Genomic DNA, 54,937 nt, shown 5'->3' with positions numbered 1-54,937 from the left:
GATTTTTAAACATCTTTGTCTCGATACTATTTTCAGCAATGGCCGTCGCTTGATAAACACCTAAATCTTTCCAATTTTTATTAGCTGTATCCCACATATAAGAATGCGCACCGTTGGTTGTTGCACTGTCAAAAACTAAGTATGCTCCATCTGCTCCGCTAGGATACTTAGTTTTCAAAGCCGCAAGTGAATAAAATAATTCCCTTGGTCCGCCTTGAGCGATTGATGATAACATACTGTCAACATAGGTCTTATCGCTCTTTTTTATATCTAATTCGCTATAGTTAGCTGCTATACCGTTTTCTATTTCATTCAATTTTTCGGTAGTCACAACTGCCCCAGCTTCTATATTTTGCGTTTCTGTTTTTGTTTCATCATAGTCTTTCCAGTAATGTCTTTGATAAACCACTTATTCTTCACCTATCCCTTCTAATAATTCAATTCTACTTTCTAAATTTTTTATAGCTGAAAAAAGTAAGTAAATTAGTTTTGACTGTGATACATTCCCCTTTATATCTAAAATCGAACTATCTGCCATGAATCCCTCAGAGAGTAATATCCCCAATCCATTCTTTCCGTTTGCCAAATACTCAAACGAAACTATATCCGTATTTTTTATAGCCAGTATTGCTAAATTGCTTTCAAATATAACTGGATTACTTATTTGATCAGAAGATAAATTCGAGATAATTTCACCAGCGTTATGTAGAGAAACCATCCCATTCGAAAATTCAACTTTGTTTTCATCGTCTATTTTTGATTCAATGTATTGCTCATCAAAATTGATAGTTATTTGATCTCTGCTGAATTCTCCTTCAATCTTTTCTGCATTAACGCCAATTATTTTTTCTCCCGAAATAGAGTTGTCATCGATTTCAGTGTTTGCATTGATTCTTACTTTGCTAGGATTTATTCGTAAAGGACTGTTGTTGGGTTCTTTTTCTTCAGATAAATTAATCTGCTCAATGATTTTTTCTTTGTCGATCATTTCATTTTTAACACTTGCTACTTGTGCGGCTACAGCTTTGACTCCAGAATCAGCTTTACTCTTATACGCTGTTGTTGCGTTAGAAACTGCTTCTGCTTCTGCTGAACTAGTCGCACGTAACCCTCCGCTATAGGAAAGACTGTATTTCAAATTAGGTATCTTGTATTGATTGCCTTCGACGTCTTCGACAATCATCCAGTCTCCTGCTTCTATCGAAGGGATACCACGCCATTCAATATTGAACGGATAGTACTCGATCGATCTAAGCAGCGAAAATATGTCTTGCAAATCAGCTTTACTAACAAATGGATTATCGATTTCTAATTGATTACCTGTGGTAGATCCAACTGTTATACTAGCCGAATCGCCCGCTGGAGAATTTGTCAATCCACTGATTTTATATTTCAAATCATTTTTGCTTAGGCCTTTCGAATAGTACAAATCTGTATTGATAATCTTCACAGTATCGCTACCACTCTTTAGTTGAAGTACATCATATTTAGAAAACTTGAAGTATCCTGCTACGTACTGGGAAATATAACCCAACATTTGCCTAATGGTTAAGTCTGTTGGCTTAGTTGTGATTTTTTTTTCTGGCAGTTGTAAGAACGTTTCAACATCCATAGCAACACCTGCTTGATAACACGCATCCGCGGCTACATCAAATAGCTTGGCTGGGAAATTTACCGTTGGTTTGTATGTGCCTTCCAGAAACAAAACTGAGTCCATACAATTTATAGTTGTTGTTTTTTCGTTCTCGTCAACATCTACATGCTCACTAACAAAAAAAGTGCCTAACCGAACGTACTCGATTGGGTTCTCATAAAAAATCTTGTTCAGATAGCCGCCTATTCTCATTTTGTTAGTCTTATTCACATATTTTCTTGCTTCAGAACCTGATTTTTGTTCCCGTTCAATACCCAACTCTACGATCACTTGATCCAACTCGTTGATTCCACGGATAACCTTATCTAAAGTTATCGAGACATAATCAGAAAAAACAGACCCGATTTGATAACCAGGTCCGTTTATACTTCCAGATTCAAATTTTATATTGAAAATATCAGCTTCAGTAAATGACTGATCATTAATAGTGACCCGTGCATAAATTTTACGTTCGTTTTTCTCGAAAGCTTCATTGAATTTAATACTTGATTTCAACATATAATCACTCCTCAATAAAACTTAGGGTTAGACCTTCCCACTTCATAGCTTGAAACTTATCATTCCAAGAATATGAAGCGGCAGTCCTGTCCCCTACGTAAAATCTTTTAGTTGTATTTCCGCCAACTTGCGGATCAGGATATGAAACCGAAAAAAAAGCAGCAGATACTTTTGATAGTATTTGTGATATTTCACTGTCAGATAACGGCCCCCAAGCAATATCAAGTTTTACTTTCTCTGCGATTATATCTCTGATCATTTTCCCACTGGCGTTTCTTCCAGTAGAATCAGCATCAATTGTTTGGATACTTGCTGAAAAAGTCTTGGGTGGCTTGACCACGCTCCCATTGATACTTAAGTTTGCCATCTTACCACCCTCCTATTTTCCAATTACTGGATTAACGCCAGTTTGTTTCTCAATTTTTTTTATTTCTTCTAGTACAACTGTGGCTAAGGTAGCACGATCAACTTTAAGGTTAACCTCAGTCCTTGTAGGAGTTGGATTGTCGCCGCCTCCATTACCCGGACGATTCAACAACATCAATAGAATGCGATAAAGCTCATCTGTTCCCATCGATTGAGAAGGTGCGCTTTGGTTGTTGAAACTTGAAGACATGCTAGATACACTTGCCGGTTCTGTGAACATTTCTGGCAAAACAAGGCTTGAGTTGAACATATCAAGTCCAAGATACTCAACAGCTTGTTGGATTAATTCAGCAGCACGTTGCGGTTTCTCAAGCGGAATGACCATCTCTTTCTTATTACCTTCACCCATACGATATAGCCCATCTTGAGAAACTAAGCCGCCATTCTCATATCCAACACCTCGATAAGCTGCTGCCAGTGATCCGTACCGACTTAATGCATATCTCATAGAAGCCAAAATATTCGACATAGGATCCCAAATATTCTTGTTGTACGGGCTTCTTGCGTAGGCTCTAAATGTTGGATCAATTACCTGCATTAATCCTTTAGAAGGCGTGCCATTTTTGGCATTGATATCCCAATTGTTGATAGCGTTAGGGTTACCGTTTGATTCAGTCTTCATTTGGTAAAGCGTGCGATTTGCATTGGCTAGTGAGTAAATGCCTAGTTTGTTCAATGCGCTATTGACAGTCGATCGCCATTTTTCTACTGATGAACCATATTGACCAGCAACTACTGCACCTCCAGATGCACCAAACGAAGCATTCTTGTCTATATCGCTTGCTCCGAGTGAGCCGTTGATATGCAAATGATCGTAATGGTCATTCTGCGGCCATCTTACCCAACTTCCGCTCGATCCAGTACCGGACATTCCTTTTCGGTCTCGAACTTTACCTTGAGTGATTACATAAGCTACTTTTGAAGCAAAGTTATCAAACACCCAATTCGCTGGAGCAAAGTATTTCGAAGATCCGTTCATACTTGCTGGATACGCAACGTCAATTGCTTGATGCTTTCCGTGCGAATGTGGGTCACCTGGTCTAAACCCAGAAGTGATTCTCATGCCAGGATATCGATCAACGGTTTTTCTAGCGATATCATATAGGTATTTGTATACACCCCAATTTCCCATTGATCCATCAAACGAACTATTTTGTGCTTCATATCCTGCGTCGAACTTCGATTTAAACCATTCATAGGAGCCTTCTGCAATCGTACCAACGGAACCTTTCGCCATTGATAGAGCTGGTTCAACAGCACCTTTCAAGTTAACGAATTTGGAAATTGCTGCATTCAAAAGCTTCTTAGGATTTGATGCATAAGACCAAATATCCGATGCAATTTCTTTTGCGCCGTCCCATTTCTCTTTTAACCATTCACCTACGCCATTTGCATAGGCTGGTACACCATACATTGCGGCAGTCTTCGGACCACTCAAGACCGATGTTCCTTTTGGAAGGTTAACCATCAGATTTCTTTGCGCTGGAAAGATACCAGTACGTCCATCAGGTGTCCGATAAGCTTCTTGATAATTAGATCCTAATCCATCATTTACTAAAGCAGGTCCGCCCGGATGATAGCCGGTACCTTTAGCATAAGTAGGAATGGTCCATTTCTTCAGAGCACTATCTCCTGCCCCGACTTTGCTTAATACCCAGTTGATACCGCTGATAACACCATTGACACCTTTTCCGATAACGCCGACCATGCCATTGAAAATTTTTCCTGCGCCTTCTTTAACTTTCTTAGCACCATCTCCAAGACCTTTACCGATTTTTTCACCTAATCCCGTAGCCCAACCAGTTATTTTTTCAAAAGCTTCTGAGGCATTCGTTTTCATAGTATCAAATGATCCGCCCATGCTTGTTTTCAAGTTAGAGATTGCAGTGCTAGCTTTTTCTCTGGCAGATTCAGCCGATGTCGAAACTTTGTCTCGGATTTCATTCCATCTCTCTACAGTATTACTTTTAACATTATTCCATCGATCAGAAACATTATTCCTAAGTTCTTGCAGACGATTTGATGCATTATCCTTAGCAGTTCTTGCTTTGTTTGATACATCTGTAGTAAAAGTGTCCCAAGTTTCTTTGGTATTTTTTTTGATGTCACTCCATCTACTACTCACACTGTTCCAGATATCAGAAGCTTTTTCAGTAACAGTTTTCTTAGCATTGTTCCAAGTATCGCTTGTCCACTTTTGAACATTCCCCCATGTATCAGAAACGAAAGTCATAATACTACCGAACTTTTCATCTATGACATCTTTCAATTCACCAATTGCTTTTTTAGGATTCTTAACTGCATTTGCAACTTTTTCCAACACGCCGGCAAGGAATTCAAGTCCTTTAGTCAATGCATCTAATTGTGTAAGGATCAAAAATTTAGCTACCTGAGATAAGGGAACAATAACCACATCCCAGAACCATTTAAAAATTGGTTTAAACATCTCAATCACTTGATTTAAAACTTCCAATGCTGCTGAGAACATATCAAAGTATTTAGGCACATAATCTTCAATGAAAAAGCTTGCCAATGGTAACAAAACATTCTTGTATAACCACTCAAGCCCATCACCAACATTTTTCAAGATAGGACGAATTGATTTGAATAACCCATCTATAGCTTTGAGTAAAGGTGTAAAATCAAGATTCTTCGCCCATTCTTCAGTCGCTTTGGTCATGCCGTTGATATTACCTAACAAATCATCTACTGCATCGAGTATCGTTCCGAAGATTGATTCTCCAACTCTTCCTTCTTTCCACGCCTTTTTAAGCTGCTCAGCAATATTGCCGATTGTGTTGAAGATATTCGTATAGATTTCAAGAATATTGGCAGCTATACTTTCTCCACGACCATCGTTCCATGCATTACGAAAAGCAACAGCAACTTCATGAAGCAACTCAAGGATTCGGTTCCACATATCAAAAATGGATTGAATCAAGCGTGTTCCTCGTCCGTTGTCTTCCCAAGCTCGTCTGAAAGCACCAGCGATATCACCAATTATTCCGAGTACATCTGCAAGCAAGATCAATATATTTTCTATGAAAAGCTGTCCGGTACCATTGGTCCAAACTTCCATAAACGACTTGCCGATAGCAGAAGCCAAACCTATTACTTCACCTAATGCATACTTCCAAGCATCGATCACTCTTTGCCCTTGGTTTTTCCACGCATCCTGAAATGGTTTGAAGAAATCCTTCAACAAGTTTTGGATGTCTTTCATCCATTTAGGTGTTGAATAAGTGCCTGTCGCTGAACCAAAATCAGTGCCAGGAGTTTCGGAATCTTCTTTCTTTTCCTCATCTGTATCCATCGTTAGCTTGTTGATTTGGTCAAATCCCATGAGAGATTTTTGTAGTTTTTTCACTTTCTCATTGGCTTTATTTGCAGAAGACCCAGTATCGTTTAGCGCTTGGATATTGTCATACAATCCACTAGCGCCTTGTTTTGCCGCATCATATGTTGTCCCGAATAACATCGCAATAAATGAAGCAAGCTGCCCCGTGAGTTGGGCTACTGTGCTCATTAACGCATTCAACGCTGGTAAGATTGCCGTGTATATTGGATAGAATGCCGTCATAAGATTGACTTTAATCTGATTCAACGAGGCGCTGAATTGATCGTTCGTTTTCAACGCTGACATCATACCGCTAGCTAGTTTGGTAATTGCGCCACCTAACAGCTGATAAACGACTAATGAAGGTAACAGATATTTCATCGACTGGCCAAAAGCATTCGTGCTTCCTGTCATTCGATTTGTTCCAGCTGTAACTTTGTTGGAATTACTAGAAAATAGACTTCCGAACTTTCCAATAAATCCAATAGAGTTCCTTAAGCCATTTCCGACACTCCCAAACCCGTGTGAAACTGCATTGGACATACGGTTGAATACACCGCCATATTTAGAAACAGCCCGCTCAGATTGCTTCAGTCCTGTGCCTGTCATACTAGCGCCGCTAGAAGCGTTGCCCGTTTGAATGGATGATTGTCCCAAAGCAGAGTTAACTCGTTGCAGAGCCTTTCTCAACGCATCTGCTCTGTCTTCTGTTTGTGCGTATTCCTTTTGCAAACGATCATTATCACTTATAAGTTTATTCATCTTGATAGATTGTTTTTGAATCTCACCAGACGTTTTCAGTGATTGAGGAGTATCTTCATAATTCTTGAATCCAGATGTAAAGCTGCCAGTTGGCACACGTTGGTCGTTGTACTCCGCCTTCAACGTCCGAATTCGTTTTCGCATCGCTTCAATTTGGGCTTCGTTTTGGCTCATGCCTTTTGTTATAGTTTCCAAGGAAGAAGGCACAGCGTCTAATTCACGCTTAATTGTATTGCCCATTCCTTTTGCCTGATCTTGGAATTTTGTCATCTGAGCTTGCGCTCGAGCGATTTGTTCATCGTATTTAACGACTTTCCCTGTATCCCCTTGGCTAGATGCCGTTTGTCTTTGCGATTTTAGATAAGCAACCTTTTCTTGCGCTGCTTTCGCTTGGCCCATTTTAGCGTTGATCTCATTGACCATCGCATCAATTTCTTTTGTTACTTTCGGACGAGCTTTGCGAATACCAGAAGAAAAATTGTCACCAGCAGCTTCAGATGATTGCTTTGTTGATCGTTCAAAGTTTGATAACGTCTTTTCGAGTGCTTGATTCATTTTTTCTAGTTGTTTTGTGAAATTGCTAGCACCTTTTTCAATGGCCATATTTTTCTCAGTACGATCCATAGAGTTACCGGACATTTGTTGGATTCGACTCATAGCACTTTCGATTTGTGGCAGTACTCGTTCCAAAGACTGCTCAACTCTGGCGGTATTAATATCGAGGAGTACCTCAAGCGTTTCTAATTCCATGCTTTTTCACCTACCTTTCTTCTATAAGTTTTCTTCTCTCTCGTGTTGCATTAATTGCTTGTGCTTGGGCTAGGAAAATTTCTTGATCCCGCTTCATCGCGTCTTGCTTTGATTCCTCTTCTGTTTTGGCTTCCTCAACTGCTTGCTCAATCTGTTTAAGAAATGGATATGCGTCTTCAAATTTTGGAAACTTCTTCGGATCATTAAAAGCAAAAACAGCTAATCGTTGCTGAGAATAGTCGAACATTGCTTTTTCTTTCAACTCATTCTCTTTAACTTTCTTATTTGCTTGCACTTGTATCATAATTTCTTCAAGTGTCATTCCCCAGTACTCAGTAGCAGGGATTCCTGCTTCAACCGCTTGAGGATACATGTGCTCAAGCATTTCAGATAAATTAGAGAAGTTTTTTACAGAAGACTGTCTTCGCTGTTCGTCTGATCCAAAGATTCCCCATCTGTCGCTTCGTTCTCCGTTTCTTTCTTTCCGAAAAAACCAGCTTCATCCAAAAATTCATTCACTTCACCGAATAGATCCATAGTCGTTTTCCCAGAATCTAAGTATTGTTCGAATGCTTCAGTGATAACTTTATCCGTTACACCGCTTGTTTTGTTTGCTCCTTGCAACAAGATCAGCAAACTATTTGATGGAGGCAATTTGATCTCTCCTTGTTTCTTAACGAATAAACCCATGATGCCCTCATCTAATCGTTTTTCAATTGCCAAAACGGCTTTCCCATCCAATCGGAGTTGTAAAGTTAGATCACCTAATTCAAATGGTGTTGTGTGTGGAAATTGTGCGATATTGTTTTTTGTCATAATTGTTTTCCTCCTAAGATAAAAAGGCTAGTCTTTCGACTAACCTTCTTCTGGTTCTGTTAATGTTAAAACGTGTGTGTCTGTTTTATTTCCGGTATTTGTTGTAACTGTTGTTGTATAGGTCCCTGGTGGCACATCTGCAGTCCAAGTAATATTCCCGGTGTTCGATACTGCCAAACCTGCAGTAGTTGGTGCAATTGTATACTTAACAGTTTTATCAGTAGCATCACTAGGTGAAACAGTTGCTGTCAATTGACGATTTGATGCAGTCCCCGCAACTGCGGTAGATGTCTTCGGTGACAAAGTAACCGACTCGGGGTTGATTACTTTGCCGGCGCAGGTGTCATAGTCGGCCCTTCACTAACAACCACACCTAAGTTAAATCCAATGGCTTGATTGACTTCTGCACCATCAAATTTATAATATGGTTCACCAGTAAACTCTGATTTTAAGCCATCTGGATATGTGATTGTCCAATCGACCGATTTATTTGCTTCAACCAAGGCGTGAATATCACGGAAGTTATCTCCTTGATATACGATCGCAAATTCTAAGTTGTCAGTATCTTCGATACCTTTGATATAAGCTTTCTTTTCTGATCCCAAGTGTGTAACGTCCACTTTTTCTGGGTCACTGCCCAATGCTGGGATAGATTTAACTGCTGCTACAGTTTTAGTTGTTGCACCATCTTTGTAAGTTAAGACAGTACCCTTTGATAATAGTCCTGCAAAATCCATGTGTAATTCCTCCTATTTTTTGTAAACATATTTCGTAACATTATCAACAACAGCTGTTACTTCGACGATGATTCGCTTAATATCAGCCGTGTTAGCATCTTTAGCGGTACCAGAAAAACCAATACTGCCGAATGTGCTTAAAACACTTTCAGCAATACTGGTCTGGCTTTTGTCTCCGTATAATTCAACTGTGATTGTCCAATCTGTTTGTAACTCATTACCCAACGAATCAATCTGATGTGGTTTATTGGCTGTCCTATAAATAGCCAATGGGAATGTATTCCAAGTTGAAGGATAGTCCGTGGCAATCTTTTTGATGCCAGTGACGGCTTGTAATACTTCAACAGTGACTGTCTTCATATTCACTCGTTCCATCACTTCAACTCCCTTAACTTGCGTTGTACATGCTCTTTGTAGATTTCTGGTGCTTCACCGATCAAATCTACTAAAGAAGGATACAAGAATGGTCGTGCTGGCTGTCCTTTGGTAATGTAGAAGTCTGTACCTTGAACAGTCACACGAGGAATACCGTATATAGCTTCCAAATCCGCAGCAACATCTTTTGCTGGGATAAACCATGCTGTTGGCGAGTAAACTGGTGTAAATCCTTCTGGTAAGTATTTTTGACTAGCTTCACCGACAGGACCAGTACCAACTTCACGGAATAGCGCTTCTTGCTTGTCGGACCAGACACGTCCAACAATTTGGTTTTGCGCATTGATCACAACTTCATTCTTCAAACTACCCAATAATTCACCACTAGAATATTTCATGCTAGACGACAATCGCAATTCGGCAGCTTGTTTGATCAACTCAGTGATTTCAAAAGTCGCATCCCACATCGCATCATCTAAGATTTGCGGTATTGCTTTGACTTTTCGCCGTAAACTTTCAAGGCCTTTGATTTCAACTCCCACGATTATCATTCCTTTCCAGCATAATATTCTTATGTGCAGAAAATGTCTGGATAGATTTGATCGTGAAGTCTGGTTCCTCATCTTTGCCGACATATACGCAAATACCATCTAACTCGTTTTGTCCTTCGTTGATCTTGTCGCCTTGGTATTTACATGCTTTCATTGTTTCAAGCTTGCTACCGTAGATTTGTGCGTTTACTGTGCCGCTTGCTGCTTGCACGTTCATTCGTATTTCAATTGGATCAAACGGGTATGTGACTATTTCTTCTGCTTCTTCGTCATGAGTGACTTTTCGCTTTTTTAGGTAGACTGTTTGCAAGTCTCGTTCTCTAAGTCTCATCTGAACGACCTCACTTTAGCCACTCTGTAGCGATTGAGTTTTGATTGGATCTTTGCAGGCACACCAATTTCAAATGATTGAGATACGCCGCCCTCAGTACGAGCTGTTTCTCCTTCGTTTCCTTCAGTATTTCTGCGAAAGATATACAAATCTTTAACAGAAGACGACATATTGCCCACAAGTACATCTCGATTGCAATAATCCAATGCATCATACATTGCATCTTTGATATCATCTTTCAAAACTTCTACGGCCGTTGGATCCGTGATAGAAAACTTACGCCCTAGTTCGACAGCAAGCTTATCTAGGACGATTTGATTTTGTTCGTTCATAAGCTATCACTCCTTTGAGTTAGCTTTTTTCTTCTGTTGTACTTCTTCAAAGAGAGTTGAGTTAAAATACTTCTTGTCGATTTGAAGTGTTTCTCCTGATTTATACCGGTGTCCATCATAGAACACCGGGGTATCTTTAACTTTTACCTTCATAAGCTAGACCTAAATCGGTTGTGCTTGGAACACTTCATCAGCAGCTGCAAATGAAGGTAATGCAGTTGCAACAGCTTTTGTCCAAGTTCCAACTGGATCACGAGTTTCGTCATATACAGAAGCTAAGACGTTTCCGACTAAGCTGGTATCGACAGCTGGATCACGAGTCAACCGAGTTTCTTCTGCGGTTGGCCCATATAATGTTTCACCCAGCAAGTCGTCATTGAACATTGCAAATTTGTTTTCTGGGAAGTATTTCTTAGTAGTGTATGTTCCATTAGCTTCCTGTACTTTGTATTTTTCATCGTAAGTACGGATCACTGGATAACCATGAGTTTCCATAAATGCATCCAGATCAGCTTGAGAAACTACACGACCAGAATCTTTGCCGAAGATTGCTGCAATGATTTTAGGATGGGTAGCAAGTGCACGATAGATTTTGCGAGAAGTCAATGCACGAGTTGGCTTAGTATCCAATGCATCAATCCAACGTTCAATATCAGCTAATGGATCAGAATTTTCATTCGTCCATACATTTGTACCAGTCAAAGCTTCTTTATGTTCAGCAGGCACATGGTAATCAAGCGTGAAGTTCAATCCGTTTTCTTTAACCGTTACTTGACCAGCAGCTAATACTTCCATCCGCATAGCTTCCACACGAGCACGGACACCAGCTACTAATGAATCGATATCATTGTAGACTTGACCTACTAGATATGCTTGTTCTGCAGGCGTGCGTGGATTTTCCAATGCAATGATGTCTGTTTCTTTTAATTGCATTTTGCGTTTGATCAAGCTCAATTCCAACTCTTGCTTGTTAGCAATACGGCTTCCGATTTCCGCCTCAGTATCGAAGTCGTGGATAGATGCTGCGATAGGGATACGACTACCACCGCTTAATTGATCCAATTTCAAAGAAGGTTGTTTGCGTTCAGGGAAAAGAGATTCACCTAGCAAAGGTTTATATTCGCGATCACGAACATAGTTTAAAACTTCATTTTGTGTAAATAATTCCATAATTGTTGGCATGTTTGTTTCCTCCTAATTTCTTTTATTCTCCGCCGCCAGTGGCTACTTTTGGTTTTTTGTTAGCATCTAAGAAAGTGATATTCTTTAATGCAGTGATTGCAGCATCCGTTGGGGCTTCTGGCAAACGGTCAGCTAGCACATAGCCGCCTACAAGAATCGCTACTGGTTGCGAGCCTGTATCATCATCCACAGTTACTGAATTAAATACAATACCTAAAGCTGTACTATCGTTAGCTGGATAGATTTCACCAGCTTCGAAAGATTTATCAGCTTGATAGGTAAAGTTTTGGAACGTTGCGCTAGCTAAGAAGTTTAACTGCTCAGCTGTTTTGATTGGTTTTACATACATTTGTATTTCCTCCTATTTTTTTATTTCCAAAAGTTGTCATTGTCTGCTTTTGTACGACTGTTTGCATTTTTGGCATATTGACTACCGATTGATTCTGCATCTGAACCGCCACCGTTACCTGCTGGGTTATCAGCTGATCCAGCAAGACGAATGTTCACAGCTTGTTCAACTGCTTCACGAAATGCTTTAGATACATTGCCATAAGCTTCATCCAAATTCTTTTCATCACCACCGAACAGAGGTGCCAAAACAGTTGAGAGCGAATCAGGCAGTTTATCAGTAGCAAGGCGTTTGATTGTACCCGCTTCGTCTTTATCTCGCTTCAGAGCCACACGATCGGCTTCTAACTGTTCACGTTCTTGTTGCAACTCGTATTGCGCTTTTTCTTCGGCAGACATTTGACCTTTTTTCTCAGCATCTTTGATCTTTTTATCTGCTTCTTCTTTCCATTTAGCCTGCGCAGTTTCAATGGCTTTAGAAATACGTTTGTCCACTACAGAATCGAATTCAGATTGACTGGTAAAGGAAATTGGTTTGCTTTCTCCATCGCCTTCACCGCTACCTTGACCACCGTCTGCACCATCACCATCGCCACCATCAGCAAAGAATTGCAGTTGCATCTTCATCAACCGATTGCTACATGACTGTCCTACAAATTGGTTCATTAACAATTTATTTTCTTTCATAGCTTTCTCCTTTACCCATGCACACTCAAAACAGGCATAACAAAAAGCACCCCATCCACGCTTTCGCCCAGACACAGTGCTTTACCTTTGGTATTCTATTTTGAATCCACACACGTTAATAGATTAATGCTCACTTAATTTATAAAGCCCCAAGTAGCTAATGGGCTATTTTTGTTGTTGACTGATTAAAGCTTCTTAATTTATACATATCGTATACCGCTTCAACAACATCCTCAATTGTTGAAGAACTCGGTAAATATATATACCAACTTTTTGAACAATTGAAGTAAAGTTTCCCGGAACCCCCACAAACACAAGGTGTCGAAAATCCATTTGCCATTAAAAATTTTTCCGCTGTCATTTTAAATCACTCCTGTATATTTGATTACGCATTATTCATCCGTCAACTATAATATAGCAGACGATAAGCGAAATTTAACAATATACAAAAGAAATTTACAACTACCTTTTTTAGGAACAAAAACTAGTTATTTTACTCGCTGATAAGCTTTTTTAAGCTTGGTGAAGCCTTTTTTATTACCATATTTAATATCTTGGTAGTCATTCAGATTTATCGGTGAATCTTTCTTACCCAAAACATCTTTCAACGACCTGTATTCAGCGTTGTCACGTTTGGCATTGACTACTTTTCTCTTTTGGATAGCAATTTCTTCATCCGAATACTTTTCTTTCAGCTTATCCATCCATTCGTTATAGGTAGTGTCACCTCTAATTGGAATGACTTTACCACTGATAGGATCCAAAGCATTCCTGGGCAGCTTCAGTGTTCGTTTACTGTACATAATAGCTATTGTCCTGCACCAAGGATGGAAAGGCGGATACGTACCACTAGCACCATTTACTTTAGCTTCAGAAACTCGATATATTTTATGATCTTTTCCCTTACAGATATCAGATGTTCGCAAGTCCAACACTGCAACCAGCATGTATTCTTTTACACCGTTATCTTGCCACGCTTTAAGTTTCGCTTGATTAGCCATATAATTAGCTTCCGTCCGAATCAAGCGCCTAGCAACACCAATAGAGCGGTCAAACTCATTAGCTATTGCCTTAGCCATTTCAAACTCCGACATGCCAGACATGGACTCAACAGTGAACAGTTCTTCTAACCTTGCTGCTAAAGCTTCAGTATCGCCCCATATCCGTTTAGAATAATTCGATCCATGCCAGTGGCTATCAAGGATGTTCCTTATATACCTGGTCGATAGTTCCTTAAACTGATAATCCTTCTTGTTCCATACCTCAATGACTACGCCATTCTTGGCATTCTCTTGTGCTTTTCGGATGACTGATTCAGCCGTTGCCTCACGATACGATTCGTGAATAGCATCTACATAGAACTCTGTCTGTTTTTCTAACTGAACATCTGCAACTTGCTTAGAAACTAAAAAAGACTTGGCTTTCAAGTCCTCTGCACGAGTGATACGCTCTTTATATGCTAATGCTTGCAATCTGTTTTTTGCTGCAGCTTGTAATTCAGGATCTCTAATCTGTTTGGATAGCTTTCTTAATTCTGCTAACTCTTCAACTGAAGTTGTTTGATTTAGTATCCTTTTAGCTTCATCCTCAGATAGTCCAGACCGTTGTTGAGAGCGTGCAAATAACTTCCTAATCTTTTGCGTTAAGTATGTTTGTGCTTGCCTGTAAGCCTTCGCTACAGCTTCCTCAACTTTGATTGCTCCATCGTTTATCTTTTGCTCTGCGTCGATGTTACGTCGTTCCCAGTAGGATAGCTTGCGTTTCTTTTGAGCCATTTAATCAGCTCCTTATTTCACCCCACCAGTTAAAATGCTGATAGAAAATTTTAAAGCTTGCTCTTCGTTAAATCCCTCTTCTAAACATTTATCGAACAAATATTTCCCTTGCTTGGCAATATAATCAAAACTTTTTTGCATCTCAAAGAAAGTAGCTTCAAGTGTTTGATTGTTCTCGTTCATCTTCATTAGCTCTTTTAATTGTTGTTCATTCATCTTTTATCATCCTCCCCTAAGATTTCATACGTTTCTTCAAAGATATCCGGCTTGCATGGATAGAGCTCACCATGAACGCCTTTGATGATGTAATCACCGTCAGAAATTTTCATAGTTCCTTCTAAAGTCTTGATAGCAGGATAATAACTGGGCATATCATCTCGGTTAACACAAGAACCATCAACAAAATAATCAATCCAAGCGTCGCCCACGAACTCTTTACATTTTCTGTAAGACCGAGCAGAACACATTTTTAGCCGCATCACATCAACTACTACTGATTTCTTCCTAGCTTTCATCCTCTTCGTCCTCCTCCGGTTGATCATCCAAATCCGAATGACTATCTTCTGCTTGCACACCTAATGCTTTAGCTTGCAATTTCATGTTCTCCTCTTTTTGCTGATTCAACATTTCAACAACTTCTTGAGGATTATCGATATCATCCAACCATCCCAAGCTAATCAACAATGGAATAAACTCTTGCGATTCCTTGATCTGGTTAATGATATCTGATCGGTTAATTGGCAAGTTAGGTTTGAACTTGATCGTTGTTCCTTCGACATCGACGTTATGGCCTTTTACATTTAAAATGTTTTGCAACAATTCCAAACGCTGCATGATACCGTCTTCCAAGTATCCAATCTTAATCGACAACACAAGTAACAATCCAAATAGTTTATATTTCATTGCTTCACCAGATTGAGTGCCAGCAAAGTTTTCATCATTCAGATTAGGCACATAAGTAGTCTTATGAAAATCGTCTAGCAATGAATCTGCTAGTGTTTGTACTTGAGTTTCATCAAACGTGTTAGTAGCATACTGGAAATCTCCGCCATCTGATTTGGCTGGCGCTTCGATAGCCATAGTACCGTTTATCTCGTCTGGTTTCTCATCAGGAAGACCAAATCCAAACATGATCATAATCGCTTTGACAAAGTTCTTCTTGTCTTTGATACGATCAGTTTGTAAGACGTTGTATCCATCAATCTGCGACAGTTGCTGTTCGTAGTCGCCTTGCTTTTCTTCATTGTTTCTAAACTCAACTACAGGTACGTCCTTGTAGTAATGAGGTTTAACTTTAGGATTCGGTGATTTATTAATTAAGCTTGTAGGATCTAATCGCTTCGTTTTAGATAGATAAGTGATCACCCACTTTTGAGTGTAAACTGTTATCTCCCAGAATGTTCTTCTTTTCAAGTCACGCTTCTTGACCATACGAACAGCAAATAATTTTGTTCGATCAATAGTATCATCAACAACTAGAAACATCCCTCTAGGGTCAATCCATGCAATCTTAGGTATAGTTTCAGGAACATCATTTCCTTCGGTACCGGGCTTAATAGCAAGGTAATGTAACTCAAGCCCCATGCCCATTGTTGATAAACCTTTTTCTAATTCCTTATCGTGCTTCTTAATTTTCATCTTTTCTAATGCATCGGTTACAGGTGTAATATCTTTATCTTTTGCTGGTGCATAAGATACAGGAGCACCGACAGTGAATCCTACCATCATATCCGTTACATATTTTGCGTTATTGACAAAGATTTCGTCCATATCGTGTGGCGTTCGAATCTTTGTTTGTCCGATTTTGTGCGGTTTACCTTCATAGTAATCAAACAACATATCCAGCCGTGGTATTTCTTTCTTATGCTCATCCATGCAAAAATTAATTACTTCCATACTAGGGTTATTAATATCACCAACTAATTCACGATCAATAGCAATTGCCATTCTTTCACCTTCTTTATTCCATCCATGTAGGACGATTAGTAATTTTAACTTTGTTGCTCTTGAAGATAATCGTGTAAACGAAATATCTTACAGCATCCATTGCGTGGTCATTTTGCTTTATTGGCTTATCCTCCCCACGATCCATTGCTTTAGAATCCCATATATAGGAACTAAATTCCTTAAGGGTATTCACACAAGAGGAATTAAACGCTATTTTTTCTTCGTTAAGGAGAGTACCAACAAAACGAATGCCATCTAGCACATCATTTTTTGCTTTTCTGATTTTGAAGTTTCGCTTCTTTAATTCGGCAATAAAAGAAGCAGCAGACGGATCTACAATCACTTCTTTGATTCGTATACCTTCTGTAAACTTCTGTAGTTCATCAGCAAATTCACGGTCTGTTTTTTGTTTCTTGCTATCACGTCCAGAATAATAGAACTCCTTCACGCAATACCAAATGCCATCTTTACCTTTTTGCCACAATAAAAATACGGTAGCGTTCTGCGTACCGTAGTCAATGCTTATATAATTATCGCCAAAAATAAAATCAATTAGTTTATTGTAGACATGCTTTGACTGATCAAACATATCGTAAATAACGCCTTCAGCAACTGTCCACAAACCAAGAATATATCGTTTGTAGAAGACTCCTGAATACATGCTGCGATATCTCTTCTTGATTGATTCATCTAAACTAAGGTTGTCATCCATCGTAAAGTGAAGATACACCAGATTTTTTTCTTTAATCTTGTCAATCCAATTCAGTTTGAACCAATGATACGGGCCATCTGGGTTGCAGTTAAACCAAAACTTGGAACCTTTCTCGGAACAACGCCCAGTCGCTTGGTTTACAAATGATTCTGGCATAAGTGCTACCTCATCAAAGAACATGCCAGCTAATGTAATACCTTGAATCAAGTCTTGAGATCGTTCATCTTTACCACCAAAAACATAAAAGTAATTTGTCTTGCCTTTTTTAGTGACTTCCAACATATTGTCAGCACGATGATCTTTGTATCGATATCCTCTTGATAGAAGCATGAGTTTTAACCAAAAAAGAACATTCCGCCGAAACGAGCCGATTGTCTTACCTGCCATACCAAGGTTCTTACTGTCAAATGTTGACATAGCCCACATGACATATGATAAACACATTGAAATAGTTTTGCCTGAACGAATAGCGCCATCGGCTATTATTCCATCTTTGTCTTTGACAGCAGACTTCTTGGTCCACCATGTAAGAATCATCTTCTGCTTTTTGCTGAAAGGTTTGAACTTAAAGACCGCCTGTTTTACTCTTCTGGCCATAGTTCTTCACCTTCAGCTTCCAATGCTGCCAAGAAACCATCGTCTTCCATATCAAACTCTTCGCTGCCATCCTTATTCTTAGCAATAGCTGCAGCAATCTGCACTTCTCGCAACCGATCACCACCAAGATATTTCATGAGTTCGGACATCGCTTTTTGCTTATCGTAAAGCTTGACTGATACACCATCTTTGCCGACTTTCACTTCTTTGATCAACTTGCCTTCAACTTCGGCACTTTCTTTAAAATCGACATAATTGATTTCCTTCATCAACTCTCTGCCGTCCTCATCCTTCACTGGTCCAAACATGCCCATAACAGGCACTTCTCGCTTGCCGAATTCAGTGAAATCGGTAATATCAGCAAAGGCTTGTTTTATATACTCTTGTATCAAATCCTTCACATCAAGAAATACATCTTGCTGCAACTCTGCTTTCAGACGCTTCAACTCATCTTTTATACCATGATTTACCATAAGCAAATATGCATTCGCATTGGCTGTTTTATAATCACATCCATAAGCTTTCTTATAAGCCTTAGTAGCGTTGAAACACTCTAGATAATAAAGGCAAAACAGTTTTTGTTGCTCTGTTAGATCATCATTATCTATTACTGGTTGCACCTCTTTTTTGTGTGCAACCTTTTCTCTCTTGGTTGCACCCTTTTTTTCAGGAGGTACATTCCACTTTCTGGACTTCCAAGATTTAACTGTATTGATAGATACATCATGTTTAACGGCTATGTCTTTGTACTTCATGCCGTTTTGATAATCTATGTATGCTAACTCCCATTTCTGCACATCAACGCCACCGCCTCCGTAATGTTTTAACCACAAAAAAACGGCCCATAAAAGGACCGCTTTCTTTTCATCTATACTTTAGTAGGAAGTATCAAAGATCGTGTGAGTAATCTAATTGACAACTCCCAAAGTCACCGGTAAGGATTTGCACCTTACATAGTACCTAAGTCCCTAACATCGGAATACCTTTCTGAAGCGTCTACCTATTCCGCCACAGCGACAATTAAGCATTGTAAAATTAATAATATACCTTATAATTAAATTTATCAGCGAACAGCCGCTGAAATAATCAAGGAGGAAAAAGTATATGTCCTATAGAATTACTCACGTAAAGTTGTCTGATAATTATGCAACATCTACAGACAAAATTACACATGTGAAACTAGAAGGCGGAACAGTAGAGACTGTTGAACAAGTAGTAAGATATTTAGATAGAAACATGGAATATTATTATACTACTTCTGGTTACTCTAGAGCTCTAGTAGAAGCAGTTCATCCAACACATGGCATGCCTTATATCAGAACTAAAGCTAATCGTACAACAAGTGACAATCTACTGAGTTTGCCAAAATTCTAGTGTCATTTAACCCCTGTTAATTTTTGACAGGGGTTTTTGTTTTGTACTTAAAAGTAACTTCAACTTCAGTTTGTTCTTCATCCAATTCCCGATTAGATTGACACCATTCGATATTTTCTAGTGTTCGATCTTCTAATAATTCATGTAGTTTTTCTTCATATGTGTTCATAGTGATACCTCCTATAAGATGATAATCTGCGTTACGAATACCTATCGTGCAACAATCAACAAAAAAAGACGGCTAGCGAATGAAGATAAGGAGTGTGTTCAACTCCATTCATTTTAAATTTTTGGATGCCGTCTTAATTAAATACAGGGCGCTGAAAGGGAATCACGAAAGTAGGTCTGCCAACGAATCATAAGGAGTGCGCCCTGATATTTACAATTTTTTGATATTACTATTGTATTACGCCAAATGTCAAAAATGTCCTATTTTATCCCTAATTTTTCCCTATTTTATCCCTAATTTTTTAGAGTGATCAATTCTCCCATCTTATATGCTTCAGCAAATGCGATCAAAGCCTGCGCTTTTAAGCGTTCAATATTCTTAATGCTGTAGTGAAATTCTTCCTTCTGGCCATAAGTGGTGATCCTGTATCCAGTTATGCTCGCTGCCAACTCGTTGATCGTACATGGGTTCTTTACACAGTATGATTTTTTCAGTATCTTCTGATAAATATCAGGCAATTGCTTAATAGCATGATCGATTTCAGCAATTTTCCTATTATAGTTTTGATGTTGTTTGGTTATCCCTCGAAACATCATAGCAGTTTTATGCTCTTGCCCATTACGGCTGCTTGGGCTTTTGGGCATGTCACTGTATTGTATGGCTTGAGTCAGATCATAGACACTGTCGTCAAAACTCACATGCCTCTTCATTGACATATAGTCTCCGAGAAGATCACGTGCTCGTTCACGAGTTTTATTCTCATCAATTTCTGGAAATAAGCTCATAGCCTCGACCCCTCCGATATGTTAGAATTTATTTGTGGTTTATAACTTAGTCGGAGAAATCCGGCTTTTTTATTTCTTTTTACCAGTTCCATTAACTTCTGCCTTTTGTTGCAATCTCCGCTTCTTCTTTTTTATTTTCTATTTTTTCTTTGGCAATGGCTTGCTTCTCCTTTTCATCTAATTCTTTCCCGAAAATCACACTTGCAAATACTGCCGCAAAAAGTGCCACGGCTACTAACACTGCAAAGTCCATCATTTATCCCCCGAGTCCATAAGTATTTTGCATACTATCACGAAATCGCTTAATCTGATCCTCGACAACCATATCTTTTACTTGAAATCTATCATTAAGAATAGGAGCTGCAGCATCTTGTAGATAACTCTGCCTAATTTTTATCTCTGTACCATCTTTTATATACCTTTTTACAGATCTCCCATTAATGATTGATTGAATATCTGCATCACTTAGCACTATTTCCATTGCCATTCTTTCATCCTCCTGCCTCCATAGCATCCTTAACTAACGGATCATTGATAATAATCTTGTACTTCATTTGCTCATGCTGCAGCTGTTCTTGTAACTGCTCAATTTGTTCCTGTTGGTCAACTATTGTATAGGATAACCAACTTAGTCCTGCGATCGTTAACAGTATTATGATGATTGAGTGGCTAGTTTTCATTAGCTGGCTCCAATAGTTCTGGGTTCTCGTAGATGTTGCCTCTAATGATGATGTATTCAGCATGGATCAGCCATCTAGCTTCATCTGTAGAATAATCAAACGGACTTTTCAAAATAATTCTGTGTGAATTAAAGTTTCCAGTTTTTTCGGACCATCCAACATCTGCAATGTCCCCTTCCCATCCTTCTAAATTTTTTCCATCTTCTGTTTCGCAGTTAAGTAAGCCTGTGGATTGCCCAAGCGTTTCAGGCACTATTTCAATTAAATATTCATGTAATCTTTCTGGCGGATAGGCTACTTTGTCTGTCAAAAGAATAGGAATCATGTGGACCACGTTACAAAAGCTGTTTGGAATCGGAACTCCTACAACCCACTCTCCATTGTCTTTTCTTTTACCTCTAAATTTTGGTACCATCTTATCCCTCCTGTTTATCAAACGTCTCAGAAATGAAGTCATCAAATTCTTTTAAATGCATAACTTTCTTGAAACAATTTATGTTATCGCACTGTTCCAGCCCTTGGCTTTCAAGACTTTTCCGCCAAAAATCAGCGGTGTCTTTGTGAGACGTACTGATGAGTACGTAAATGGTTATCACTAGCCCTGAATACTCGTATAAGCGGCAACATCCCAATGTTATGCGTAAGTTTCCTCCTAATATGGCCTTGTTATATGCATCAAAATTATTTCTTGTGACTTCTACGTACTCAATTTTTTTCTTGAATAATCCTAACATCTGATCCCTCCTGTTTTTCATAGAAAGCATCTAAAGGTTTAAGGTAAGTAGATAACTCACTAACTTTTCTTTCAATGTCTTCTGCTTGTCCTTTTAACCATTTTTCCAAATCAACATCATCTCTAAAATTTTTCCTGTTTTGCCATGCCATTTCCATCTGTACTGCGCTTTCTGCAATACTGTTAGCATAATCAGTAATGTAGTTGAATCTCATTTGACTATAACCAAAGGCCCTTTCCACGCTTATCCCTCCTGTTTGCTATCGCTGACGATTGCGGAATTAATCGATAAACCTTATCAAGTCATGCTCATATAGCGCTATTGTTCCATCGTTCATTTCTACTACTGCGTATAGGTTGGATCTTTCTCCATACTCGTTAGCAGCATATTCGGATATCCACTGATGAAATTTGCCTTTTATTTCTGTGTCTGTGTATTCGCAACTAACGCAATACCGTACACTCGTTATTTCACTAAAAGCATGCTCTTCTTTCTTCTCTCGAATTACTACTGGTCTAAGAATCATCATTCTTCCTCCTGTTCCAAAGCCCATTGGCTGAACGCTTGGAAAACACCTGATTGCTGCGAATTAGACAGGTCGTTTAGCGCATCGATTACATCAAGGTTCATAAACCGATTTTCTGATTCATCAAACAAAACTGAAAGTGTACCAAAGATTGATAATTCCAGATTCTTAGTCTGCTCTTCCTTCAACCACTCCAACACAATCTGCTGATTCTCGTTGAGTTGCGGTTGATTAATTTCTTGATACGTATCAATAGTTTCGAGCAAAAAGTCATATTGTCTTGCTAAACTTCCTACAACTGCTGGCGTTCCACCTAGCTCTACGCCATAACAAAGTTGTTGTTGCTCCTCTACATATTCTCTGAAATCGCTAATTTCACTCACATTCATTCCTCGCTTTCTGCTATTTCGTCGGATAGCTGACTAAACTACCTGAGCAAGTCCATCAAACGACCCATCTCCGTTTTCCCAAACCTCAATTTGAAAAACAGCACCATTTTCTAATTTCTGCTTCAATCTGTAATATCCATCAACAAGATCTTCAACTTCCTCAATATCTTCTGTCGCATAAATTTTTTCATGGTCAAGATTATTTTGTTTTAGGTAATCTACATAGTGTGATCCCCAAGATTCATCTAAAAATTTCGTATAGGCATGAGATAGAGAATTAGCTCGGAACTCTTTATTCTCGTATTTAAACATTTCTTATTCCTCTTTTCTTAGTTGTGTATTTCTGTCGTTACTAAATTTCATATATATACAAACATTCAAATTAATTATTTATTTTGTTTGTTTATTATGGTATTTTGTTTTAAAGGAGTGATTCTATGGCGAACAATATTGAATTTGAAGTTGAAAAAGTTTATAAAAGCAGAACCAACGAAATCTTTGTTATTACTGATCCCGAGACACAGGTACAATATATTCAAACAATTGTTATCGGTTCTGACGGAAAAAGCGTCGCAATTACACCAAGACTAGAGCCAGATGGAAGTATTCATTATAAGGATTAATTAGATCAACTTTTGTTGGTCTTTTTTTCTTTCCAAGTTGGTAATTTCTTCCGCTTACTAACTAACTGCCACTAACGTATTTCCTTAAACTATGCAGCCCTTTGCCACGCTTTTTCGTCTTGCGATCAATCCATGTACCAGTTGTTCCCCAATAATCAACCATGCCTTTCGGCGTATTGATCGCAAATTGATGGTTGTTTGGATAATGCTTAAATTCAAAACCCAAGGCCTTAATATTTTTTGTCGCTGAATCTCCCATGCGCTTAACATGCTGCGTTCTGCGCTGTTTCAGGTAAGGCTTCACATCATTCCAGTATTCAGCCATTTCTCCCATGAAGTACCTCCATTTTTAGTTATGCACATATCCACAAAGTTATACACAATATATTGTAGGAACGTATTTTCGCCCACTATATATTGTCTATTTCGTTCTTTTATAGCCTAATTCAATCAAAAACTCTTCCCTTTGGTTCAAAGCGTTACGATAAATCGCCTGTACCCCAATTTGATCCGCATAGGCTTTTCCTTCTTGACTCGTAATGAAACGATAGGTCCTTGCTGTTTCATCCACTAAAATCGCATGGAATTCGTTGTAATAAATTCTTTTCAAAATATTCACCTCAACTTACAAACTTTTGATGGGAGATCTTCACTTCATCATCATTAATCATCGAGTAAGCCATCGTAGTCTCAATATTTTCATGACCGAGGAACCTAGAAACGAGTTCTATAGGCATCCCGTGTCTTCTCGCAAGTGTTGCGGCTGTCCTTCTGAATCTGTGTGGGTGGACATTCAAAACACCTGCACGCTCCCCTAGACGCTTGACCAACTTTTGGATTCCGGCAGTAGTCATTTCTTTCCCTTTCGTCTGTCCATAAAATAATGGACCAGCGATGTGAGGAACCTCTTTTAAGTAATAATTCAACGCCAGCTTTGCCTTGGCATTAAAGTATAAAGTTCTTTGCTTGTTGCCTTTTCCAATCACTTCAATCGAATCATTTTCTTGGTCATAGTCACTAAAATTTAGAGAAACCAATTCAGAGACTCGACATCCAGTACTCAATAGAAGTTCGATGATTAGCGTTTCTTTCGCATTAGATGCAGCACTTCGCAGCTTTTCAACTTCATGCTCGCTGAATTCTTGTTTGCGCCTTTTGGGTACTTTTATCTTTTCCACCCTTGCGCCAGGATCTCGATCGATAAACTCTTCGATATAAAGCCAGTGAAAGAACCTAACGATGCAGCCACGTTCACGAGCAAGCGTACCTTTAGATATTCGATCCTGAATTTCCCTGTTAGCAATAAACAATCGGATGTCATTTGCGGTGATATCCTTAAACGGCTTTCTAAGCTTACTCATGAAGAAATTGATCGTCTGCATATAAAGTTTCAATGTTCCGTCTGAAAGCCCCTGAATCTTCTTTGACACCATAAATTGATGGTATGCAGCCGCATCGGATCTCTCATCATAGATCACTACATCAGTTGAAGTTTTAACTAAGTCGAAGGAATCCAGATGCATCAATAGGATCATATTTACTTTCCTAAGTTGTTCTGGATCCAAATCATTTTCTAAATCTCCAACAATTTTATTAATCAGCGACTCCTTGTTGGTCATCGTTCACTCCTAACCGAAACTCTTTCGAATTTCATATTCGTGGTCAATCAGCTCTTTCAAGGTGTCTTTGGGATATAACTTCTTGCCCGACCGCTTTTGATGCTGCACACACAACCACTGAAACTTTTCTATGGTTGCATCATCCATGGCATATCTGGGTCTTTTTTTCTTTGTAGCCAATAGGTGGGACACCTCCTGTGAAATGGTGGGACACCTTGGGAGTTAATCCTTCCAGCGGTAAATTCGCCCTTGTTTATCTGGTTTTCCACTTTGGATTAAATTTTTAACAGTGACTTTGGACTTTTTGCATTTCTCACTCACGATTTTCTTATTTCCTGTAAAAATGACGTCCCCTTTATACAGGACCTCAACTAAACGTTTTTCAGGATTTACACCTTCATACAAATCTTCTCGAAGTTTTTTCCATTCCTTTTTGGCATCCGGGTCTTTTTCCAGATTTACTTTTTCCGCAAGGCTTACCATCCGCTGCAGTCGAATCTTTTTTTCACGACTTTTCTCTTTATCCATCTAACCGCCTCCCTTTTTGTTTAGATAAGCTTGGACCTTAGCATTTATTTCCGCTTGGCGTTCTGGGGCAATTTCAGGCTCCGGTTCAGGATTAACAAACCTTTCAGGCAATGGTTCTTCTCGAATAAAAGGTTTCTTCATTCGCTTTTGGTTACTTGTTTCTTTTTTTATCTCAAACTTGAGATTATCAAATTTTTCTCTCAGCTTTTTAGCGCTTCTGATATTGCCAAACCAAAACTCACTTGAAGGAAGCCAATTGATCACATACTCAATTTGTTTGATAGTACGATCATCCTTTTCTTCCATAAGGCGGATAACATCTGCCCATTTTTCTAAGTTGGCTTTTTTCATTTCTTTAGGAAAATCATTAAGCAAATTATTTTTAAGCTTCGAAGCAAGCGTGAAGTGTTCGGTAGAATACTTCACAGGAGAAGTTTCAACTTCTTTATTTGTATTATTATTTGTATTATTAAAAGATGTAGTACTATCTGGACAGATTTCCGACCTAGGGGTAGGCAAGTTTTCTTGCCTAAGGTCGGCAGGTTTCCCTACCGGGGTAGGTAAGTTTTCCTGCCTAGGGGTGCAAATACTAATCCATCTGATTTCTATTTCCTTGGTCCCCGGTCTGTACCTTACTCTTCTATTAATGTGACCATTATCTTCTAAAGATTTAAGCCATGATTTTATTGTTGTTTTGCTAACTCCGTATAATTGGGCGAAATAATCATTACTTGCCCAGCAATAGCCTCTTTCATTTGATAAAGCGGTTATCTCGCCATACAGAAGTTTCGCACTTGGTATCAACCTGTTGTCATATCTAACGCTTGCCGGTATGATCGCATAGTAACTTCTGTTAATTGCCACGTTATACCTCCTTTGTAGCCTTTTTAAATAAATCTTCTGTTTTGTATTCTTCATCAAATCGCATGATCTGGGCATTGTTCATAATTCCGATCTTGATCAATGCCTCTTGGTCTAAATAGACTGGTTTGATTTGATATTTTTGAATAAACTCTTCTTGACCCAAGTTATGAGCGATATTGTGGTACTTCCAACTCAAAGCAACAAATGGAAACTTTCGATGATCGACCTTGTTTCTGCGGCGATTCCCTACTGCCGTTACATGGTGGATCTGCGCGCCTGATTGACCAGTTACTGCGCATTTACGGTATTTGCAGCAAAAGTAGAAGAAACTGTCGTGTTCCAGAAGGTAGTTATAGCGCCTTGGCAACTGAACTCCTTCTGCAACAACGTATTCGATTAGAAAGTTAATCCATTGGTTCATCTCTGATTTTGTTGCTGTAGCATGACTGAACTCGCAATCGTAGGTATCCTGATAAATTTTTCGCATTTTCTCTTTCGCTTCATAGCGTGGAATATTTTCACTCCCAGCGATATCTTTGATCAATGAATGAGACAATGCATTTTGCTTCGCACTTCTGGGGTCATTATCTATAAACTGGATTTCTGCGAATCCCTCCTGCCCCCTGCGGATCGTTTCAAGGTGCTCAGGATTCACATTCTCGTCAACTTCCAGTAGAAATCTGTTCCCCTGTTGCTTCAAAATCTTGGCTAGCATCACTCGGTCACTTCAACAATTTCGATCCTTAATTGCACAATACTTTTATTTAGTAGTTTAAATTGCTCATCTGAGCCTTTGAGTTTCAGCGTGACTACTTTGCCGTTTGCTGATACTTCCTTTTCTTGAGCAGGCTCTTCTTGGATTTCGCCAGTTTCTGGATCAATCGGTACTGATGGAACTGGCTCTTTTTTCTCAACTTTTTCGATGATTGCTGCTGCTTTTGCAAGCTTTTCTTTCTGTTCAGCAACCACTTGATTGATCTGATCAAAGACTTCTTGCAACTCATGGCCTTGATCGATCCAACGAACCCAAGAGAATGGATCTAAGCCAACGGCCTGAGCATAGCTTTCAACTGCTTGTTTGTTCGCTGCTAATGTTTGTTTTTTTGACACGATTTCATTGATGGTATCTGTGATTTCTTTACTGATCGCTTTTGTTAATTCACCCTTAGCAGCAGTAAAGGCGCCTTTATTTGTCCATCGATCAGGAATTTCAATTTCACTTGGATTGACACCCAATGCATTGCACAGTTCCTCTATTTTTTCTTTCACTTTCTGCGATCGTGAATCCCGTTCTTTAGTTTCGAACTTTTCGAGGCTCTGAGAAATCCCTTCTTTGGCAGTTTCCATCTGATCAACAAATGATTTGATCTTGGCTTCAAATGCTTTTAACGGCTCAGAATAACCGTTTTTTACTTCTTTTCGTTTTACTTCCAACAATTTGATAATTTTATTTAGAGAAGATTGAGCATCTTTCGCCCCTTGAATGTCTCCTTCACTGAAAGTCAAACTATTGTAATGATTGGCGGTATTTTCAACCAGCGCTTCAAGCTCTGCTTCATTTTTGATTTCAATGGTACTAGGTGTATAGTCGATCTGAATCGTTGTGTCCGTTTTGATTAATTCATTCATCCTATATTTCCCCCCATGTAAAAGATTTAGTTTCTTGCTGTGGCTTAGGATCTGTTACAGGTTTATTATTCGATTTTATTTTCTGTTCGGCTTTTTTGACCATCACTTTCGTGTAACCGATGATTTGTTGGTAAAAATCTGGTGTCACCTGATCTAAACTGTCGTAATCATGTTTACCTAGAATGTTCGCTGCAATGATTTTAGGATCAGTGCCAGATATATTTGCAACTTCTTGAACGTATTGATTGAAGTAATTAGTGAATTCTGTCCGCATTTGACTCTCATTGTCGCCCTCATCATTTGGTAATGAATCCGAATCAACTCCATCGTCAATCAAGTACAACCCTTGTAATGCGTATTTACGAGCATATGAAGATGCCGATCCTGTCACTTGGCTATCATCCATTTTAGGTTTCGCATCAGCTTCTCGAGCGTATGCTTCCACCTGCAATGAATCTTTTCCATCAGTTAAGGTTGCGGTAGCTTTGATATAAAAGCGACCATCCATAAAAATGGGCATATCTGTCAAAGTTAACAAAAGACCATGGTTTAGATTATGTGGCTTTACTGCTTTCAAAATATCTTCTGCATTTCGGAAGTTGTATCCTCCGAAGTCGCTGTAATTACTTTTCGGGACCTTTAATTCCGCTTGGATTTTTATCAGTTTCTGATTAAAAGTCAGTTCTAATTCACTCATAACGGCACCGGCTTTCCTAGCTTTGATTTGCAGTACTCCAACAGGTCATCCTCATGGATGAATTGATCATCGACGGAATAGACTAGGTCACCTTGATATAGAGGATTACCACGCCAGTCAAATGCTATAGGGTCATTTTCATCTGGTGGCAATTGTCTTGCCCCTAGACTGTCAAATTGATCCATGATACACTCTCCTTAAATACATTTTGTTTGTGACTCGATGCTTGGCGGCTGAGTCACTTTTTTTGCTCTTAAAGTACTTCTTCAAAAACAAACTCATATTCACCGATCCTTACTTGAACTGATAATTTGGGATAAGTTAAACTTCCCTTTTTAATAACCCCGATAAACGAAACTGGTATATCATCAGCAGATTGACCAACCTGCAACTCCACTCTGTAGCCTGAATCACTGATTAATTCAATCGTTGGCAATTTAGATAAGTAATCCTTATAAACATTGATTGCCCATAAATCATTTCCGAACTTTACATTTGTTATGTTTAAAGCCATTTACAGCCCCCTCCATTTCTTCATTCGCTCAATATTCTGCCTTGACTGAATCAACGGCTTGTTATGCTTGTACCAGCGGTCAGCAATTACTTTACCGATACGTAGCGCTTCAGCTCTGGTCATACTACTTAACCCCCATGATCCAAATCAGAGTTAACAAAAGGACAATGTTTAACCCAATGCTCAAATATGAAATTGCTTGGAGTTGTCGTGCTTTGTAAAAGTTATTTCTATTTAGACTGGCTAACCATTTTTTCTTCATGCTGACTCCTCCTTGAAGTATCGATAGATCAAAGCAATCGCTTCTTCTTTTGTTGAGACGATATGCTGCATTTTCGATCCGTTTGTTTCTATTGAGATAGTGATTTCTGTTACCATGTGGTTCCTCCTTTGGTATAATTGTTTAAAAACTGGTGGTGCTCTTTTGAAGAAAATCGGAAAATATTTAGTGCTTACAATAATATTAGTTTGTTCAACAATTCCACTTTTGCTAATCCAACTATTGATTAAAGATTATTTTGTCCAAGATGCATTCCTATATGAACTGTTACAAGTTAACTGGTGGAATTTAGTCACAGTTTTATCATCATATAATTTAGGAGTTCTTTTAATGTTGTATATCGCTAAGATCACATCAATTATCATTTTCAAGAAGGACCCCATTGGTTTCGACCAATCAAGATTTACAGGAGTAGCACTGTCAGTCTCAACCATTTACGCCCTGATGTGGACTTTGAATACTGAACAATTTATGACTGTCACAGCTTTTATTTCATTCGTTGCTTTATTTTCTATCCTTTATAAGAGAGAGTAACCACCTTGTTATAGGTGGAAAAGAAAACAAAATAATAAGAAATACGATCAATCCAACAATGTTTACCACCCTAGCCCCTCCTTCCGTGTGGGGTTATTTTTAATCCAATAGATCCATTTGAGGATAGTAACCCTCTGCAGTTAATAAGTTGTAAATGAAGACACGACCTTTTTGCGTCCACTTTGTATTCATCACAACTTTTACGCCGCCATCAGCTTTTGGAATTTCGCTTGTGTGCGATTTTGTGTATCCTTGGTTCATGTGTTTGCGGTACAGTATCCATTGACCACTGACTTTATGCTGAACACCTAACTCATTAAGCAGTTTGTTGAGTGCGATTGCCGACATTCCATAATCAGCAGCGATTTGAGACGTTGCTACTGTATCAGTCGATGACAGGATCATATCTAGGTAACTGATTTTCGGCTCATATTCAGCTATTTGTTGTTCGAGCAGTTGATTCTTTTCTTCTAGGTCAGCTGCTAGTCGCAATGCCTGAGCGAAACTTTGAGGAACGTTTGTGTAGCTACCTGTTTTTCTGATTGTTGGAAGGACTTCACTCGTTACCCAACGTTTGAACTTTCTTGCATTTGGTAGCTTGGATTTAAGTATTAGGCTGTATAGCCCCGATTCATTTATTAGCATTAATGCTGTTCCATTAACGGTGAACGATTCGTTCTGCGTTTTATCTTCCTCATCTACATGATCTCTAATTGCTTTTGGCGTATTTGAATAACCCAAAATACTTGCAACGTCTTTACCAACAAAATACGGCTCATCATTCACTAAAAATGTTCGAACTTCGTTTTTTTCGAAATTGAAAATTTGCGGTGTGCTCATTTTGCTTCCTACTCCTTATGCTACCTCTGAAGGTTTCAACTTTTTTGATCTATAACGGTTAGCTTCTTTCCATTTCAAATACCAAAGGAATGTTCCAAGGTGAATCCAAGTTACGCTATGAGTTGGTTTTAAAACTCCTTCTTTGAATTCAGGAATACTCTCCATCTCTTTTTGATACGTATTTAAAGTAGTACGAGATAACCCATTGAAACGAATCATTAAATCCTCACGCCTATCCCATTCAGAAATCGAAGTCTTATCCGTAGCCATTTTGATTAATTCCGGAATAGTGGGTTTTTTCATATTTACATTCCTTTCTAATGTGAATTCTTAAGTTGTTCTAGAGCTGTTTCGATTGGTTTTATTTGTTTATCCGGTTTACGTCGACCATTCATAATGTCAGACATATATGTTTTCGAAATTCCAATTGTCTCAGCAAGCCAATTTTGTGTTTTATCGTACCGTGCTAACTCAACCCTAACTTTAACGATGAAATCTTTAGACATACCCACACCTCCCTTTTTTTAATAAAGCGAACAAAATACGCTAAAATAGTTGACATCCATCCCAAAGTTTTATAATATTGATTTATGGTTAATAAACAGACGGAATAATACCTATATATTAAACATTCTAAGTTTCCCGACCTCGATTGTTTTTAATAAATATAAGTGTCTTTCTGTATTTATTAGCGTATTTAATTTGCTTATGAGCTAATATTATCCCATAACTTTATAATTGTAAAGTGTTTTTTATTATACTTTGGGAAAAATAACTCATTTGCAAGAAGGATGGTTGAAAATGAGTTTATTTGAAAGGGTTTCAGAACTTGCAAAAAAACAGGGTAAAAGTTTAAATCGAGTTGCAGAAGATAATGGATTATCTAAAAATGCTATCTATCAGTGGAGAACGAGTAGTCCAAAAGCTGAGACTTTAGAGCTTATTGCAAACTACTTTCACGTATCGACAGATTACCTTTTAGGAAGGACAGACAACCCACACATGGGAATGTCCGAAAAACAAAAAGAAATGACCATAGAAGAAGCTTTGAAATCTGTTATGAGTTATAACGGTAAAGAAGTTTCGGAAAATGACCGTCAAGTTTTAGAGAGGATTGCAAAAGCATACTTGGACGGAAAAATATAAGAGGGTGTTTGTTTGGATGCTCAGATTTTAGAAATTGTTGAAAAGTTAAACATAACAATAGTTTATGATGAATTTTTGGAAGATCATGGGAAATATCTACCAATTGTAAATATAATTGTATTGAATAGTAAGTTAAATGATTTTGATATGAAGAAGGCTTTACTTCATGAATTAGGGCATGCTTGTGAAGATCAAGATAATTACGAGCTTTATAAACTCTCATTTGTCTTAAAGTCGAAAATGGAATATGCTGCAGATAGATTTATGATAAGCTACTTCACCAGCGAATACGATGACATTTATAATTATAGTCAATTAATAGAAGAATTTAGTATTGGGATGGGCTACGATGTTAAATATGCTAGATAAAAATACCCCTATCAAAGGACCAGCTTCGATAAGGGTTACTCATTTCTGAGATAGTACAAATATATTATATCAGAGAAATGAGGAAAGAAGATGAAAAAAGTCGTACCGTGCTTATTGTTTGTTGGTTTAATAATGACCGGATGTTCAAATAATGAAGAAAGTACAACTCCCCCAACTGATACAACTTCTCAAACGGCTTCTGTTTCTGAAGAACAGAAAGCTGACTTCGAATATGGGAAAATCATTACTGACGAGTTTGAACTTACTTATAAAAATTCTGAAATAGTTAAAAGTCCGTCTGAAGATGGCTATGGGTTATATATAACGTATTCATTAAAGAATACTTCAGATAACAATATCACACCTATTGATATTATTAATGATTACGTTTTATTTAAACAAGAGAATGAAACTTCTGAGGTTGATCTCGATAATACCTACTATAGCTTAGATGCATTTGGATCAACAGATGATGTCGAATCATATAATGAGCAAGTTGATAAAGAAAACTCTCGTTCTGATGAACTGTTACCCGATAAAACCGTGGACATAATAGAGACTTACTCTCTGGATAACTTAGATTTCCCAGTTAAAATGATAGCTATGTATGAAGATAAAGAAATAGGTATTTATGAAATTGATTTGACTGAATTAGAAAAACCTGAAGAAACAAAATCTTTAACCAATACAAATAATCCCAATGAAGATAGTTCCTATGACGAGGGCATTTCCGATATGCCAGCAAGCTGGCAAGAAGGTGAAGCTGAGTGGGAAAAAGCAAAGGCTGAAGGCTGGACAGCCGAGGATTGGGAAGAAGCAGTCAGAGCTAGTGAAAACGAAACTTATGTAGTAGGTTCCGGTCAATATGAAGATTCATTTAATGGTAGTCAAGCTGAGCAAACAACATTGCCTGAAGGAACTTCTGAAAATGCAAGACGTATATATTATGAAATAAAAAGTATTCATGATAGAGAATTAACATCTGGTGAAATTCAAACATTAGAAGCTATCGAGCAAGGCTATTACGAGTAAAGAAAAAAACACGCCCCTCCGACCAAAGACAGGCGTGCAAAACAAAATAAACGATAGGCTTATTTAGTCACGTCTATTGTAACAAAGAATTGAGGTACACACAATGTGGAGCGAATCTTTAGGTAACGGAAGATATAAGTTTATAGAAAGATACAAAGATCCCTATACCGAAAAATGGAAAAAGACAAGTACTGTTCTAACAAGTGATTCTTCCAGAGCCTGGAAGAATGCACAGAAAATATTAGACAAAAAAATAGAGGAAGCTTTGAGTAATTATGATAAATCTGACATCACTTTCAAGGAGCTTTACGAAGAGTGGTTTGTTTATTACCAACAACATGTAAAAAGAACAAGCTGGACCAAAGTTCCAAAGATGATGAAACATATTCAAAAAGTTATTTCTGACGATGTTCTTGTTCGAAATATAGACGAGAATATGATTCGTAATATTACAGAAAAAATGTATACTTTCGGTGACCTATCCTTGAATTATACGAAGCAGACCAAGACGACCCTTTCAATCATGTTGAATTATGCTGTTGAGAAAAAGTATATTAAACAAAATCTAGCGCTGAATGTCAAAATTCAAAGAAAAAAAGCTGAAGAAGAAAAAAGAAAAAAAAACATGGATGAAAAATACCTTGATCAAAGCGAAATGACAGAGTTGCTTGTATATATGAGAAAATCTACTAAAAGATTATTGCACGCTAACATTGCAGAATTGTTATATTTAACAGGCCTAAGATACGGAGAGTTACAGGCATTACAAGTAAAGGACTTTGACGGGAGTACTTTGGATATTAACGGCACATTAGACTATTCTTTCTTAAAAATGGCAGATGCTGTAAAAACTTCTCCTAAAAATATCTATTCTAAAAGAATAGTTTCTTTGCCTAATAGAGCAGTAAAAATTGTTAACGAAATCATAGAACACAACTCTTTAGTATTCGGCTCTCAAAGTAATGAGGATTATATATTTAAATCATCTAGAGGTACCCCGTTGTCTCTCCATAGCTTTAATATGGTACTGCATAGAGTTCAAGATGAACTAAAATGGGATAAAAACTTATCCTCTCACATATTCAGACATAGTCATATTTCTTTACTAGCTGAATTGAATCTTCCTTTAAAAACCATAATGGAGAGAGTCGGACATTCCGATGCCAACACGACTTTATCAATTTATAATCACGTGACCAAAAAATCCAAAGAGCAGGTTATCGATCGATTAAACAATTTGTAATTTGCCCCTTTTTTGCCCCTTTTGTATAAAATTGACATTAAACAAACAAAAGAACCCCTATAAATAGAGGTTCTTTTATTATAACTACATCATGCCGCCCATACCCATTGATGGGTCCATTGCAGGAGCTGCTGGCGCTGCTGGTTCTGGTTTGTCGGCAACGACTGCTTCAGTTGTTAACAATAATGCGGCAACAGAAGCTGCGTTTTGTAATGCAGAACGCGTCACTTTTGTTGGGTCAACGATCCCAGCTTCTAGCATGTTTACCCATTCGCCAGTTGCTGCATTGAAACCAACACCTAAGTCAGCGTTTTTCAATTTGTCGATGATAACTGAACCTTCGTAGCCTGCATTTTCAGCAATTTGACGAACTGGTTCTTCTAAGGCACGTAAAACGATTTTGACACCTGTTGCTGCATCGCCATCTGTTTCGATTTCTGCAACTTTGTTGATGACATTCACTAAGGCAGTTCCCCCACCTGAGACCATGCCTTCTTCAACAGCGGCACGTGTTGCATTCAATGCATCTTCAATACGTAATTTCAATTCTTTCAATTCAGTTTCAGTTGGTGCCCCAACTTTGATCACTGCAACCCCACCAGCAAGTTTTGCTAAGCGTTCTTGTAGTTTTTCACGGTCAAAGTCAGAAGTTGTATCAGCGATTTGGTTTTTGATCAATTGAACGCGTGCGTCAATTGCTTCTTTTTCACCAGCACCTTCAACGATTGTTGTGTTGTCTTTATCCACAACCACTTTGCTTGCTTGACCTAAGTTATCGATGGTTGCATCTTTCAGCTCAAGACCTAAGTCTTCAGTGATCACTGTACCACCAGTTAAGATCGCAATGTCTTCTAGCATTGCTTTACGACGGTCACCAAATCCTGGTGCTTTCACTGCAACAACATTGAATGTTCCACGGATTTTGTTCAATACAAGTGTTGGTAATGCTTCGCCATCAACGTCATCAGCGATGATCAATAATGGTTTTGATTGTTGTAAGATTTGTTCTAACAATGGCAAGATATCTTGGATGTTAGAGATTTTTTTGTCAGTGATCAAGATGTATGGATTTTCTAACGCTGCTTCCATTTTATCGTTGTCAGTTACCATGTATTGTGATAAGTAACCACGATCAAATTGCATTCCTTCCACAACATCTAATTCTGTTTCGATCCCTTTTGATTCTTCAATAGTGATAACACCGTCATTGCCGACTTTTTCCATTGCATCAGCGATGTATTGACCAACTTTTTCACTACCAGAAGAAACAGCACCAACTTGTGCGATTGCTTCTTTTGAATCAACGATTGATGAAATGTTGTGTAGCTCTTCTACAGCCACTTTTGTTGCCATTTCGATCCCACGACGAATACCTAATGGGTTCGCACCAGCGGTGACATTTTTCAATCCTTCACGAACGATTGCTTGTGTCAATAACGTAGCAGTCGTTGTTCCGTCACCAGCGATATCGTTTGTTTTTGAAGCGACTTCAGAAACAAGTTTTGCGCCCATGTTTTCAAAATGATCTTCTAATTCGATTTCTTTAGCGATCGTTACACCGTCATTTGTGATCAATGGTGAACCGTAAGATTTTTCTAAAACCACGTTACGACCTTTAGGGCCTAAGGTTACTTTTACTGTATCTGCTAATTTATCTACCCCACGAAGCATTGCTGCGCGTGCGTCTTCTGCAAATTTGATTTCTTTTGCCATGATTTCATCACCTCAAGTATTTTTTATTTTTCTTATTCTACTACTGCAATGATATCTTTTGCAGCAACGATCAAATATTCTGTTCCTTCATATTTCACTTCTGTGCCAGCGTATTTTTCGAACATTACTTGTTCGCCAACGTTGACAGCAACAGGAGCTTTTTCACCGTTTTCGAGCGTGCGTCCTTCGCCGACTGCAATAACGGTACCCGTTTGTGGTTTTTCTTTTGCTGCTGATGCAAGCACGATTCCGCCTACAGTTTTTTCTTCTTCTTTTGCGACTTCGATAATCACACGATCACCTAATGGTCTTAACACGATAAATCCCTCCAATGAATGTTATAGAATTTAGCATTAGCACTCTCTTGTATCGAGTGCTAACTTACAGTTTCAATATTACTCATTTTCCCAAATTTTTGCAAGCCTTTTGCTAAATTTTTTTTGCATTTCTAATTGATTGATAAATATAGTAGGATTTTTTGTTTCTAGAAGCAACCTAGTCTATAATGAAGCAAAGGAGTGTGAGGAAACAACTATGTCTTTATCAAAATATTCTTTGTCCACGATTCTTACTTACGGCATCGTCTTTTTTCTACCGATCGCCTTCGTCCCTAGCGGACATCAAGTAGCAGCAACAACGATCGGTTACTTAGCTGGTGCAGCGATCATGTTTTTCTTGTATTTCAAACAAACAGAACCGCTATCGTTTGAACACAAAAAAACCAAAGTCTCAGCGATTCTTATTTACGGGCTAACCGGCATTGTCGCAGCGATTTTGTTGCAAAATCTAGCCATCTTTATCGAATCCTTTTTCGGAGAAGTCAGCGCTTCGCAAAATACCGAAAACATCATTGCCATCGTGGTGCAAAACCCACTCTTTGCTCTCGCAGCAATGGTCGGTGGGCCAATTATGGAAGAATTTGTCTTCCGCAGAGCCTTAGTTGGCATCATTGGGAAATACAGCAATGTTTGGGTTGGTGTAGTGGTCAGCGCCGTAGCCTTTGCCTTTGCCCACAATGACAATCATCTCTTAGTCTATATTTTCTTAGGACTGTTCTTTTCTGGGCTTTATGCTTTGACCGGCAGTATTTGGACTTCCATGATCACCCATGTGGGAATGAACACTTTAGTTATTATTATTCAGTTATTGCTTCATTACGGCTATATCCAAATGCCCTAAAGAAAAAACGCTACGCAGAAATTTTGCGTAACGTTTTTTTCTTTAGACCTTCGTGCCATTGGACGCAATCACTTGCTGATACCATGCAAATGAATCTTTCTTCTGACGAGCAAGGGTTCCATTTCCTTCATTGTCTTTGTCCACATAGATCACACCATAGCGTTTCTTCATTTCCCCTGTCCCCGCAGAAACCAAGTCAATGATGCCCCACGGTGTATAACCTAATAAGTCGACGCCATCATAAGCTACTGCTTCTTTCATCATTTCGATATGGGCTTTTAGGTAGTCAATACGGTAGTCATCGTGGATCTGTCCATCCTCTTCCACCGTATCCACCGCACCAAAGCCATTTTCTACAATGAAAAGCGGTAATTCGTAGCGTTCGTTAAACCAGTTCATGGCATAGCGCAAGCCTACGGGATCAATCTGCCAGCCCCATTCAGAAGCATCGACATAGGGATTGTCCACCAGATCTTGGCTCTCATCATAGTCATAGGTTGGATCATTCTCCTTGCCTTTGATCGCAAAAGACATATAGTAGCTAAAACCAATGTAGTCAACACAACCTTTTGCCAAAGCTACTTCATCTTCAGGGGTGATATCTAAATCAAATTGTTTTCTTTCAAAATAGCTGCGCATATAGCTCGGATAGTGCCCACGGGCATGAACATCTGAAAACCAATAGCGCCGTTGCATGGCCACCGTGGCTGCCATCATGTCTTTGGGATCGCAAGAATACGGATAGATTGGGCACATCGCGATCATCGATCCGATTTGAAACGCAGGATTGATCGCATGTCCTAGCGCCACCGCTTTTGCACTGGCAACGAGCTCGTAATGAGCTGCTTGGTACATGACTTTTTCTCGGTCTTCTCCTTCCGTAAAGAACAGACCAGAATTGGTAAATGGCGCAAAATCTTCTTTATAGTTTGCTTGATTATTGATTTCATTGAAGGTCATCCAATACTTCACTTTCTTTTGATAGCGCGTAAAACAAACTTCTGCAAAGCGGACAAACAAATCGATCAACTTACGGTTACGCCAACCTCCGTATTCGGTCACTAAATGATAAGGCATTTCAAAGTGAGACAGGGTAATGACTGGCTCAATGCCATAGCGTAAACACTCATCGAATAATTGATCATAAAAGGCCAGGCCTTCCTCATTCGGCTCGCGCTCATCCCCCTTTGGAAAAATACGGGTCCAGGCAATCGATGTTCGGAAGCACTTCAACCCTAATTCGGCAAAAAGCTTGATGTCTTCAGGATACCGATGATAAAAATCGATCGCTTCATGATTGGGATAGCTTTCGCCCGGTTGGATCCCTTCCGTGATTCGGCGAGGAATTCCGTTGCCTCCGACAGTCATGACATCAGCGACACTCACGCCTTTTCCACCCGCACGATAGCCGCCTTCCAATTGGTGAGCAGCGACTGCGCCACCCCATAAAAAATCGTTTCTAAGTTTATTCATTTCTGTTCAACCTGCTTCCTTGGTATTAAACGATCTCTGTTTCTTGTTTATAGTTCAAACTATCGACCTTACGAATGAAAGGATAGTAAATAAAGAAGCCGATTGCTAAAACAACAAATTGTAAAATAGCGGTCCGGATGCCCCCTACTAGAAATCCTGAAATGATCGGCGGGGTCGTCCACGGAACTTGCACAGCAGTAAATAACGGTACGATACCAGTATAAAGTGCAAAATACGTGATCACGCCTGAAACCATCGGTGTCAAAATAAATGGTAAGACCATGATTGGGTTCATGACGATCGGTGTCGCAAAAATAATTGGTTCATTGATATTAAAGAATGCTGGGATCAGGGAGAGACGTCCTAATTGTTTGAACTGCGCTGAACGGGCAAAAGCAACCATGTATAGCACGATCCCAATCGTCATTCCTGCGCCAGTTACCGTCATAAATTGATCCAAAAACTGCTGGGTCACGATGTGTCCGCCATTTTCTAATGTCAATGCTTTACCAGATTCAAGAATAGCCGTATTGGCTAGTGAATTGGCTTGTAAAATTGGTCCCATGATCCCGCCCACGATCGTCGAACCATGAACCCCAAAGAACCACAAGAATGGCACTAAGAAGCCTAGCATCATTGCACCACCAAGGGAATCCGTCACCCCTTGCATTGGACTTTGAATCACGGTGTAGATCCATTCGACCACGGTTGTTTGAAAAACTTTATCAAAGAAAATATAAATGCCTAATGCGATGGTCGTCAAAACAGCGGCTGGAATCAATGCTGTAAATGAGTTTGCGACATTGGTGGGTACTTGCTCTGGCAGTTTGATTCGGATGTCGCGTTTCAAGAACCATGTATAGCCCCAACCCACAAAAAGTCCCACTAAAATGGCACTGATCATTCCTTGTCCACCGGTCCACGTCTTATCAATGACATTTGCGATGGTCACATTTGCTTCAGCATCCGTCACACTTGACTCCATAGTTAATAAGAAAATAACTAAACCAATCATTCCTGCAGGGAGTCCTTCGTAACCTTCTGCTTTTACATATGAATAGGCGATGCCCATTACGGCGAAAAAGGCCATAATTGCAAAAGAGGCGCCATAGGCTTGGTTGAAGTATTCACCTAAGCCGCTATTCGTTACCCAATCCGCAATCGACTGGACGGGAAAGTTTGCTAATAGTAGGAAAATCGATCCTACGATTGAAAAGGGCATCGTATAGAGCATACCGTTTCTTAATGCAGTGATTGCTTTCGTATTGACAAATTTTAATATTGGGGGTAATAATTTCTCATTGATCCATTCGTTCATCTCACATCACTCCTAAAATAAAATTCCATCCACCGGCCAGTGAATTCGCTTACAAATAAATCTTAATAGATAATATTCCCCTTGCCTATAGCTTTTCTAAGTTATGAAACATGTTCCAACAAAAAAAACAGCCGAAGCTGTTTTTTTACGATCACTTAGATTTGCTTGTAGACTTGATGGGCTAAAAGTTCGATCAGTGTAATCACTGGGACTTGCGTCGTCAGGTTCAAATCGACTTCTTTTCCCCCACTGACGACGGGCATATAGTAGGAAATATTGTAATCTGCCATTTGGGCGATCGTCGATTTTTCATCATTGGTGATACTGAGTACTTTTGCCCCATACCGTTTGAAGTCCTCCGTTTGCTTGATCATTTGAATGGTTTCCCCCGAAACTGATAAAATGATCGCTAACGTATTTTCCATCCCACGAGGCGGTACTGGCAAAAAGGGATCGACGATGCTATAGGCATTGATGCCTAAATTAGCAAAATAGCGGCTGCCATAGGTGCCAAGAATGCCACTTGTGCCGATACCTGAAAACGCCACATGGCGTGCGGAAAGAATTAGTTCTACCGCTGGCTGGATAAACTTACGGTAATCTTCATTATTGACTTTTTTTAAGAATGTATTGACTTGGATCGTTGCATCATAGAAAAGATCAAACGCTCGTGCATCTTGTTCCTTTTTTTGACAGATCGCATACTTTAACTCTGAATACCCGCGATAGCCTAATTTCGTGATACATCGTAAAATCGTCGAGGTCGAGACATGGCATGCAGCTGACAATTCGCGGATCGTCAGTTGATCGATCTCTTCAAAATGCTGGACAATGTACTTATAAACAGCCATTTCAAGCTCGTTCAGACGCTTGATTTTTTCTTCATCAAACATACCTGCTGCCTCCACCCGACAATTTTATCCTTTGTTGATCGATTAGATTGCAAATAACTCCGTCGCTTTGTCAGGATCGGTATCATAGACTTCAAATGTTTCTCCAACACCTAGATCATGTTCTTTCATGGTGTTGACCATCGTTAAGTGCGCCAACTCTTTCAAGTTGTTTTCTTTACTTAAATGACCAAGATAGACCCGTTTGGTATTGTCGGTCAAGATATCCGTCATGACCAGAGCGCCATCTTCATTCGATAAGTGACCACGATCTCCAAGAATTCGCTGTTTGAGGCTCCATGGGTAAGGGCCCATTCGCAGCATTTCTAGGTCATGGTTGCTTTCCACAAGGTACGCATCGGCGCCTTTGATAATGCCTCGCACATGATCGCTGCAATAACCGGTGTCCGTCAACATCACGAATGATTTGCCGTCTTTATGGAAACGATAAAATTGCGGCGCTGCAGCATCGTGAGAGACGCCAAAGCTTTCAATGTCCAAGTCACCCAAGGTCAGCACTTTTCCCATTTCAAAGATATGTTTTTGTTCGACAGCGACGTTACCGATCATTGGATCCATCGCTTGCCATGTTTTTGTATTCGCATAGACATCAAGTTTGTATTTTCGCGCCAGTACTCCGACACCGTGGATATGATCCCGGTGTTCGTGGGTCACAAGAATGGCGTCCAAGTCTTCTGGTTTCCGCCCTACTTCATCCAATAATGAAGTGATCTTCTTGCCGCTCAAACCGGCATCCACTAAGATCCGCTTTTTATTGCTTTCGATATAGAGCGAATTTCCTGAACTTCCGCTGGCTAGGATACTTACTTGAAAGGCATTTTCCTTCATCATGGTTTACGTGACTTCCTCTCTGGTTGTTTCAACGAGTTCCATTATACCCGCTTTTTTATGGATTTTCTACCTTTTGAACGGCATTATTCGTGATGATCCGATTGCTAAAGGCATTGACCGTTTCGATTTGGATGGTGTCATCGCCATCTAATTGGAACGCAATAAACCATGCAGGAATATACACATTTTTTTCCCTAACCTTCAAAATCATCGTATAGGCTAATTCCGTCCAGAGAATTTTCGAGTGACTCGGCAGCTTGTTGTTTAGATAAAGCGTATTTACTGCTTCTTTTTCTGAATAGACCGTCATCTTTTCCCTTAGAGGCGTAATATTGGAGATATGTGTTTGCGTGTAACGAGCAATCTGCAATAGATCATCCGTTTGTTCTAAGGTGATATCGATTCGACTTGAGCTGTCATTGAAAGGAATGCCTTCATAGGATTGAACCGCCACCACGGTCGGATGATTGGCGTTCAAGACAGAGAGGTTTTCCAAATAGTCATATTCATCCCCAAACAGGACTTGATCTTTTCGTTGCAAAAAACCATTGACGGTTTCTTCCGTTTGGGAATCATCACTGATGTAAAAGCCATTGGTTGAGACATGGATCAACTGCTGACCTTTGACCGTCGACCCTCTTTTGAACTGCGTATTGAGTTGCGGATTTCGTAGCTCCACATCAAAATCCGTCTGTTCACCGCTCAAATAATAGCCACTCAAGACCTCATCTGATAATTCGCCAGAATACCGAATGTCCTCAGACTCGAGACGTTGTTCGATAGGAATCGTTTGGTTTGATTGTGAAACCATCTGATGCTCGCTGCGAGCCTCACTGTAAACATTGAATAAAAAGACGTTCAGACCAAGAAAAGCGAGGAAAAAAATCCATTCGATTCGTTTAAAATCCAATTAATTCTCCTCCGTTTCTGCTAATTTTGTCATTAATGCATCATAACTGATCCAAGACGAGTCATAATTGACATACCAAGCAGGCGTCAAATCAACGAGTGGTGCATCTTTGATCTCCCCCCATTGATAGCCAACGATGATCTGTTGCAACAATTCAGGATCAGCCCCTGCCGCAATCAGATCATTTTTGACCGACAAACTAGAGGGTAATTCAATCTCGGTTTCAGAAGGAATCGGCACTTGAATCGCGTTCAAACTGGCAGAAATCGTCATTTCCCGACTGCCGGTCTGACCACTTTCTGAAAAAGCCACACTGATCACCCCTTGACCACCAGTACTAAAGACTGGATAGCCTTCAACGAAAACCCGATAATCCAAGTGCTTGTCTTGTTGATCAAAATAGCGGATCGTCCCAAAATTGTTGCCTAAACGAATAATATAATCCGCACTCAACATCGCCAGATCCGTTTCATCGGAATCATCTGTGGTAGTTTCAAACTTGACTTGCTGCTGATCTTGCAAGACCGTCATGTTTTGCCCACCTTCATAATAGTAGGTATCGACACTTTCATCATTGATCTTGACGTTTTTAGGATTGCTGAAAAAGGCTTCTCGAAACAAGCTCTGAGATTGAGTCGAAGAATAGTAGCTGTATTTTTTCAGCTTGATCGAATCCTGCGTATAATATTGCTTGCTGGATCGTTCTTCATCTGCCACCATTGTCGTCCATTCTCGAGGGTTGTCTGCTAGTAAGTGTTTTACTTGGCTTTTGTCCCAGTCGATTTTTCCTCGCACCACTCGTTGATGGGTAAAATCAACAAATTGGATCGTGTTTTCTTCAAGGTCAAACTGGATGCGGGAAAACGGAAAATCCTCTGTTTCACTTTCGTCCTCTAAGGACAGCTCTTTTTCAAAGGTTTTCTCATAATCTTTCAAGTAAAACGTTGTATAGTAGTTTAAGGACACCCCTTGATTGACTTCTTGGGCTTTTGAAAAAGCTTGTTCCTCGCCATAGGTTCGCAGCGTCAAATCACTGATCGTTGCCTCATTGATCGCCTCTTGGATCTCACGAATCACCGCTTCAGAGTTGGTTTCTTTGATCGCGTCCTCGTCATTCCAAGTCAAATACAGGGGCAAAAACAAATCGCTTTTTTGTTTGTAGGTTTGAACCGAAGGATTGACGCCGGTATCTGTTTCCGTGCTGGCATTGTTGAACCCAGTCGGATTCAGCCAAATCATATAGGAGAAATAAAAACTCAAGGCGATCATTACGATCAAGCCTACACGAATGATTTTTTCTGAGATTCTCATACCCACCAATCCTCCTCATACGGTTCATACGGCAACATGATGTAAAATGTTGACCCGCGATTTTCTCGACTTTCCGCCCAAATCGCACCGCCATGAGCTTTGATGACTTCTCGTGAGATCGCCAATCCTAAGCCAGTACCTCCTTGCTGACGGGCACGAGCTTTGTCGACTCGGTAAAAACGATCAAAGATCTTTGCGAGATCTTTTTTCGGAATCCCTAGTCCTTGGTCATTGATGCTAAGGACGATGTTGTTATGGGTCTCCATCAATTTCACCGTAATGATCCCGCCATCTGGCGAATATTTGATGGCATTATTCATGATGTTATCGATCACTTGGATCATTTTATCGGTATCGACTTCCAACCATAATTCTCGTTTAGTGAACTCCCGACGAATCAAGTATTTTTTGCTTTCATTCGTCACCATCATGTCAAAACGATCCAACACGAAATTGACCATTTCATTGAAATTGATGTATTCCAACTGCAGTTGCGAATTGCCGCTATCCATCCGCGACAGACTCAACAAGTCATTGATCATCCGAATCATTCGATCCGTTTCATCCAACGTCACTTTCAAAAAGTTCGGCGCAATTTCTGGGTCTTTCCAAGCACCCTCACTCAACGCTTCGATGTAGCTGCGCATACTCGTTAATGGTGTCCGTAACTCATGAGAAACGTTGGAAACGAACTCTCGCCGTTCCTGTTCATTTTTTTCTTGCTCTGTAACATCGTGCATCACCGCAACTAACCCAGAAATAAAGCCAGACTCCCGACGAATCATGGAGAAATCGATGCGCAAAATCATATTTGTTCCCGTCAAATCATTGCTAGGACGCTCCAACAGCATGTCTTCAGGATTTTCCAAAAGCTTTCGTAACGTGTATTCTTCATCGATTTCCAATAACGTCAAAATCGACTGCCCGATCGCTTCTTCGTTGCTGACATTTAACAAGGACATCGCCATCTCATTGATGGTAATGACTTTGCCTCGTCGGTCGGTGGCAACAACGCCGTCTGTCATGTGAGTCAAGACGCTGTCCAAGCGGTTTCGCTCAGATTCCATCGCCTCTTGAGTCTCTTCGATTCGTTCTCCTAGTTGATTAAAGGTCTCCGCCAGTTGCCCCAATTCATCTTTTCCATGAATCGCGACCTTGCGGCTATAATCTCCTTTGGCGATGCGAATCGCTTGTTCGCGCATCTCTCCGATCGGTTGGGTGATGGAACGAGAGACCAATAGTGCCACAATGATCGAAATCACTGCCGCAATCAGCGAGGCTGTCACAAAAATGACCGCAGTCGTACTGACTTCATTGTATTTTGACTCAAGATTGCTCCGTAAATAAAGGGTTCCTAAAACGGTATCCCCTGTCGGTGATTGGATCGACTGCACGATATTGAACACCCGCTGGCCGCTGGATTCATCATAGAGGACTTCACTGCGGTTCGTATCGTAATCACGGTAATCATTTTTTTCTCCCACCGAGCCACGATCATTGATATTGGTGGTTGCACGAATGATCCCTTGCTCATCCACCACCCGCATCTCCAAAATTTCCGATGAGTTGGTACTCGTTAAGATTCGATTCAAGGAAGCATTCATGGAATCCCAATCTAAACCGTCATCATTATCCATTCGACTCAATTCAGAGCCTAATGTTACCACTAACGTGCTGGCACGTGCCTCCATGTCGCGTTTGAAGGCATCGACCGTTGTTCTTTCCAATTCGCGAATAAAATACGCCCCGATAATCTGGATCGCAATCAATAAGATCAAGATAAAAGTCAGGGCGATTTTGAAGTTCACCGATTGAAAAAAGCGAACTTTATTTTTCATAGCTTATTCCTGTTCTGGGTTCCGCAAGTAATAGCCCACTCCGCGACGAGTAACCAAATAATTTGGATGGCTCGGGCTGTCTTCGATTTTTTCACGTAAACGACGCACCGTCACGTCAACGGTCCGAACATCACCAAAGTAGTCATAGCCCCAAACCGTTTGCAATAAATGCTCCCGGGTCATCACTTGACCAAGATGTTTTGCCAAGTAGTGCATCAATTCAAACTCTCGGTGCGTCAATTCGATGGCTGCACCATTTTTAGTGACCATGTACGCATCAGGATGAATGGTTAAATCACCAATCGTTAATTCGCTGTTGGCGTTATCGTCTGCTTCCTTCGCAGCTGCCGAGCCGCGACGCAGATTGGCTTTGACGCGGGCCACCAATTCCCGGTTTGAAAATGGTTTGGTTACATAATCGTCCGCACCAAGCTCGAGGCCTAGTACTTTATCGATTTCAGAATCTTTGGCTGTGACCATGATGATCGGCATGTCATGGGTTTTGCGCACTTCCCGTGCAACTTCCAACCCATCCATTTTTGGCAGCATCAAATCAAGCAAAATCAGATCAGGATCGACCTCGGCTACTTTTTCTAATGCCTCTTCTCCATCATAGGCGGTATATACTTCATATCCTTCTTTGGTTAAATTAAATTTGACGATATCAGAAATTGGTTTCTCATCGTCCACGACTAGGATCTTTTTCAAAAATGTCACCTCAATTTTTTTTGGTTTCTTACTTATTATACATTATTTAAACGGGCTTTTCATCTTTCCCAAAAACCGCGGCCTTATTCTTAAGGAAAGCACAAAAAAAGAAAGGCACGGGGCCTTTCTTTTTTACTCTTCTAAAAGCTGGATACCGATCCCTAACAACCCAGGACCCGTGTGGACGACTAATGCGGGAGAAATTTGTCCAAATAAGATTTCTTTGACCTTAGGAAATTCGGCTTCTAATCGTGCTTTCATTTCTTTGGCTTCTTGCAGTGCATCACCTTGCGCCACAGCTAAACGCACATGGCGATGGTCACCGATGAATTGCTTGATCAAGTCAACGGTTTTGTCCAAGCTTTTCTTCCGTCCACGAGATTTTGCGACCGTATAGTAGATCCCTTCTTCATTACAAGAGATAATTGGATTCAATTTCAAGGCATTGCCTAAGATGGATGCGACCAGACCGATCCGGCCGCCTTTTTGTAAATACTCTAAGGTAGCTACGTTGAAAAAGACTTTGTTTTTCGGCACTTCATTCGTTAATTGTGCCCGCAGTTCTTCCCAAGTCACGCCTTTTTCTAACAGTTCTGCTGCACGAATCGCTTGCAGCCCTGCACCGATTCCGATATTTTTCGTATCAAGTACGAAAACCTCAAGATCCGTCCGTTGTTCACCTAACAGGCGAACGACGTTAAACGTTCCGCTCAATCCGCTGGAGATGGTTACGGCAAAGACTTTCTCATACCCATCGGCTTTGATCCGATCAAAGATTTCCCCGATCGCAGCACCGTCAGGTAACGAGGTACTAGGGATCTCTTGCGGCAAGCGCTCGTAGATTTCTTCCGCAGTAATATCAACTTTATCGGTATAGGTCCGATCCTTGTAGATAATTTGCAATGGCAGCATATACATGCCGTATTGCTCCATGATCTGTGCGGGAACATCGGTACCTGAATCAACTAATAGGGCAATTTTCTCTTTATTCATGGGCTTCTCCTTTATGTGTTTCTAAATAAATGACTTCTAATTCAATCGTTTTTTCTGCCAATAGTTTGTTGGCAAAGGAACGCGTCGCACCTTTCATGGCTACTAATTCAATTGGGATCGGTTCCGACGTCATTTGTTCGGGTTCTCCCATTGCTTCTTTGCCGACAAGGTGGATCGCTTTTTCTTGTTCTTCACAAAATACATTGTAGGCATTTCTGATGCCGACGACTTTCCCTTGAAAAAGGATCCCCGTCTTTATTTCAGGAATCGTCAGCACTTGCTTGAGCATCGTGATCGCAATCAAAAATGCGAGATGCTTTTGATTGTAACGTTTCTTCTCTGGTGCTGGAATCATCCCTTTTTTGACATAATTATTGACCATGGAAGAGGTCAATAGCGGATGCTTTTCCGTTTGGATCACCGGCGATAAATATTGATCGATCAATGTGATCACCTGATCCATATACAGTTCCAGCGTTGGCAATTCTTCCCATCTCGGCAGGTGGAAATTCAGCAATGAATTGCCCCAATTTTTCATGTCTGCTTGTAATTTTTCCATGTCATCCTCCATTTTGACGAACAGAAGGTTAGATTATCACAAACTAATCATCTAGTTTTGATAACTAGATACATTTTATCACGGTTTTCTGAGTTTTTAAAGCAATCTGATCAATCTTTTAAGAATTTCCTATCATTTGAATTTGGGAAACAAATGGTGTTTTATTAAGATAACGCCAGTTTCTCAACTGAAAAAAGCGCATATTTTTTTCAAAAGAATGATTGATTTTTCAACAATGGAGTGCTAAGATAATGAAGTACTTTTGGTACGGGCCGTTAGCTCAGTTGGTAGAGCAGCTGACTCTTAATCAGCGGGTCGCGGGTTCGAGCCCCTCACGGCCCATTGGGTGCCAAACCCACGGAACAGGTAAATGTTGGTGCGAAAGCATTTCGAAAACATTTATGCTGTTCCATTTTTTTGTTTATAATTAATTTATTGCCAATTGAATAAGAAGAAATGCCTTGCTGTCAAAAAGTTTCTTATTAAATGATGTATGTAAGAGCTATGCTTTTCGAAAAGTTTTTTTCTACGAGATGACTGAACTCTTTGCACGTGAAATGCTTCGTTTCTCCATAAATTAACTGAGTCAGATAATTTGTGGAAGTAATAGCTTCTGTATAAATTCAGTGAGTGCTTCGCTAGTTCAAAAACCTTTACAGTAATTTTTTTCTCACTATTACCACTACAAATTAGATATGAAATCAAAAAAATCACTACCTAGTCCTAATGAAAAGGTAGTGTATTTTTAATGCTGTTCATTCTTCTAAGAGCGCTCCTTAAGAAACTCTTCTAAACGATTCAAATCTTTCTGAGATAGTTACCCTATATCTTTATATTTAAAATCTATTTTTTCTTTGGAAAGAACGAATAACGTTCCTGTGTCAATCCAAGACTCTTTTTTTAAATTTGAATCTTGCCAATCATTGATATGGAAATAAAGCTTTTTTATGCGCTCTGATTTGTGTTCAAACTTGCTTGTAATCGCATAAAAAAGAACTTCATTTTCACTATTCTCAATAATCAAAACTGGTCGTCTTTTTCCTTCTGGTTTACCCACATAAGCCACATACATTGAAACTATTTTATTCATCTTCATCCAACCAAGCCTCGAAAGCCTTATTATCATCTATCCTCGTCACATTAATAGATTTTTTCGCTAACTTAGCAATTCGCCTAGCTTGCTTTGTTTGTTCAGAAAGTTTTACCTCAAAGGGTAATCCCCCTTTTTCTATGACTTGTTTATAAAAAATAGTAATTGCCGTAGTGGGATTCATTCCTAAATCATGTAAAATATCTTCTGCTTCCATTTTTAGATCTTTTTCAACCGCAATCTGAATTCTTTCTTTTTCCTTCTTCATAACGCACCCCCAAAAAAGAGTTTTTTATACTTATATTATACTCTATTTGAGCGCTATTTTCACTTACTATACTCATAAATAAATTTATTTTTCGCATAAGAAATCTAACTTCTTCAAATTACCTAACTTTTAGTAAGTGGGTTTAACACCCAATGAACAGGTAAATCGTGGCGCGAACCCCTATTTATATTATCTCCATATATTCTTCAAAAAATCCATGGATATTACACTAACACTAATTATCGTAACACCATAAAACAAGGAGCATAACTTGTTAACCTATGTCATGTCCCTTGTTTTTTTAATTCAGGTATTGATAAACTAAATACATAAACCATACTAATCCTATTATAAAAAATAGATTTAAAATGTTTTTATTTATTTTTCTTCTTTGCTCTCCAAAGTATGGCGACCTTTTTTGCCAAAACAATTTCCTGTTTTTCACATCAGAAAAAAACAATTTAAAAATTATAAATAACACAGGAAGAGAAAAGTTTAACACTATATAAAAAATATCTGTAGGATCTCCAATTAAAACTAACCCTATCAAAATAAATAATATAATAAGAAAAATTAGTTTATACTGAACTTTCATAACTCACCTATACAATCAATTGATTTTATTCTATTTGTATTCTGAAGGTTCTGAGGGGACGATCGTCATTTTAAAATAGTTCTCCTATTTCTTACCCTCTTTTACAATTTTGGCTGATCTAATTCCTCTCATCAGCAATTGGATACAAATTTCGTACTAGCTGCTCTTATTCTTCATTTGGGGTGGTCACCGCTAAATTATTTCTTCTATCGAAGAATGCAACAAGAAAAGAAATTGCCAATCACTATTTTGCTTCTAGCATGACTGTCCTTCGTGTCCTGCACAGGAATAAGACTAACTGTATTGAAAAAGAGTAAAAAAAGTTTTGAGGCTACTTCATATATTCTTTTGCTCGATCACTACCTCATCTTCATTTACCGGTTCTTCGAATCCTGAAAAAAACCGTTGAAGGATTTCTTCTGTAATAGGAAAAGCGGAATTTGCAGTCTGGACTTTATTTCTGATCGCTAATCGTTTTCGTAAAGTATCATAATCAGCTTTTAGATAGATTACTTTAATCGTCACATCATATGCTGCCAGTAGTTCTCTATAAGCGTCTCGGTGACTTTTAGCCCAAAAACTAGAATCGACAACTACGTTTTTTCCTTCTTGAACAGCCTTTACTGTAAGCTCTTTCATTTTAACTGAAGATAATGAAGAAACTTTTGCATATTTCTCCGAAGGGTAATCAACACCATAAACGCCATAATCTTCCCAAATCAATTCATCTATTGCTAGTCTTACATAGCCTTCTTGCTCTTTTTGTTTTGAGTAAGTGGTTTTGCCTGCACCACTAACGCCACACATCAAAAGTACCTCAACCATTATTCTCCTCCTACCTTTTCTGATCAATAAACAAAGAGAACGAAAAAACCTTATTTGTAATCACCGCTCGTGTTTTAGACCACTGTTCGCCACCACATCTGATGGTACAATGATAACATTGTTTTTATGAACAACAAGCAGATTGGGAAACAATCGCAAGAAAAATAGTAAGTAAAACCATATATTAGAGAATAGAAGCGTTAGCCACTTAAGCTAACGGATAAATCAAATTTTTGTCCATTTCCACTCTACTATAAAAAAATTATTTTCTACAAAAAATAGGAACGAAAGCCAAAATACGAAAGAAACATCATGGCTAAAACTTATGTATGTAATGGTATCTTTACTTCTATTATTCCAATTTTAAAATAAACTAAGCCACCACCCAACCCCTGATAGAAAAACAAGAATAGACTCTTGAATAGAACTTGAATGCAAAACTGCCTCCAAAATCAACGCAAGAGTCTATCTGTATAGATAAAGATCTTTATATGCAAGTTCTTTTGCACCAATAAAGATCCTTAGAATCAAGCAAATCAGAATGCTTTCAAATCAAATGTGATAGTGTCATTGTTCTTTAAAATCAACGCTTGTGCCCCTTTATCGGTCATTTCGTCATTGACGGTATAGACCCAAAATAGATTGGCTTTTTGATCTTGACTGATGCCGTCGATCGAGGTGATAAAGCCATCTTTTTCTTTGATCGCAAAGTTTTCTTTCATTACTTCCAGCAGCGACTCATTTTCTCGGAACGTTACTTCTTTTGAGGTCACAGCTTCTTGATTTTGGATGACGATCGTAGCTGTTCCTTGTTCTTGCTTCAAGGAACTTTGCTGCGTGCTTTCTGGCGTTACACTTGCCTGTTGGTATCCTGTAGCGACGAGTAGTGTGCTCACTAGCAGGAATACGACAAATACTTTTTTCATCTATTTCTTCCTCTCCAATAGTCAAAATACTAATCGTTTTTCTATCCAGTATACGGATAAGAATTATTTTATCACTCTCGTTTTTTCTTAGAGCCCGCATTTTAATTGGATTTTACAGTTTGTGCAGGTACTACAGCCACCGATTTCCTCAATGGTTCCTTCATGGCAGATGGGACAGATTTCACCAGAGGCGACGGGTTCATTTACTTGAACGACAGGCAGCGGTTCAACTTGTGCGGTCAGCTCATTTTCAACCGCTTCTAAGGTAAGTACTTGTGAATCTCGGCTGCCGTCTACATAGACAGTCCCTCCTTTGGCTCCTCCTTCATAAAGATCTCGATAAACTTTGGCTACTTGGCTTACTGTATATCCTTTTGGTGCATTGACCGTTTTTGAAATGGAGCTATCCACCCAGCGTTGTATGGTGCATTGCACACCGACATGCTCTTCGGGCGTCAACTCCATAGCGGAAATGAACCATGCCGGCAACTCCGCTTTGGTTCGTTCAGGATGATCCATCAGGTATTCGTCAACGATTTCCGCATTGATTTCAATAAACTTACCTAGTCGACCGCTTCTAAAATAAGAAAAGGAGTAATAAGGTTCTAAACCAGTTGAAACTCCCGTCATCGTGCCTGTCGATCCTGTTGGCGCAACAGTCAAAAGATGAGAGTTGCGAATACCGAATCGCAGCACGCCTTCGCGGATGTGCGCTGGCATTTTTTTCATGTATCCTGTATCGATAAATTTCTTTCGCAACGCTTGCGTCTCTTGGTCATTTTTTCCAATCAGGAAGGGAAAGCTGCCTTTTTCTTTCGCCAATTCAATGGATGCCTCATAGGCAGTGACTGCCATTGCCTCGAAAATTTGATCAACGAATTGATTTCCTTCTGCCGATCCGTATTTTTTCCCGCAGTAGATCAATAAATCTGCCAAGCCCATGATCCCTAATCCAACACGTCTTTCCCCTTTCGCCTGCTGCTCATTTTTGTCAAAAAAGTAAGGCGTTACGTCAATAACATTGTCTTGGAAACGAACCGCTGTTTTCACGGTTTCTTTTAGTTTGGCAAAATCAACGGTGCCCTTTTGGCGATCCGCCATGTTTGCGAGATTGATGGCTGCCAAGTTACAGACCGCATAAGGGGTTAGGGGCTGTTCACCGCACGGATTAGTTGCTACGACTTTTTGTCCATATGCTGTAGCATTCGTCATCTTGTTGGCATTATCGATAAAGAAAATACCAGGCTCAGCAGAATACGTTGCACAAAAAGTAATCAACTCCCATAACTCACGAGCTTTGATCCTTTGATAGGTTTTGACTTTATGGCCAGCAGCTGCCCATTCTCGCACATCCCCGACTTCAGCCCACTTTGCATCATATTGCGCCATCTCTGCTTCTGAATAATTGTCGATATCTGGAAAGCGTAGCTCATACCACCCATCTGTCTTCACTGCTTCCATGAATTCTTCTGTCAAGCAGACTGAGATATTCGCGCCAGTTAAGAAATCACTTTCTTTCACCGTATAGCTGCCACCTATGCGCAATTTTTCTTTTGCCTTTTGGATCATGTCATTATGTTCCTTATCTGACGATTCAGGCAGTTGTGCTAGATAAGTGAACATTCTTTCTTCCATTTTTGTCAGAGGGTCAAATTGCAGTTTTTCATTGATCAGTTGTTTGATCGTCGCATTTGTGATTGTTTTTTTTAGGTGAAGCAATACAGCAGGATTTTGAATTTTAGAAAGAATAAACGCAAAAATATCTGGATGCCAATCTGCCATCATAATCATCTGCGCTCCACGGCGGCTACCTCCTTGTTCGACAAGGTTCGTCAAGTTTGCCAAATCATTCAACCAAGAAACTGCCCCAGAAGACCGACCACTGACACCGTGGACCACACTTGATTTTGGTCGCAAGGTCGACCCATTGGTTCCGACCCCGCCACCTCGACTCATGATTTCCATAACTTCTTGTCGATGAACAGCAATCCCTTTTCGGGAATCATGGATGAAAGGCATCACAAAGCAATTGAAGTAGGTAACTTGAGAATTTGTTCCTGCTCCATAAAGTACTCTGCCTGCGGGAATTAGGTTTTGCGCCACGATTTGTTGGTAAAACGCCTCGAAGAAGCGCTCCTGGTCATGGGCCTCGTTGGCAGAAATCCCTTTGGCTACACGATGCGCCACTTGCTCAAAAAAGAGTTCTAACGGTTTTTCAATGTCACTTTTTCTTCTTTTAACAAGTCCATTGGCTTGTTCATCAATATCTTCTAACGCTGAGCGATAGGCCTCTTCCACTTCGATAGAGACTAGTTCCCCATCGATTGCTTTCACAACACCGATTCCTCTTGCAGGATATTTAGGATCAGCTTTCGTTGTCAAAATCACCATATCATCCTTACGCAATGTTTGATGGGTTTGATCCTTGTATGAATAACGATCTAGCATAATCAAACGAGCGATTCCCTCAAATGTTTGGGTCATTTCTGGTGTGATCGCCGAAACTTCTTGGAACAACTTGATATCCTCGTTCAATTTCTCAATCGTTTGTTTTTTGTATTCCATTTCTTTCCCTCGCCTTCTAAAACACAACATATTGTGCTCGTTTTTTATTATCGTACTATATAATGTGTATTTCAATCTTGAATTTTATTATTTTCCATGTATAATGAGAATGATTATCAATTAGAAAGACGGCGATTTTCATGCTTCCTCCCCAAACCAAGATACTCTCCATCCAAAGAATTTCTCATTTAGCACTAATCACTGCGGCTTGTATCGTTGGACGGTTAGTTTTTGTCTTTATCCCTAACGTTCAGCCTATGAGTGCCCTTTTGTTTTTAGTGGCTTTTTCTTACCGTTTATCTGATGCGTTGATGATTGCCTTATTAAGTTTGCTCGGAACAAATATCTATCTAGGCATGGGTCCCTGGACGATCAGTCAATTTGCTGCACTTACTATCACCATCATTCTTTTTCATCAGTTTGGAAAAATACCGATCATCAAGAAAAACCGCTTCTTGCAAGCTTTCTTTGCCTTTCTTTGCGGACTTCTTTATGGCTTGATCGTTTCGTTGATGGAAGTTTGGCTTTATCA

General features: G+C 39.4%; 74 protein-coding genes and 1 tRNA gene (2 of these 75 only partly in view). 10 read left to right on the top strand and 65 right to left on the bottom strand.

Annotated features, from left to right (window positions below; all coding sequences use genetic code 11):
- The 22 genes from IGI76_RS03870 to IGI76_RS03765 form a co-directional block, all read right to left on the bottom strand.
- Positions 1–409, bottom strand: partial view of an SGNH/GDSL hydrolase family protein gene (locus tag IGI76_RS03870; RefSeq protein ID WP_375826695.1) — the 5' portion only. Its footprint begins 2,357 nt before the window's first position; 409 of the gene's 2,766 nt are visible here — the first part of the coding sequence; it begins with the start codon at positions 407–409; the stop codon falls past the left edge of the window.
- Entirely contained in the window at positions 410–2,152 is a 1,743-nt protein-coding gene (locus tag IGI76_RS03865; protein ID WP_438781102.1) for a hypothetical protein, read from the bottom strand.
- A 4-nt stretch (positions 2,153–2,156) separates the two neighbouring features.
- Positions 2,157–2,519, bottom strand: coding sequence for a DUF6711 family protein (locus IGI76_RS03860; protein WP_074934705.1), 363 nt, complete (start codon positions 2,517–2,519; stop codon positions 2,157–2,159).
- A 12-nt stretch (positions 2,520–2,531) separates the two neighbouring features.
- A complete protein-coding gene (locus IGI76_RS03855) occupies positions 2,532–7,427 on the bottom strand; it encodes a transglycosylase SLT domain-containing protein (RefSeq protein WP_438781099.1) in 4,896 nt (1,631 codons plus the stop codon).
- 10 nt (positions 7,428–7,437) lie between these two features.
- Entirely contained in the window at positions 7,438–7,812 is a 375-nt protein-coding gene (locus tag IGI76_RS03850) for a hypothetical protein (RefSeq protein WP_010749496.1), read from the bottom strand.
- 23 nt (positions 7,813–7,835) lie between these two features.
- The gene (locus IGI76_RS03845; protein WP_010749495.1) at positions 7,836–8,243 is read right to left on the bottom strand and encodes a DUF6096 family protein; all 408 of its coding nucleotides are present in this window, start codon (positions 8,241–8,243) and stop codon (positions 7,836–7,838) included.
- A gap of 39 nt (positions 8,244–8,282) precedes the next feature.
- The gene (locus tag IGI76_RS03840; RefSeq protein WP_010749494.1) at positions 8,283–8,546 is read right to left on the bottom strand and encodes a putative Ig domain-containing protein; all 264 of its coding nucleotides are present in this window, start codon (positions 8,544–8,546) and stop codon (positions 8,283–8,285) included.
- Between the two features lie 20 nt (positions 8,547–8,566).
- Positions 8,567–8,980 carry a major tail protein gene (locus tag IGI76_RS03835; protein WP_008377743.1) on the bottom strand — a complete coding sequence of 138 codons (414 nt, stop codon included), beginning with the start codon at positions 8,978–8,980 and terminating at the stop codon, positions 8,567–8,569.
- Between the two features lie 12 nt (positions 8,981–8,992).
- Complete coding sequence (locus tag IGI76_RS03830) at positions 8,993–9,355, bottom strand: hypothetical protein (RefSeq protein WP_244733460.1); 363 nt, start codon at positions 9,353–9,355, stop codon at positions 8,993–8,995.
- Positions 9,355–9,897, bottom strand: coding sequence for an HK97 gp10 family phage protein (locus IGI76_RS03825; protein WP_438781736.1), 543 nt, complete (start codon positions 9,895–9,897; stop codon positions 9,355–9,357). Before IGI76_RS03825 ends, IGI76_RS03830 begins: the two co-directional genes overlap by 1 nt.
- On the bottom strand, positions 9,887–10,237 hold the full coding sequence (locus IGI76_RS03820) for a hypothetical protein (protein WP_429970213.1): 351 nt from the start codon (positions 10,235–10,237) through the stop codon (positions 9,887–9,889). The genes IGI76_RS03825 and IGI76_RS03820 overlap by 11 nt, the downstream gene beginning before the upstream one ends.
- Positions 10,234–10,569, bottom strand: a complete 336-nt coding sequence (locus IGI76_RS03815) for a phage head-tail connector protein (RefSeq protein ID WP_086317159.1) — start codon at positions 10,567–10,569, stop codon at positions 10,234–10,236. The genes IGI76_RS03820 and IGI76_RS03815 overlap by 4 nt, the downstream gene beginning before the upstream one ends.
- 162 nt (positions 10,570–10,731) lie before the next feature.
- Positions 10,732–11,751, bottom strand: coding sequence for a major capsid protein (locus IGI76_RS03810; protein WP_438781096.1), 1,020 nt, complete (start codon positions 11,749–11,751; stop codon positions 10,732–10,734).
- A 22-nt stretch (positions 11,752–11,773) separates the two neighbouring features.
- Positions 11,774–12,100, bottom strand: coding sequence for a hypothetical protein (locus tag IGI76_RS03805; RefSeq protein WP_438781094.1), 327 nt, complete (start codon positions 12,098–12,100; stop codon positions 11,774–11,776).
- A gap of 20 nt (positions 12,101–12,120) precedes the next feature.
- Positions 12,121–12,786, bottom strand: a complete 666-nt coding sequence (locus IGI76_RS03800) for a DUF4355 domain-containing protein (RefSeq protein ID WP_438781093.1) — start codon at positions 12,784–12,786, stop codon at positions 12,121–12,123.
- 157 nt (positions 12,787–12,943) lie between these two features.
- On the bottom strand, positions 12,944–13,147 hold the full coding sequence (locus IGI76_RS03795) for a hypothetical protein (protein WP_010749485.1): 204 nt from the start codon (positions 13,145–13,147) through the stop codon (positions 12,944–12,946).
- Positions 13,148–13,274: 127 nt separating this feature from the next.
- Positions 13,275–14,561, bottom strand: coding sequence for a minor capsid protein (locus IGI76_RS03790; protein ID WP_438781090.1), 1,287 nt, complete (start codon positions 14,559–14,561; stop codon positions 13,275–13,277).
- A gap of 12 nt (positions 14,562–14,573) precedes the next feature.
- Complete coding sequence (locus IGI76_RS03785) at positions 14,574–14,777, bottom strand: hypothetical protein (RefSeq protein WP_428207158.1); 204 nt, start codon at positions 14,775–14,777, stop codon at positions 14,574–14,576.
- A complete protein-coding gene (locus tag IGI76_RS03780; protein ID WP_438781088.1) occupies positions 14,774–15,076 on the bottom strand; it encodes a hypothetical protein in 303 nt (100 codons plus the stop codon). Before IGI76_RS03780 ends, IGI76_RS03785 begins: the two co-directional genes overlap by 4 nt.
- Complete coding sequence (locus IGI76_RS03775; protein ID WP_438781086.1) at positions 15,066–16,508, bottom strand: phage portal protein; 1,443 nt, start codon at positions 16,506–16,508, stop codon at positions 15,066–15,068. The genes IGI76_RS03780 and IGI76_RS03775 overlap by 11 nt, the downstream gene beginning before the upstream one ends.
- A 13-nt stretch (positions 16,509–16,521) precedes the next feature.
- Positions 16,522–17,817: a PBSX family phage terminase large subunit gene (locus tag IGI76_RS03770; RefSeq protein WP_438781084.1), complete on the bottom strand. Its 1,296-nt coding sequence runs from the start codon at positions 17,815–17,817 to the stop codon at positions 16,522–16,524.
- Positions 17,802–18,650 (bottom strand): terminase small subunit, encoded by an 849-nt coding sequence (locus IGI76_RS03765; RefSeq protein WP_438781082.1) that lies wholly within the window; start codon positions 18,648–18,650, stop codon positions 17,802–17,804. The genes IGI76_RS03770 and IGI76_RS03765 overlap by 16 nt, the downstream gene beginning before the upstream one ends.
- Before the next feature lie 271 nt (positions 18,651–18,921).
- On the opposite strand from IGI76_RS03765, the gene IGI76_RS03760 reads away from it, so the two are divergent.
- Positions 18,922–19,191, top strand: a complete 270-nt coding sequence (locus IGI76_RS03760; protein WP_221693332.1) for a DUF3892 domain-containing protein — start codon at positions 18,922–18,924, stop codon at positions 19,189–19,191.
- A 16-nt stretch (positions 19,192–19,207) separates the two neighbouring features.
- Here the strand turns inward: IGI76_RS03760 and IGI76_RS03755 are convergent, their stop codons facing one another.
- The 11 genes from IGI76_RS03755 to IGI76_RS03705 form a co-directional block, all read right to left on the bottom strand.
- Positions 19,208–19,360 carry a hypothetical protein gene (locus IGI76_RS03755; RefSeq protein WP_428215244.1) on the bottom strand — a complete coding sequence of 51 codons (153 nt, stop codon included), beginning with the start codon at positions 19,358–19,360 and terminating at the stop codon, positions 19,208–19,210.
- 293 nt (positions 19,361–19,653) lie between these two features.
- On the bottom strand, positions 19,654–20,145 hold the full coding sequence (locus tag IGI76_RS03750; protein WP_413147695.1) for an ArpU family phage packaging/lysis transcriptional regulator: 492 nt from the start codon (positions 20,143–20,145) through the stop codon (positions 19,654–19,656).
- Positions 20,146–20,236: 91 nt separating this feature from the next.
- Positions 20,237–20,398 carry a hypothetical protein gene (locus IGI76_RS03745; protein ID WP_413147694.1) on the bottom strand — a complete coding sequence of 54 codons (162 nt, stop codon included), beginning with the start codon at positions 20,396–20,398 and terminating at the stop codon, positions 20,237–20,239.
- A gap of 3 nt (positions 20,399–20,401) precedes the next feature.
- Positions 20,402–20,632: a hypothetical protein gene (locus IGI76_RS03740; protein ID WP_413147693.1), complete on the bottom strand. Its 231-nt coding sequence runs from the start codon at positions 20,630–20,632 to the stop codon at positions 20,402–20,404.
- Positions 20,633–20,636: 4 nt separating this feature from the next.
- On the bottom strand, positions 20,637–20,825 hold the full coding sequence (locus IGI76_RS03735) for a hypothetical protein (RefSeq protein WP_438781078.1): 189 nt from the start codon (positions 20,823–20,825) through the stop codon (positions 20,637–20,639).
- Complete coding sequence (locus IGI76_RS03730; protein WP_438781076.1) at positions 20,815–21,240, bottom strand: YopX family protein; 426 nt, start codon at positions 21,238–21,240, stop codon at positions 20,815–20,817. The genes IGI76_RS03735 and IGI76_RS03730 overlap by 11 nt, the downstream gene beginning before the upstream one ends.
- A 1-nt stretch (position 21,241) precedes the next feature.
- Positions 21,242–21,559 (bottom strand): hypothetical protein, encoded by a 318-nt coding sequence (locus tag IGI76_RS03725; protein WP_438781075.1) that lies wholly within the window; start codon positions 21,557–21,559, stop codon positions 21,242–21,244.
- Positions 21,531–21,800 carry a hypothetical protein gene (locus IGI76_RS03720; protein WP_231472547.1) on the bottom strand — a complete coding sequence of 90 codons (270 nt, stop codon included), beginning with the start codon at positions 21,798–21,800 and terminating at the stop codon, positions 21,531–21,533. The genes IGI76_RS03725 and IGI76_RS03720 overlap by 29 nt, the downstream gene beginning before the upstream one ends.
- Before the next feature lie 39 nt (positions 21,801–21,839).
- On the bottom strand, positions 21,840–22,085 hold the full coding sequence (locus tag IGI76_RS03715; RefSeq protein WP_171918296.1) for a hypothetical protein: 246 nt from the start codon (positions 22,083–22,085) through the stop codon (positions 21,840–21,842).
- On the bottom strand, positions 22,085–22,468 hold the full coding sequence (locus IGI76_RS03710; RefSeq protein ID WP_438791791.1) for a hypothetical protein: 384 nt from the start codon (positions 22,466–22,468) through the stop codon (positions 22,085–22,087). Before IGI76_RS03710 ends, IGI76_RS03715 begins: the two co-directional genes overlap by 1 nt.
- 39 nt (positions 22,469–22,507) lie before the next feature.
- Positions 22,508–22,786, bottom strand: a complete 279-nt coding sequence (locus tag IGI76_RS03705; RefSeq protein WP_438781070.1) for a hypothetical protein — start codon at positions 22,784–22,786, stop codon at positions 22,508–22,510.
- A 125-nt stretch (positions 22,787–22,911) separates the two neighbouring features.
- Here IGI76_RS03705 and IGI76_RS03700 point away from each other — a divergent pair, with 125 nt between their 5' ends.
- On the top strand, positions 22,912–23,097 hold the full coding sequence (locus IGI76_RS03700; RefSeq protein ID WP_438781068.1) for a DUF6440 family protein: 186 nt from the start codon (positions 22,912–22,914) through the stop codon (positions 23,095–23,097).
- A 61-nt stretch (positions 23,098–23,158) separates the two neighbouring features.
- Here the strand turns inward: IGI76_RS03700 and IGI76_RS03695 are convergent, their stop codons facing one another.
- The 12 genes from IGI76_RS03695 to IGI76_RS03640 form a co-directional block, all read right to left on the bottom strand.
- A complete protein-coding gene (locus IGI76_RS03695; RefSeq protein WP_413147768.1) occupies positions 23,159–23,431 on the bottom strand; it encodes a hypothetical protein in 273 nt (90 codons plus the stop codon).
- Positions 23,432–23,518: 87 nt separating this feature from the next.
- Entirely contained in the window at positions 23,519–23,707 is a 189-nt protein-coding gene (locus IGI76_RS03690) for a hypothetical protein (protein WP_144772083.1), read from the bottom strand.
- A 10-nt stretch (positions 23,708–23,717) separates the two neighbouring features.
- The gene (locus IGI76_RS03685) at positions 23,718–24,716 is read right to left on the bottom strand and encodes a tyrosine-type recombinase/integrase (protein WP_438781066.1); all 999 of its coding nucleotides are present in this window, start codon (positions 24,714–24,716) and stop codon (positions 23,718–23,720) included.
- Positions 24,717–24,725: 9 nt separating this feature from the next.
- A complete protein-coding gene (locus IGI76_RS03680; protein ID WP_167827182.1) occupies positions 24,726–24,896 on the bottom strand; it encodes a hypothetical protein in 171 nt (56 codons plus the stop codon).
- Positions 24,897–24,938: 42 nt separating this feature from the next.
- Positions 24,939–25,244 (bottom strand): hypothetical protein, encoded by a 306-nt coding sequence (locus IGI76_RS03675; RefSeq protein WP_244733429.1) that lies wholly within the window; start codon positions 25,242–25,244, stop codon positions 24,939–24,941.
- The gene (locus tag IGI76_RS03670; RefSeq protein WP_413147771.1) at positions 25,245–26,108 is read right to left on the bottom strand and encodes a helix-turn-helix domain-containing protein; all 864 of its coding nucleotides are present in this window, start codon (positions 26,106–26,108) and stop codon (positions 25,245–25,247) included.
- A gap of 1 nt (position 26,109) precedes the next feature.
- A complete protein-coding gene (locus IGI76_RS03665; RefSeq protein ID WP_244733426.1) occupies positions 26,110–26,823 on the bottom strand; it encodes a putative HNHc nuclease in 714 nt (237 codons plus the stop codon).
- Positions 26,823–27,737 (bottom strand): DUF1351 domain-containing protein, encoded by a 915-nt coding sequence (locus IGI76_RS03660; RefSeq protein WP_428215250.1) that lies wholly within the window; start codon positions 27,735–27,737, stop codon positions 26,823–26,825. The genes IGI76_RS03665 and IGI76_RS03660 overlap by 1 nt, the downstream gene beginning before the upstream one ends.
- Before the next feature lies 1 nt (position 27,738).
- On the bottom strand, positions 27,739–28,434 hold the full coding sequence (locus tag IGI76_RS03655; RefSeq protein WP_438781062.1) for an ERF family protein: 696 nt from the start codon (positions 28,432–28,434) through the stop codon (positions 27,739–27,741).
- Positions 28,431–28,619 (bottom strand): hypothetical protein, encoded by a 189-nt coding sequence (locus IGI76_RS03650; protein ID WP_413147774.1) that lies wholly within the window; start codon positions 28,617–28,619, stop codon positions 28,431–28,433. The genes IGI76_RS03655 and IGI76_RS03650 overlap by 4 nt, the downstream gene beginning before the upstream one ends.
- Positions 28,620–28,687: 68 nt before the next feature.
- A complete protein-coding gene (locus tag IGI76_RS03645) occupies positions 28,688–28,948 on the bottom strand; it encodes a hypothetical protein (RefSeq protein WP_154694339.1) in 261 nt (86 codons plus the stop codon).
- 124 nt (positions 28,949–29,072) lie between these two features.
- Positions 29,073–29,210, bottom strand: a complete 138-nt coding sequence (locus IGI76_RS03640; protein WP_413147775.1) for a hypothetical protein — start codon at positions 29,208–29,210, stop codon at positions 29,073–29,075.
- A 162-nt stretch (positions 29,211–29,372) separates the two neighbouring features.
- Between IGI76_RS03640 and IGI76_RS03635 the strand changes: the two genes are divergently transcribed.
- Positions 29,373–29,762, top strand: coding sequence for a hypothetical protein (locus tag IGI76_RS03635; RefSeq protein WP_413147776.1), 390 nt, complete (start codon positions 29,373–29,375; stop codon positions 29,760–29,762).
- Between the two features lie 99 nt (positions 29,763–29,861).
- Here the strand turns inward: IGI76_RS03635 and IGI76_RS03630 are convergent, their stop codons facing one another.
- From IGI76_RS03630 to IGI76_RS03620, 3 genes are read right to left on the bottom strand one after another with little or no spacing between them, the layout of a single operon-like run.
- Positions 29,862–30,602 (bottom strand): phage antirepressor KilAC domain-containing protein, encoded by a 741-nt coding sequence (locus IGI76_RS03630; RefSeq protein ID WP_413147777.1) that lies wholly within the window; start codon positions 30,600–30,602, stop codon positions 29,862–29,864.
- 15 nt (positions 30,603–30,617) lie between these two features.
- The gene (locus tag IGI76_RS03625) at positions 30,618–30,905 is read right to left on the bottom strand and encodes a hypothetical protein (RefSeq protein WP_162985197.1); all 288 of its coding nucleotides are present in this window, start codon (positions 30,903–30,905) and stop codon (positions 30,618–30,620) included.
- 14 nt (positions 30,906–30,919) lie between these two features.
- The gene (locus IGI76_RS03620; protein ID WP_086294643.1) at positions 30,920–31,108 is read right to left on the bottom strand and encodes a helix-turn-helix transcriptional regulator; all 189 of its coding nucleotides are present in this window, start codon (positions 31,106–31,108) and stop codon (positions 30,920–30,922) included.
- A gap of 295 nt (positions 31,109–31,403) precedes the next feature.
- On the opposite strand from IGI76_RS03620, the gene IGI76_RS03615 reads away from it, so the two are divergent.
- The 4 genes from IGI76_RS03615 to IGI76_RS03600 all read left to right on the top strand — a co-directional run bounded on the left by IGI76_RS03615 (position 31,404) and on the right by IGI76_RS03600 (position 34,392).
- Entirely contained in the window at positions 31,404–31,748 is a 345-nt protein-coding gene (locus tag IGI76_RS03615) for a helix-turn-helix domain-containing protein (protein ID WP_086294642.1), read from the top strand.
- A 12-nt stretch (positions 31,749–31,760) separates the two neighbouring features.
- The gene (locus tag IGI76_RS03610) at positions 31,761–32,117 is read left to right on the top strand and encodes an ImmA/IrrE family metallo-endopeptidase (RefSeq protein ID WP_428215251.1); all 357 of its coding nucleotides are present in this window, start codon (positions 31,761–31,763) and stop codon (positions 32,115–32,117) included.
- Positions 32,118–32,207: 90 nt separating this feature from the next.
- Positions 32,208–33,149 (top strand): DUF5067 domain-containing protein, encoded by a 942-nt coding sequence (locus IGI76_RS03605; RefSeq protein ID WP_428215252.1) that lies wholly within the window; start codon positions 32,208–32,210, stop codon positions 33,147–33,149.
- A 103-nt stretch (positions 33,150–33,252) separates the two neighbouring features.
- The gene (locus IGI76_RS03600) at positions 33,253–34,392 is read left to right on the top strand and encodes a tyrosine-type recombinase/integrase (protein ID WP_438781058.1); all 1,140 of its coding nucleotides are present in this window, start codon (positions 33,253–33,255) and stop codon (positions 34,390–34,392) included.
- Positions 34,393–34,476: 84 nt separating this feature from the next.
- Here the strand turns inward: IGI76_RS03600 and groL are convergent, their stop codons facing one another.
- Positions 34,477–36,105, bottom strand: coding sequence for a chaperonin GroEL (groL, locus tag IGI76_RS03595; RefSeq protein WP_005237384.1), 1,629 nt, complete (start codon positions 36,103–36,105; stop codon positions 34,477–34,479).
- A 32-nt stretch (positions 36,106–36,137) separates the two neighbouring features.
- Entirely contained in the window at positions 36,138–36,422 is a 285-nt protein-coding gene (groES, locus tag IGI76_RS03590) for a co-chaperone GroES (protein WP_005225291.1), read from the bottom strand.
- A 217-nt stretch (positions 36,423–36,639) separates the two neighbouring features.
- Between groES and IGI76_RS03585 the strand changes: the two genes are divergently transcribed.
- Positions 36,640–37,284 carry a CPBP family intramembrane glutamic endopeptidase gene (locus IGI76_RS03585; RefSeq protein WP_005225290.1) on the top strand — a complete coding sequence of 215 codons (645 nt, stop codon included), beginning with the start codon at positions 36,640–36,642 and terminating at the stop codon, positions 37,282–37,284.
- 42 nt (positions 37,285–37,326) lie between these two features.
- Here IGI76_RS03585 and IGI76_RS03580 read toward each other — a convergent pair whose 3' ends face one another.
- From IGI76_RS03580 to IGI76_RS03535, 10 genes are all read right to left on the bottom strand, one after another.
- The gene (locus IGI76_RS03580) at positions 37,327–38,757 is read right to left on the bottom strand and encodes a 6-phospho-beta-glucosidase (RefSeq protein ID WP_194193936.1); all 1,431 of its coding nucleotides are present in this window, start codon (positions 38,755–38,757) and stop codon (positions 37,327–37,329) included.
- A 25-nt stretch (positions 38,758–38,782) separates the two neighbouring features.
- Positions 38,783–40,075, bottom strand: coding sequence for a PTS sugar transporter subunit IIC (locus tag IGI76_RS03575; protein ID WP_005225288.1), 1,293 nt, complete (start codon positions 40,073–40,075; stop codon positions 38,783–38,785).
- A gap of 155 nt (positions 40,076–40,230) precedes the next feature.
- The gene (locus IGI76_RS03570) at positions 40,231–40,968 is read right to left on the bottom strand and encodes a MurR/RpiR family transcriptional regulator (RefSeq protein WP_010747610.1); all 738 of its coding nucleotides are present in this window, start codon (positions 40,966–40,968) and stop codon (positions 40,231–40,233) included.
- Between the two features lie 42 nt (positions 40,969–41,010).
- A complete protein-coding gene (locus tag IGI76_RS03565) occupies positions 41,011–41,817 on the bottom strand; it encodes an MBL fold metallo-hydrolase (RefSeq protein ID WP_005231151.1) in 807 nt (268 codons plus the stop codon).
- Positions 41,818–41,872: 55 nt separating this feature from the next.
- A complete protein-coding gene (locus IGI76_RS03560; RefSeq protein ID WP_005225285.1) occupies positions 41,873–42,727 on the bottom strand; it encodes a two-component system regulatory protein YycI in 855 nt (284 codons plus the stop codon).
- Positions 42,728–44,038 carry a YycH family regulatory protein gene (locus tag IGI76_RS03555; protein ID WP_060792693.1) on the bottom strand — a complete coding sequence of 437 codons (1,311 nt, stop codon included), beginning with the start codon at positions 44,036–44,038 and terminating at the stop codon, positions 42,728–42,730.
- Positions 44,035–45,876 carry a cell wall metabolism sensor histidine kinase WalK gene (gene walK, locus IGI76_RS03550; protein WP_213335829.1) on the bottom strand — a complete coding sequence of 614 codons (1,842 nt, stop codon included), beginning with the start codon at positions 45,874–45,876 and terminating at the stop codon, positions 44,035–44,037. The genes IGI76_RS03555 and walK overlap by 4 nt, the downstream gene beginning before the upstream one ends.
- 3 nt (positions 45,877–45,879) lie before the next feature.
- Positions 45,880–46,584 (bottom strand): response regulator YycF, encoded by a 705-nt coding sequence (gene yycF, locus IGI76_RS03545; RefSeq protein WP_010747607.1) that lies wholly within the window; start codon positions 46,582–46,584, stop codon positions 45,880–45,882.
- A gap of 132 nt (positions 46,585–46,716) precedes the next feature.
- Positions 46,717–47,577, bottom strand: a complete 861-nt coding sequence (locus IGI76_RS03540) for a DegV family protein (protein WP_005225280.1) — start codon at positions 47,575–47,577, stop codon at positions 46,717–46,719.
- The gene (locus IGI76_RS03535; RefSeq protein WP_208773572.1) at positions 47,570–48,136 is read right to left on the bottom strand and encodes a DUF1836 domain-containing protein; all 567 of its coding nucleotides are present in this window, start codon (positions 48,134–48,136) and stop codon (positions 47,570–47,572) included. Before IGI76_RS03535 ends, IGI76_RS03540 begins: the two co-directional genes overlap by 8 nt.
- Before the next feature lie 269 nt (positions 48,137–48,405).
- Here IGI76_RS03535 and IGI76_RS03530 point away from each other — a divergent pair.
- A tRNA-Lys gene (locus IGI76_RS03530) sits at positions 48,406–48,478 on the top strand.
- 475 nt (positions 48,479–48,953) lie between these two features.
- Here the strand turns inward: IGI76_RS03530 and IGI76_RS03525 are convergent.
- From IGI76_RS03525 to IGI76_RS03505, 5 genes are all read right to left on the bottom strand, one after another.
- Positions 48,954–49,232: a type II toxin-antitoxin system PemK/MazF family toxin gene (locus IGI76_RS03525; RefSeq protein ID WP_060792690.1), complete on the bottom strand. Its 279-nt coding sequence runs from the start codon at positions 49,230–49,232 to the stop codon at positions 48,954–48,956.
- Entirely contained in the window at positions 49,219–49,494 is a 276-nt protein-coding gene (locus tag IGI76_RS03520; protein WP_333718992.1) for a type II toxin-antitoxin system RelB/DinJ family antitoxin, read from the bottom strand. The genes IGI76_RS03525 and IGI76_RS03520 overlap by 14 nt, the downstream gene beginning before the upstream one ends.
- Before the next feature lie 931 nt (positions 49,495–50,425).
- Complete coding sequence (locus IGI76_RS03515; protein WP_333718991.1) at positions 50,426–50,914, bottom strand: AAA family ATPase; 489 nt, start codon at positions 50,912–50,914, stop codon at positions 50,426–50,428.
- 536 nt (positions 50,915–51,450) lie between these two features.
- Positions 51,451–51,840 (bottom strand): DUF4430 domain-containing protein, encoded by a 390-nt coding sequence (locus tag IGI76_RS03510; RefSeq protein WP_333718990.1) that lies wholly within the window; start codon positions 51,838–51,840, stop codon positions 51,451–51,453.
- 87 nt (positions 51,841–51,927) lie between these two features.
- A complete protein-coding gene (locus IGI76_RS03505; RefSeq protein WP_438781053.1) occupies positions 51,928–54,405 on the bottom strand; it encodes a vitamin B12-dependent ribonucleotide reductase in 2,478 nt (825 codons plus the stop codon).
- 140 nt (positions 54,406–54,545) lie between these two features.
- Here IGI76_RS03505 and IGI76_RS03500 point away from each other — a divergent pair, with 140 nt between their 5' ends.
- Positions 54,546–54,937 carry the 5' portion of a hypothetical protein gene (locus IGI76_RS03500; RefSeq protein WP_333718988.1) on the top strand. 148 nt of this gene lie beyond the right edge of the window, so only the first 392 of its 540 coding nucleotides appear in the window; the start codon lies at positions 54,546–54,548; its stop codon lies beyond the right edge, outside the window.

Source organism: Enterococcus sp. DIV2449a, from assembly GCF_051711225.1.
GTDB lineage: Bacteria > Bacillota > Bacilli > Lactobacillales > Enterococcaceae > Enterococcus_D > Enterococcus_D casseliflavus.
Note: the sequence above shows the minus strand (reverse complement) of the source record. Positions and strands in the feature narration are given on the sequence as shown.

Excerpts from the sequence above, each read along its gene's own strand:
- IGI76_RS03865 (WP_438781102.1), bottom strand. The coding sequence starts at position 2,152 with ATGTTGAAATCAAGTATTAAATTCAATGAAGCTTTCGAGAAAAACGAA.
- IGI76_RS03860 (WP_074934705.1), bottom strand. The coding sequence starts at position 2,519 with ATGGCAAACTTAAGTATCAATGGGAGCGTGGTCAAGCCACCCAAGACT.
- IGI76_RS03855 (WP_438781099.1), bottom strand. The coding sequence starts at position 7,427 with ATGGAATTAGAAACGCTTGAGGTACTCCTCGATATTAATACCGCCAGA.
- IGI76_RS03850 (WP_010749496.1), bottom strand. The coding sequence starts at position 7,812 with ATGCTTGAGCACATGTATCCTCAAGCGGTTGAAGCAGGAATCCCTGCT.
- IGI76_RS03845 (WP_010749495.1), bottom strand. The coding sequence starts at position 8,243 with ATGACAAAAAACAATATCGCACAATTTCCACACACAACACCATTTGAA.
- IGI76_RS03835 (WP_008377743.1), bottom strand. The coding sequence starts at position 8,980 with ATGGATTTTGCAGGACTATTATCAAAGGGTACTGTCTTAACTTACAAA.
- IGI76_RS03830 (WP_244733460.1), bottom strand. The coding sequence starts at position 9,355 with ATGGAACGAGTGAATATGAAGACAGTCACTGTTGAAGTATTACAAGCC.
- IGI76_RS03820 (WP_429970213.1), bottom strand. The coding sequence starts at position 10,237 with ATGAGACTTAGAGAACGAGACTTGCAAACAGTCTACCTAAAAAAGCGA.
- IGI76_RS03815 (WP_086317159.1), bottom strand. The coding sequence starts at position 10,569 with ATGAACGAACAAAATCAAATCGTCCTAGATAAGCTTGCTGTCGAACTA.
- IGI76_RS03810 (WP_438781096.1), bottom strand. The coding sequence starts at position 11,751 with ATGCCAACAATTATGGAATTATTTACACAAAATGAAGTTTTAAACTAT.
- IGI76_RS03805 (WP_438781094.1), bottom strand. The coding sequence starts at position 12,100 with ATGTATGTAAAACCAATCAAAACAGCTGAGCAGTTAAACTTCTTAGCT.
- IGI76_RS03800 (WP_438781093.1), bottom strand. The coding sequence starts at position 12,786 with ATGAAAGAAAATAAATTGTTAATGAACCAATTTGTAGGACAGTCATGT.
- IGI76_RS03795 (WP_010749485.1), bottom strand. The coding sequence starts at position 13,147 with ATGACAGCGGAAAAATTTTTAATGGCAAATGGATTTTCGACACCTTGT.
- IGI76_RS03790 (WP_438781090.1), bottom strand. The coding sequence starts at position 14,561 with ATGGCTCAAAAGAAACGCAAGCTATCCTACTGGGAACGACGTAACATC.
- IGI76_RS03785 (WP_428207158.1), bottom strand. The coding sequence starts at position 14,777 with ATGAATGAACAACAATTAAAAGAGCTAATGAAGATGAACGAGAACAAT.
- IGI76_RS03780 (WP_438781088.1), bottom strand. The coding sequence starts at position 15,076 with ATGAAAGCTAGGAAGAAATCAGTAGTAGTTGATGTGATGCGGCTAAAA.
- IGI76_RS03775 (WP_438781086.1), bottom strand. The coding sequence starts at position 16,508 with ATGGCAATTGCTATTGATCGTGAATTAGTTGGTGATATTAATAACCCT.
- IGI76_RS03770 (WP_438781084.1), bottom strand. The coding sequence starts at position 17,817 with ATGGCCAGAAGAGTAAAACAGGCGGTCTTTAAGTTCAAACCTTTCAGC.
- IGI76_RS03760 (WP_221693332.1), top strand. The coding sequence starts at position 18,922 with ATGTCCTATAGAATTACTCACGTAAAGTTGTCTGATAATTATGCAACA.
- IGI76_RS03755 (WP_428215244.1), bottom strand. The coding sequence starts at position 19,360 with ATGAACACATATGAAGAAAAACTACATGAATTATTAGAAGATCGAACA.
- IGI76_RS03750 (WP_413147695.1), bottom strand. The coding sequence starts at position 20,145 with ATGAGCTTATTTCCAGAAATTGATGAGAATAAAACTCGTGAACGAGCA.
- IGI76_RS03745 (WP_413147694.1), bottom strand. The coding sequence starts at position 20,398 with ATGGACTTTGCAGTGTTAGTAGCCGTGGCACTTTTTGCGGCAGTATTT.
- IGI76_RS03740 (WP_413147693.1), bottom strand. The coding sequence starts at position 20,632 with ATGGCAATGGAAATAGTGCTAAGTGATGCAGATATTCAATCAATCATT.
- IGI76_RS03735 (WP_438781078.1), bottom strand. The coding sequence starts at position 20,825 with ATGAAAACTAGCCACTCAATCATCATAATACTGTTAACGATCGCAGGA.
- IGI76_RS03730 (WP_438781076.1), bottom strand. The coding sequence starts at position 21,240 with ATGGTACCAAAATTTAGAGGTAAAAGAAAAGACAATGGAGAGTGGGTT.
- IGI76_RS03725 (WP_438781075.1), bottom strand. The coding sequence starts at position 21,559 with ATGTTAGGATTATTCAAGAAAAAAATTGAGTACGTAGAAGTCACAAGA.
- IGI76_RS03715 (WP_171918296.1), bottom strand. The coding sequence starts at position 22,085 with ATGATTCTTAGACCAGTAGTAATTCGAGAGAAGAAAGAAGAGCATGCT.
- IGI76_RS03705 (WP_438781070.1), bottom strand. The coding sequence starts at position 22,786 with ATGTTTAAATACGAGAATAAAGAGTTCCGAGCTAATTCTCTATCTCAT.
- IGI76_RS03700 (WP_438781068.1), top strand. The coding sequence starts at position 22,912 with ATGGCGAACAATATTGAATTTGAAGTTGAAAAAGTTTATAAAAGCAGA.
- IGI76_RS03695 (WP_413147768.1), bottom strand. The coding sequence starts at position 23,431 with ATGGGAGAAATGGCTGAATACTGGAATGATGTGAAGCCTTACCTGAAA.
- IGI76_RS03685 (WP_438781066.1), bottom strand. The coding sequence starts at position 24,716 with ATGACCAACAAGGAGTCGCTGATTAATAAAATTGTTGGAGATTTAGAA.
- IGI76_RS03675 (WP_244733429.1), bottom strand. The coding sequence starts at position 25,244 with ATGGATAAAGAGAAAAGTCGTGAAAAAAAGATTCGACTGCAGCGGATG.
- IGI76_RS03665 (WP_244733426.1), bottom strand. The coding sequence starts at position 26,823 with ATGCTAGCCAAGATTTTGAAGCAACAGGGGAACAGATTTCTACTGGAA.
- IGI76_RS03660 (WP_428215250.1), bottom strand. The coding sequence starts at position 27,737 with ATGAATGAATTAATCAAAACGGACACAACGATTCAGATCGACTATACA.
- IGI76_RS03655 (WP_438781062.1), bottom strand. The coding sequence starts at position 28,434 with ATGAGTGAATTAGAACTGACTTTTAATCAGAAACTGATAAAAATCCAA.
- IGI76_RS03650 (WP_413147774.1), bottom strand. The coding sequence starts at position 28,619 with ATGGATCAATTTGACAGTCTAGGGGCAAGACAATTGCCACCAGATGAA.
- IGI76_RS03645 (WP_154694339.1), bottom strand. The coding sequence starts at position 28,948 with ATGGCTTTAAACATAACAAATGTAAAGTTCGGAAATGATTTATGGGCA.
- IGI76_RS03640 (WP_413147775.1), bottom strand. The coding sequence starts at position 29,210 with ATGAAGAAAAAATGGTTAGCCAGTCTAAATAGAAATAACTTTTACAAA.
- IGI76_RS03630 (WP_413147777.1), bottom strand. The coding sequence starts at position 30,602 with ATGAGCACACCGCAAATTTTCAATTTCGAAAAAAACGAAGTTCGAACA.
- IGI76_RS03625 (WP_162985197.1), bottom strand. The coding sequence starts at position 30,905 with ATGAAAAAACCCACTATTCCGGAATTAATCAAAATGGCTACGGATAAG.
- IGI76_RS03620 (WP_086294643.1), bottom strand. The coding sequence starts at position 31,108 with ATGTCTAAAGATTTCATCGTTAAAGTTAGGGTTGAGTTAGCACGGTAC.
- IGI76_RS03615 (WP_086294642.1), top strand. The coding sequence starts at position 31,404 with ATGAGTTTATTTGAAAGGGTTTCAGAACTTGCAAAAAAACAGGGTAAA.
- IGI76_RS03605 (WP_428215252.1), top strand. The coding sequence starts at position 32,208 with ATGAAAAAAGTCGTACCGTGCTTATTGTTTGTTGGTTTAATAATGACC.
- IGI76_RS03600 (WP_438781058.1), top strand. The coding sequence starts at position 33,253 with ATGTGGAGCGAATCTTTAGGTAACGGAAGATATAAGTTTATAGAAAGA.
- groL (WP_005237384.1), bottom strand. The coding sequence starts at position 36,105 with ATGGCAAAAGAAATCAAATTTGCAGAAGACGCACGCGCAGCAATGCTT.
- IGI76_RS03585 (WP_005225290.1), top strand. The coding sequence starts at position 36,640 with ATGTCTTTATCAAAATATTCTTTGTCCACGATTCTTACTTACGGCATC.
- IGI76_RS03580 (WP_194193936.1), bottom strand. The coding sequence starts at position 38,757 with ATGAATAAACTTAGAAACGATTTTTTATGGGGTGGCGCAGTCGCTGCT.
- IGI76_RS03575 (WP_005225288.1), bottom strand. The coding sequence starts at position 40,075 with ATGAACGAATGGATCAATGAGAAATTATTACCCCCAATATTAAAATTT.
- IGI76_RS03570 (WP_010747610.1), bottom strand. The coding sequence starts at position 40,968 with ATGTTTGATGAAGAAAAAATCAAGCGTCTGAACGAGCTTGAAATGGCT.
- IGI76_RS03565 (WP_005231151.1), bottom strand. The coding sequence starts at position 41,817 with ATGATGAAGGAAAATGCCTTTCAAGTAAGTATCCTAGCCAGCGGAAGT.
- IGI76_RS03555 (WP_060792693.1), bottom strand. The coding sequence starts at position 44,038 with ATGAGAATCTCAGAAAAAATCATTCGTGTAGGCTTGATCGTAATGATC.
- walK (WP_213335829.1), bottom strand. The coding sequence starts at position 45,876 with ATGAAAAATAAAGTTCGCTTTTTTCAATCGGTGAACTTCAAAATCGCC.
- IGI76_RS03540 (WP_005225280.1), bottom strand. The coding sequence starts at position 47,577 with ATGAATAAAGAGAAAATTGCCCTATTAGTTGATTCAGGTACCGATGTT.
- IGI76_RS03535 (WP_208773572.1), bottom strand. The coding sequence starts at position 48,136 with ATGGAAAAATTACAAGCAGACATGAAAAATTGGGGCAATTCATTGCTG.
- IGI76_RS03525 (WP_060792690.1), bottom strand. The coding sequence starts at position 49,232 with ATGAAGATGAATAAAATAGTTTCAATGTATGTGGCTTATGTGGGTAAA.
- IGI76_RS03520 (WP_333718992.1), bottom strand. The coding sequence starts at position 49,494 with ATGAAGAAGGAAAAAGAAAGAATTCAGATTGCGGTTGAAAAAGATCTA.
- IGI76_RS03515 (WP_333718991.1), bottom strand. The coding sequence starts at position 50,914 with ATGGTTGAGGTACTTTTGATGTGTGGCGTTAGTGGTGCAGGCAAAACC.
- IGI76_RS03510 (WP_333718990.1), bottom strand. The coding sequence starts at position 51,840 with ATGAAAAAAGTATTTGTCGTATTCCTGCTAGTGAGCACACTACTCGTC.
- IGI76_RS03505 (WP_438781053.1), bottom strand. The coding sequence starts at position 54,405 with ATGGAATACAAAAAACAAACGATTGAGAAATTGAACGAGGATATCAAG.